At 65.6% G+C, this 57,671-nt stretch carries 49 protein-coding genes and 1 tRNA gene (2 of these 50 only partly in view); 20 read left to right on the plus strand and 30 right to left on the minus strand.

Annotated features, from left to right (window positions below; all coding sequences use genetic code 11):
• The 3 genes in view from C8J40_RS20800 to C8J40_RS16055 are tightly spaced (at most 40 nt apart) and all read left to right on the plus strand, a layout consistent with a single transcriptional unit that may run on beyond the window.
• Positions 1-86: the 3' portion of a hypothetical protein gene (locus tag C8J40_RS20800; RefSeq protein WP_243693436.1), read on the plus strand. Its footprint begins 844 nt before the window's first position; only the last 86 of its 930 coding nucleotides appear in the window; its start codon lies off the left edge, out of view; the stop codon is at positions 84-86.
• On the plus strand, positions 83-598 hold the full coding sequence (locus C8J40_RS20805) for a DUF2141 domain-containing protein (RefSeq protein ID WP_347342853.1): 516 nt from the start codon (positions 83-85) through the stop codon (positions 596-598). Before C8J40_RS20800 ends, C8J40_RS20805 begins: the two co-directional genes overlap by 4 nt.
• Before the next feature lie 40 nt (positions 599-638).
• A complete protein-coding gene (locus tag C8J40_RS16055; protein ID WP_132897867.1) occupies positions 639-1,652 on the plus strand; it encodes an endonuclease/exonuclease/phosphatase family protein in 1,014 nt (337 codons plus the stop codon).
• 9 nt (positions 1,653-1,661) lie between these two features.
• Here C8J40_RS16055 and C8J40_RS16060 read toward each other — a convergent pair whose 3' ends face one another.
• The 4 genes from C8J40_RS16060 to C8J40_RS16075 all read right to left on the minus strand — a co-directional run bounded on the left by C8J40_RS16060 (position 1,662) and on the right by C8J40_RS16075 (position 6,450).
• Positions 1,662-2,321: an alpha/beta fold hydrolase gene (locus tag C8J40_RS16060; protein ID WP_132897868.1), complete on the minus strand. Its 660-nt coding sequence runs from the start codon at positions 2,319-2,321 to the stop codon at positions 1,662-1,664.
• Positions 2,322-2,361: 40 nt separating this feature from the next.
• On the minus strand, positions 2,362-3,663 hold the full coding sequence (locus C8J40_RS16065; RefSeq protein WP_056064457.1) for a CitMHS family transporter: 1,302 nt from the start codon (positions 3,661-3,663) through the stop codon (positions 2,362-2,364).
• A gap of 229 nt (positions 3,664-3,892) precedes the next feature.
• Positions 3,893-5,374: a porin gene (locus tag C8J40_RS16070; RefSeq protein ID WP_132897869.1), complete on the minus strand. Its 1,482-nt coding sequence runs from the start codon at positions 5,372-5,374 to the stop codon at positions 3,893-3,895.
• On the minus strand, positions 5,371-6,450 hold the full coding sequence (locus tag C8J40_RS16075; protein WP_132897870.1) for an ABC transporter substrate-binding protein: 1,080 nt from the start codon (positions 6,448-6,450) through the stop codon (positions 5,371-5,373). Before C8J40_RS16075 ends, C8J40_RS16070 begins: the two co-directional genes overlap by 4 nt.
• A 91-nt stretch (positions 6,451-6,541) precedes the next feature.
• Between C8J40_RS16075 and C8J40_RS16080 the strand changes: the two genes are divergently transcribed.
• A complete protein-coding gene (locus C8J40_RS16080; RefSeq protein WP_207901249.1) occupies positions 6,542-7,207 on the plus strand; it encodes a response regulator transcription factor in 666 nt (221 codons plus the stop codon).
• Entirely contained in the window at positions 7,197-8,591 is a 1,395-nt protein-coding gene (locus C8J40_RS16085) for a sensor histidine kinase (protein WP_132897871.1), read from the plus strand. The genes C8J40_RS16080 and C8J40_RS16085 overlap by 11 nt, the downstream gene beginning before the upstream one ends.
• A 55-nt stretch (positions 8,592-8,646) precedes the next feature.
• Here the strand turns inward: C8J40_RS16085 and xylA are convergent, their stop codons facing one another.
• The 3 genes from xylA to C8J40_RS16100 are packed head-to-tail and all read right to left on the minus strand — an operon-like array spanning position 8,647 to position 12,536.
• Positions 8,647-9,957, minus strand: a complete 1,311-nt coding sequence (xylA, locus tag C8J40_RS16090) for a xylose isomerase (RefSeq protein WP_132897872.1) — start codon at positions 9,955-9,957, stop codon at positions 8,647-8,649.
• Between the two features lie 6 nt (positions 9,958-9,963).
• Complete coding sequence (gene xylB / locus C8J40_RS16095) at positions 9,964-11,409, minus strand: xylulokinase (protein WP_132897873.1); 1,446 nt, start codon at positions 11,407-11,409, stop codon at positions 9,964-9,966.
• Positions 11,409-12,536 carry a glycoside hydrolase family 43 protein gene (locus tag C8J40_RS16100; RefSeq protein WP_132897874.1) on the minus strand — a complete coding sequence of 376 codons (1,128 nt, stop codon included), beginning with the start codon at positions 12,534-12,536 and terminating at the stop codon, positions 11,409-11,411. The genes xylB and C8J40_RS16100 overlap by 1 nt, the downstream gene beginning before the upstream one ends.
• Before the next feature lie 236 nt (positions 12,537-12,772).
• On the opposite strand from C8J40_RS16100, the gene C8J40_RS16105 reads away from it, so the two are divergent.
• The 4 genes from C8J40_RS16105 (at position 12,773) to C8J40_RS16120 (ending at position 17,622) form a co-directional block, all read left to right on the plus strand.
• On the plus strand, positions 12,773-13,855 hold the full coding sequence (locus C8J40_RS16105) for a LacI family DNA-binding transcriptional regulator (protein ID WP_132738618.1): 1,083 nt from the start codon (positions 12,773-12,775) through the stop codon (positions 13,853-13,855).
• A 134-nt stretch (positions 13,856-13,989) separates the two neighbouring features.
• Positions 13,990-15,768 carry an IlvD/Edd family dehydratase gene (locus C8J40_RS16110; protein ID WP_132738615.1) on the plus strand — a complete coding sequence of 593 codons (1,779 nt, stop codon included), beginning with the start codon at positions 13,990-13,992 and terminating at the stop codon, positions 15,766-15,768.
• A 76-nt stretch (positions 15,769-15,844) separates the two neighbouring features.
• On the plus strand, positions 15,845-17,278 hold the full coding sequence (locus C8J40_RS16115) for a sugar porter family MFS transporter (RefSeq protein WP_132897988.1): 1,434 nt from the start codon (positions 15,845-15,847) through the stop codon (positions 17,276-17,278).
• Positions 17,279-17,310: 32 nt separating this feature from the next.
• A complete protein-coding gene (locus tag C8J40_RS16120; RefSeq protein ID WP_132897875.1) occupies positions 17,311-17,622 on the plus strand; it encodes a hypothetical protein in 312 nt (103 codons plus the stop codon).
• On the opposite strand, the gene C8J40_RS16125 is transcribed toward C8J40_RS16120, so the two are convergent.
• From C8J40_RS16125 to C8J40_RS20410, 6 genes are all read right to left on the minus strand, one after another.
• Positions 17,619-18,527 (minus strand): SMP-30/gluconolactonase/LRE family protein, encoded by a 909-nt coding sequence (locus C8J40_RS16125; protein WP_132897876.1) that lies wholly within the window; start codon positions 18,525-18,527, stop codon positions 17,619-17,621. The two genes, C8J40_RS16120 and C8J40_RS16125, sit on opposite strands and share 4 nt — an antisense overlap.
• Positions 18,518-19,324, minus strand: a complete 807-nt coding sequence (locus C8J40_RS16130; protein WP_132897877.1) for an SDR family oxidoreductase — start codon at positions 19,322-19,324, stop codon at positions 18,518-18,520. The genes C8J40_RS16125 and C8J40_RS16130 overlap by 10 nt, the downstream gene beginning before the upstream one ends.
• Positions 19,321-20,463 (minus strand): fumarylacetoacetate hydrolase family protein, encoded by a 1,143-nt coding sequence (locus C8J40_RS16135; protein WP_243693438.1) that lies wholly within the window; start codon positions 20,461-20,463, stop codon positions 19,321-19,323. Before C8J40_RS16135 ends, C8J40_RS16130 begins: the two co-directional genes overlap by 4 nt.
• A gap of 206 nt (positions 20,464-20,669) precedes the next feature.
• A complete protein-coding gene (locus tag C8J40_RS16140) occupies positions 20,670-23,339 on the minus strand; it encodes a glycoside hydrolase family 3 C-terminal domain-containing protein (protein ID WP_132897878.1) in 2,670 nt (889 codons plus the stop codon).
• A 22-nt stretch (positions 23,340-23,361) separates the two neighbouring features.
• Positions 23,362-25,341: a sialate O-acetylesterase gene (locus tag C8J40_RS16145; protein ID WP_347812481.1), complete on the minus strand. Its 1,980-nt coding sequence runs from the start codon at positions 25,339-25,341 to the stop codon at positions 23,362-23,364.
• Positions 25,338-25,562: a hypothetical protein gene (locus tag C8J40_RS20410; RefSeq protein WP_165911483.1), complete on the minus strand. Its 225-nt coding sequence runs from the start codon at positions 25,560-25,562 to the stop codon at positions 25,338-25,340. The genes C8J40_RS16145 and C8J40_RS20410 overlap by 4 nt, the downstream gene beginning before the upstream one ends.
• 705 nt (positions 25,563-26,267) lie before the next feature.
• Between C8J40_RS20410 and C8J40_RS16150 the strand changes: the two genes are divergently transcribed.
• Entirely contained in the window at positions 26,268-28,217 is a 1,950-nt protein-coding gene (locus C8J40_RS16150; RefSeq protein WP_132897879.1) for an NPCBM/NEW2 domain-containing protein, read from the plus strand.
• Between the two features lie 160 nt (positions 28,218-28,377).
• On the opposite strand, the gene C8J40_RS16155 is transcribed toward C8J40_RS16150, so the two are convergent.
• From C8J40_RS16155 to C8J40_RS16180, 6 genes are all read right to left on the minus strand, one after another.
• Positions 28,378-28,749, minus strand: a complete 372-nt coding sequence (locus C8J40_RS16155) for a hypothetical protein (protein ID WP_132897880.1) — start codon at positions 28,747-28,749, stop codon at positions 28,378-28,380.
• A 168-nt stretch (positions 28,750-28,917) separates the two neighbouring features.
• A complete protein-coding gene (locus C8J40_RS16160) occupies positions 28,918-29,496 on the minus strand; it encodes an outer membrane beta-barrel protein (RefSeq protein WP_132738586.1) in 579 nt (192 codons plus the stop codon).
• Between the two features lie 448 nt (positions 29,497-29,944).
• A complete protein-coding gene (locus C8J40_RS16165; RefSeq protein ID WP_132897881.1) occupies positions 29,945-31,513 on the minus strand; it encodes a glycoside hydrolase 43 family protein in 1,569 nt (522 codons plus the stop codon).
• A 2-nt stretch (positions 31,514-31,515) separates the two neighbouring features.
• Complete coding sequence (locus C8J40_RS16170; protein ID WP_132897882.1) at positions 31,516-33,183, minus strand: glycoside hydrolase family 43 protein; 1,668 nt, start codon at positions 33,181-33,183, stop codon at positions 31,516-31,518.
• Positions 33,184-33,225: 42 nt separating this feature from the next.
• Entirely contained in the window at positions 33,226-35,019 is a 1,794-nt protein-coding gene (locus tag C8J40_RS16175; protein WP_132897991.1) for an IlvD/Edd family dehydratase, read from the minus strand.
• 34 nt (positions 35,020-35,053) lie between these two features.
• Positions 35,054-36,199 (minus strand): aldose epimerase family protein, encoded by a 1,146-nt coding sequence (locus C8J40_RS16180; protein ID WP_132897883.1) that lies wholly within the window; start codon positions 36,197-36,199, stop codon positions 35,054-35,056.
• Between the two features lie 140 nt (positions 36,200-36,339).
• Between C8J40_RS16180 and C8J40_RS16185 the strand changes: the two genes are divergently transcribed.
• The 3 genes from C8J40_RS16185 (at position 36,340) to C8J40_RS16195 (ending at position 40,356) form a co-directional block, all read left to right on the plus strand.
• Positions 36,340-37,659 (plus strand): sugar MFS transporter, encoded by a 1,320-nt coding sequence (locus C8J40_RS16185; protein ID WP_132897992.1) that lies wholly within the window; start codon positions 36,340-36,342, stop codon positions 37,657-37,659.
• Between the two features lie 474 nt (positions 37,660-38,133).
• The gene (locus tag C8J40_RS16190) at positions 38,134-39,540 is read left to right on the plus strand and encodes a hypothetical protein (RefSeq protein ID WP_165911484.1); all 1,407 of its coding nucleotides are present in this window, start codon (positions 38,134-38,136) and stop codon (positions 39,538-39,540) included.
• Between the two features lie 501 nt (positions 39,541-40,041).
• Positions 40,042-40,356 carry a hypothetical protein gene (locus tag C8J40_RS16195; RefSeq protein ID WP_165911485.1) on the plus strand — a complete coding sequence of 105 codons (315 nt, stop codon included), beginning with the start codon at positions 40,042-40,044 and terminating at the stop codon, positions 40,354-40,356.
• A 446-nt stretch (positions 40,357-40,802) separates the two neighbouring features.
• Here the strand turns inward: C8J40_RS16195 and C8J40_RS16200 are convergent, their stop codons facing one another.
• From C8J40_RS16200 to C8J40_RS16215, 4 genes are all read right to left on the minus strand, one after another.
• Entirely contained in the window at positions 40,803-42,206 is a 1,404-nt protein-coding gene (locus tag C8J40_RS16200) for a hypothetical protein (protein ID WP_132897886.1), read from the minus strand.
• Positions 42,203-42,547 (minus strand): helix-turn-helix transcriptional regulator, encoded by a 345-nt coding sequence (locus tag C8J40_RS16205; protein WP_132897887.1) that lies wholly within the window; start codon positions 42,545-42,547, stop codon positions 42,203-42,205. Before C8J40_RS16205 ends, C8J40_RS16200 begins: the two co-directional genes overlap by 4 nt.
• Positions 42,544-42,729, minus strand: a complete 186-nt coding sequence (locus tag C8J40_RS16210) for a hypothetical protein (protein ID WP_132897888.1) — start codon at positions 42,727-42,729, stop codon at positions 42,544-42,546. Before C8J40_RS16210 ends, C8J40_RS16205 begins: the two co-directional genes overlap by 4 nt.
• A gap of 111 nt (positions 42,730-42,840) precedes the next feature.
• Positions 42,841-43,116 (minus strand): hypothetical protein, encoded by a 276-nt coding sequence (locus C8J40_RS16215; protein WP_132897889.1) that lies wholly within the window; start codon positions 43,114-43,116, stop codon positions 42,841-42,843.
• An 18-nt stretch (positions 43,117-43,134) separates the two neighbouring features.
• On the opposite strand from C8J40_RS16215, the gene C8J40_RS16220 reads away from it, so the two are divergent.
• Positions 43,135-44,022, plus strand: a complete 888-nt coding sequence (locus tag C8J40_RS16220; RefSeq protein ID WP_347812482.1) for a DNA adenine methylase — start codon at positions 43,135-43,137, stop codon at positions 44,020-44,022.
• Positions 44,023-44,211: 189 nt separating this feature from the next.
• Positions 44,212-44,685 (plus strand): NUDIX domain-containing protein, encoded by a 474-nt coding sequence (locus C8J40_RS20415; RefSeq protein ID WP_279432600.1) that lies wholly within the window; start codon positions 44,212-44,214, stop codon positions 44,683-44,685.
• A gap of 434 nt (positions 44,686-45,119) precedes the next feature.
• On the opposite strand, the gene C8J40_RS16230 is transcribed toward C8J40_RS20415, so the two are convergent.
• Entirely contained in the window at positions 45,120-45,776 is a 657-nt protein-coding gene (locus C8J40_RS16230) for a hypothetical protein (RefSeq protein WP_132897891.1), read from the minus strand.
• Positions 45,777-45,826: 50 nt separating this feature from the next.
• Here C8J40_RS16230 and C8J40_RS16235 point away from each other — a divergent pair, with 50 nt between their 5' ends.
• Positions 45,827-47,026, plus strand: coding sequence for an integrase arm-type DNA-binding domain-containing protein (locus C8J40_RS16235; protein ID WP_132897892.1), 1,200 nt, complete (start codon positions 45,827-45,829; stop codon positions 47,024-47,026).
• A gap of 226 nt (positions 47,027-47,252) precedes the next feature.
• On the opposite strand, the gene C8J40_RS16240 is transcribed toward C8J40_RS16235, so the two are convergent.
• The 5 genes from C8J40_RS16240 to moaA form a co-directional block, all read right to left on the minus strand.
• The gene (locus tag C8J40_RS16240; protein ID WP_132897893.1) at positions 47,253-48,116 is read right to left on the minus strand and encodes a hypothetical protein; all 864 of its coding nucleotides are present in this window, start codon (positions 48,114-48,116) and stop codon (positions 47,253-47,255) included.
• Between the two features lie 13 nt (positions 48,117-48,129).
• Complete coding sequence (locus tag C8J40_RS16245) at positions 48,130-49,395, minus strand: integrase arm-type DNA-binding domain-containing protein (RefSeq protein WP_132897894.1); 1,266 nt, start codon at positions 49,393-49,395, stop codon at positions 48,130-48,132.
• Between the two features lie 158 nt (positions 49,396-49,553).
• Positions 49,554-49,628, minus strand: a tRNA-Asn gene (locus C8J40_RS16250).
• Between the two features lie 88 nt (positions 49,629-49,716).
• Positions 49,717-50,496 carry an NAD kinase gene (locus tag C8J40_RS16255; RefSeq protein ID WP_132738563.1) on the minus strand — a complete coding sequence of 260 codons (780 nt, stop codon included), beginning with the start codon at positions 50,494-50,496 and terminating at the stop codon, positions 49,717-49,719.
• Entirely contained in the window at positions 50,493-51,521 is a 1,029-nt protein-coding gene (gene moaA / locus C8J40_RS16260) for a GTP 3',8-cyclase MoaA (RefSeq protein ID WP_132897895.1), read from the minus strand. The genes C8J40_RS16255 and moaA overlap by 4 nt, the downstream gene beginning before the upstream one ends.
• Before the next feature lie 124 nt (positions 51,522-51,645).
• On the opposite strand from moaA, the gene C8J40_RS16265 reads away from it, so the two are divergent.
• The gene (locus tag C8J40_RS16265; RefSeq protein ID WP_347812483.1) at positions 51,646-53,319 is read left to right on the plus strand and encodes an EAL domain-containing protein; all 1,674 of its coding nucleotides are present in this window, start codon (positions 51,646-51,648) and stop codon (positions 53,317-53,319) included.
• Complete coding sequence (locus tag C8J40_RS16270; protein WP_243693441.1) at positions 53,316-53,747, plus strand: SgcJ/EcaC family oxidoreductase; 432 nt, start codon at positions 53,316-53,318, stop codon at positions 53,745-53,747. The genes C8J40_RS16265 and C8J40_RS16270 overlap by 4 nt, the downstream gene beginning before the upstream one ends.
• 25 nt (positions 53,748-53,772) lie before the next feature.
• Here the strand turns inward: C8J40_RS16270 and C8J40_RS16275 are convergent, their stop codons facing one another.
• Entirely contained in the window at positions 53,773-54,957 is a 1,185-nt protein-coding gene (locus tag C8J40_RS16275; RefSeq protein WP_132897897.1) for an alpha-hydroxy-acid oxidizing protein, read from the minus strand.
• A 98-nt stretch (positions 54,958-55,055) separates the two neighbouring features.
• Between C8J40_RS16275 and C8J40_RS16280 the strand changes: the two genes are divergently transcribed.
• Positions 55,056-57,161: a prolyl oligopeptidase family serine peptidase gene (locus C8J40_RS16280; protein ID WP_132897898.1), complete on the plus strand. Its 2,106-nt coding sequence runs from the start codon at positions 55,056-55,058 to the stop codon at positions 57,159-57,161.
• 13 nt (positions 57,162-57,174) lie between these two features.
• A protein-coding gene (locus C8J40_RS16285) for a DUF885 domain-containing protein (protein WP_207901250.1) crosses the window boundary here: on the plus strand, positions 57,175-57,671 show its 5' end (the start). It continues 1,285 nt past the right edge of the window; only the first 497 of its 1,782 coding nucleotides appear in the window; the start codon lies at positions 57,175-57,177; its stop codon lies beyond the right edge, outside the window.

A 57,671-nucleotide genomic window follows, 5' to 3' on the forward strand; every position in this document is an offset into this window, starting at 1 on the left:
TCGCCGGGCTCTGGCTCATCACCCACCTTCTGCTCGGCGCTGCGCTGACCGCCGTCGAACTCGTGACCATGGAGCGTGCCAAGTGATCCTGCTTGCCCTGCTGGCGCTGCTGGCCCTAACCGCGACGCCGCCCTCGACCCCGGCGCTGGGCACTGCCGAAGCGCGTTGTCGCCCGCATGAGCAAGGGCCGGCGCTGATCGTCGACGTCGATGGTCTCAAGGATCGCGTCGGCGTGCTGCGTGCCGAACTCTACCCGGCGAAGGACGGCGATTTTCTCGCCGACGACAATGTGCTGATCGGGCAGGGCAAGGTATTCCGCCGCGCGGTGCTCACCGTGCCTGCCGCAGGAACCGTGTCGCTGTGCCTGCGTGTCCCGCAACCGGGTGCCTATGCGCTGAGCGTCGTCCATGCGCGTGACGGCGGGCACGGGTTCAGCCTGCTGCACGACGGCATCGGCTTTGCGAGCAATCCCCGGCTCGGCCATTCGAAGCCGCATGCCGATCAGGCGACGGTCCTCGTCCATGACGGCCTGACCACCACGCATGTCGTGATGAACTATCGCAGCGGGCTGTTCTCGTTCGCGCCGCTCAAGCGCTAGCCGCGCCGCTTTTTCTACCTGTCTTCAAGAGGACGATATCATGCTTCGATATCTGATGGTGGCCGCTGCCGCCGTAACGCTGACCATCGCTCCCGCCGCCGCCATCCCGGCGGCGCACGACATCACGCTGATGACCTATAACGTGCACGGTCTGCCTTGGCCGATCGTCGAGGACCGCTCGACCGAATTGCAGGCGATCGGCGACCAATTGAAGGTCATGCGCGAGCGGCATGTCCAGCCGAGCATCGTCGCGGTGCAGGAGGCGTTCGTGCCCGAGGCGAAGGCGATCGGTCGGACCGCGGGCTATCGCTACGTCGCGTTCGGTCCCGCCGAGGATGCGGACGGCGCACGCGCGCCCGGTGACGACGGCTTCGTCGCGGATGGCAGCCGGCTGGTCGGTGAGCGGCTCGGCAAGCATGTCGACAGCGGGCTGGCGATCTTCTCCGACTATCCGATCGTCGCAGTCCGCCGAATGGCCTATCCGGTCTGCGCCGGCTACGACTGCCTCGCCAACAAGGGCGCGCTGGCGGCGCTGATCGCGGTGCCCGGCATCGCCACGCCGATCCTGGTGGTCGACACGCATCTGAATTCGAACGGCGCATCGGGCGCCCCCAACGCGAGGGCGATCTACGCGTATCGCCGGCAGCTCGACCTGCTTTCGCGCTTCATCGCCTCGATGGGCGCGGGCGATCGGCCGGTGCTCGTCGCGGGGGACTTCAACGTCGGGCGCGATCTGGCGCGGCGGGCGCAGTTCGACCTGCGGATGTTCGGGGGGAACGATTTGCTCCAGGCCGCCGCCGTGACATGCCGAACCGCGCCTGCGTGTCCAATTGCCGAGCCGCTGGCGATGGCGGAGTCGCTTGGTCGCGCAAAGGACTGGCTGATGTACCGCTCGTCGCCAACCGTCGCGATTACACCGATCGCCTTGGCAGCGCCGTTCGGCCGTCGTGCGGATGGCTCGATGCTGTCCGATCACATTGGCATCGTCGCGCAATACCGGATCGAACGGCGCTTGGTGCCGCAGGCCACAGTGATGACCACCGCGAGCCGCTAGGCTGAGGGATCAGCCGGCCCTGAGCCACTGGCGCAGTACGGCGGTGACCTCGCCCGGGCGTTCGAGCGGCGCAAGATGGCCGCAGGCACGCAACAGGTGGAATCGCGCCTCGGGGATTTGCAGCGAGAGCGAGAGTGCGTCGTCGGGTGAGCAGATCCGGTCACGATCGCCAACCGCGATCAGGGTCGGGACGTGGATCGCGGCGATCGCCTCGCTGATGTCCGGCCGAGCGAGCAGCGCACGCTGCTGGCGTTCGAACACCACCGGGCCGACGCGGTCTGCCATCGCTTGCGCGGGACCGCTGACGATCGTGCTCAGCAGCGGATCTGCGTGCGGGGCGGTTGCGAGCATGCCCTGTCCCGCGACGGTGCGTGGCCGGACGTCCATCGATGCGCGCGTGCCGAACAGCGCGATTCGCTCGATCCGATCGGGCGCCTGGCGGACCATCTCCATCGCGACGTAGCCGCCGAGGCTGACGCCCGCGACCGCGAACCGCGGCGGTGCGCTGGCGAGCACGCGCGCGGCCATTTCGGAGAGCGTATCGTCCCGGGAGAGGTCGCCGAACTCGACTTGTGCGATTCCGGCGAGGTCGACGATCTGGCGCGCCCAGAGCTGCCCGTCGCAGCCCATCGCGGGGAGCAGCATCAACGGTGTACGCGGTCGGACCATGCGAAATCTCCGGTAGCGGCGGGTTACGGGGATGCTCACCTCAGGCGACGAACGGGAAGGCGAGCGCGATCATCCCGACGATCGTCATCACGACGCAGACGGCGATCGCGGGCACGAGCGTGAAGCGCTGGTGATCGGCGAGGTCGATCCCGACCAGGCTGACCAGCAGGTAGGTCGATGGCACCAGCGGGCTGAGCAAATGGACCGGCTGGCCCATCAGCGACGCGCGCGCGATCGCCTCGGGCGCGACGCCGTAATGCGCGCCGGCCTCGGCGAGGATCGGCAACATCCCGAAATAGAACGCATCGTTCGAGATGAAGAAGGTGAACGGCATGCTCAGCACCGCGGTGATCGGCGCCATGTACGGCCCGAGCGCGGGCGGGATCACGCCGACCACCGCCTTGCTCATCGCCTCGACCATGCCCGTGCCACCAAGAATGCCGGTGAAGATGCCCGCCGCGAAGATCAGTGACACCACCGCCAGCACGTTGCCGGCATGCGCGGAAATGCGCTCCTTCTGGTCGGCGACACCGGGATAGTTGACGATCATCGCGATCGCGAACGCCAGCATCATCAGCACCGACAGCGGCAGGATGCCCCACACCAGCAACGTCAGCAGCGTGATGACGAGCGCTGCGTTGAACCAGATCAGCTTCGGGCGACGTGCCTCGGGATATTGCGAGACGGCCATGCCGGTGAACTCGGTGTCCGCGGTGATCCCCGCTTCACCCATCCGCACGCGCTCCTTGCGCCCGAAATACACCGCGAGGCCAATCAGGAAGGCGAGGCCTGCGATCATGCCGGGGATCAGCGGCAGGAACAGCGTCGCCGGATCGAGCTTAAGCGCACTTGCGGCGCGCGCGGTCGGCCCGCCCCACGGCGTCAGGTTCATGATCCCGCTCGTCGTCATCAACAGGCAGACGAGGTACAGCCGGTTCATGTTGAAGCGCTTGTAGAGCGGCAGCAGCGCGGCGATCGTAATGATGTAGGTGGTCGACCCATCGCCATCGAGGCTGACGAGCGCGCACAGCACCACCGTCCCGATCAGGATCCGCATCGGATCGCCGTGGACCATCCGGATCAGTCGTCCGACCAGTGGATCGAACAGGCCCGTGTCGGTCATCGTCGAGAAGAACAGGATCGCGAACAGCAGCATGACGCCGGTCGGCGCGAGGTTCTTGATGCCGTCGATCATCATCGGGCCGAGACCCGCGGCCTCACCCGCGAACACGCCGAAGATCGACGGGATCACGATGAGCGCGACGAGCGGCGTCATCTTCTTGGTCATGATCAACGTCATGAAGGTGGCGACCATCAGGAAGCCGAGCAGGGCAAGGTTCATCGCTTCGTCCTAGGAAAGGGCGTGAATAGGGGGGTGGCGGTGGCAGACGTCGCCGCCGTTACTGTCGCAGGAGCCGCCACACGGGTAGCCGCAAGCACCCCGTCATCCTGACGAAAGTCAGGATCCAGGGTTACCGAGCGTGGTCCCTCGTGGCTCTGGGTCCTGACTTTCGTCAGGATGACGGAGCAATTGGGTCGGGCCATCGGGGCAGATCGCATGCCGGCCAGCATCAGAACGTCACCCCGACGCGGGCGCTGAACGTCTGGCCGCTGTCGTTGCCGACATAGTCGCCGGCGCGGTTGTCGGTGTTCCACTGGATCGCGTTCACCTGGAAGCGGGTGAAGCTGTTGAGGTACCAGTTGACGCCGACGGTCGCCGCCCAGCCGTCGCCGCCGGTCAGCAGATTGTCAAAATCGAGGCTTTCGTAGCGCGCGGTTAGCTCGATCGCGCCGACGCCGCCGTCGAAGGTAGGCTTCAACACCTTGGGCTGGCCGAAGCTGCCGAGCCGCGGATTGTACGGCGGAAGGTCGCCGGTCAGGAACAGGCCGGCCGAGACGCTCCACGCCTTGCTGACGAAATCGGGACGCCCGCCGTCGAGCCGTGCGTTACGGCGACCCGCTTCTCCCATCACCCACAACGGACCGCGATAGCCGCCGAGCTCGACGCCGTAGCCGGTCGTGCCGGTGCCGCCGATCAGCGGGCCGGTCGACACGCGCAGCGCGCCGTTGAAGCGGCCACCGATCACCGTGTTGCGCGTCAGCGTGCCCGCCACCGACGACAGCGACTCGTCGAAGCCCCACGCGCCGATGTGCAGCACGCCGGTATCGGATTTGATCGGGTTCCAGTGCGCGCGGCCGAGCACCGTGCGGCTGTCGCCGACGGTCTGCGTGCCATCGATCCGGTCGCCGGTGATCGTCACCGAGGCATGGCCGGTCTTCCAGAAGATGCGTGGCATCACGCCGATGCCGTAGAAGCCGCGCTGCGGGATGATCGCAGTCGCGACCGTGGTGCGTTCGAGGAACGGCGTCGAATCCGAGCCGGTCGAACCTTCGAAGCCGCGATCGTTGAACAGGTGACCGGCGCGGACGTCGTAGTCGAGGCCCGGCTTGATCTTGTTGCGCCAGCCGACGAACGCGGTGACGACGTCGACCTCGTTTTCCGAGAAGTCGCTCTCGAACTGGTAGAAGAAATGCGTGCCGACGCCGCCTTCGAGACCGAGGCGCAGCGCGCGCATGCCCGTCGTGGTGATATTGCGGCCGTCGTACTTCGAGCCGAAGCTGGAGCTGACGTCGGTCAGGATGCGGCCGCGCGGTTTGAACGTGTAGACGCCGTCCGCCGAGTGGAAGACGGGCAGGCCGGCGCCCCATTCGGTGGTCACGCCCGACGGATTGTCGCGTGCGGCAACCGCCTGCGCGACGCTGCGATCGGCGGGGCCGGGAGGCGCAAGCTGCGGTGCGAACGGCACGGTGCGACGCGGCTCGGTGTTCTGCGCGACCGCCTGCGGTGCTGCCTGCAAAGGTGCTGCCGGCGCGGACGCCTGCGCAACGGCGGCGTTGTTCTCTAGCCGGTCGAGCCGCGACTTCAGCGCCGCGATCTCGGCGGCTTGCGCACGTACCAGCGCGGCGAGATCTGCGTCGGTCGGAGCCTGCGCGAGTGCCGGGGTTGCTGCAATCAAGGCGAGTGCGGCGCACCCGGTACGGAAGAGAGTCATTGTTGGGCTCCGGTGGCGAGAATCGCGGTCCAGTCGCGCAGGAAACGCTGGCGCTTGACGCGGTCGAGGTTGACGAGAAGTTGTGGGCCCACGCGGATCGGGCGCGCCTGGGCTTGGGGAAGGCGGCGGGCGGCCACGTCGGTGCGGACCGGCCAGAGGCTGCGCTTGGCGAGCAGTGATTGGCCTTCGCGCGACAGCAGGAAATCGAGGAAGAGTTTCGCCGCCGCCGGGTGCGCGGCCTCGCGCGCGATGAACGCGATCCGCGACGTGACGATCGTATAGTCCTGGAGGAACGCGACGCCGATGCGGGGATCGGTCCGCGCGCGCTCCAGCGCGTACGATCCGATGACATTGTACGCGATCGCCTGCCGCCCCTCGGCGACGCCGCGCAGCATCGGCTCGCTGGTCTGCGCGAGGACGGGTTTCGTCGCGGCGATCGCCTCCAGCAGCGACCGCGTATCGCGGGTGATCGCCATGTCCTCGGACAGGTACAAATAGCCGACGTTGGAACGCGCCGGGTCAAATGTCGTGACACGGCCGCTAAGCGCGCGGATGTTCTTCCGCAGCCATGTCTCCAGCCCGGCATGCGTGCGCGGCACTTGGGCGGCGGGCACGAGGCGCTTGTTGTAGACGATCCCGATCGGCTCCGCGGTGACGCCGAAGCCCATGTTCTTCCAGACCGACACCGGCGGCAGCGCGGGCTTTTCGGGGCTCGCATAGCCTTGTGCGAAGCCGTCGTTGATCAGCTTCACCTGCAGGTCCATCGCCGACGACCAGACGAGATCGGCGGACATTTTCTTCGCGCGCGTCTCGGTGACGAAGCGGCGGTACATCTCGGTCGAGCCGATGTCCGCGTACAGTACGGTGATGCCCGGATAGCGCTTCCGGAATGCTGCAACGACCGGCAGCAGCTCGGCGCGATCGGCATTGCCGTAGATCCGCACCTGCCGCTCGGCGCGCGCGTCGGAGGTCAACTGATCGTAGGATCGCGGATAGCCCGCCGGACGCTGCGCCACGAGCGGGGTCGCGGCGAAACTCGTAGCCAGCAATGCGATCTTCAGAAAAATTCGTGCCATCATCACTCTCCTCGCCTTCCGTCTCTGTGTTCGGATAGACTGCAACGGTGGAGTACGAACCGAACCTGTCACCAACCTTTCATGGTTTTTCATGCGCATCCTACTGATTGAGGACGACGCGGCGCTTGCGCGGAGCATCGGCGCGTTGCTGCGCGCGGGTGGCAATGCAGTCGACCACGTCGCGACCGGCGAGGACGCGCTGGCGGTGGTCGCGGGCGAGCCGTACGCGCTGGTGATCCTCGACGTCGGCCTGCCCGGGATCGACGGCTTCACCGTGCTGGAAACCTTGCGGCGTCGTGGCGAGCGTGTTCCGGTATTGATGCTCACCGCGCGCGATGCGCTCGACGACAGGGTGCGCGGGCTCGATCTCGGCGCCGACGATTACCTCCGTAAACCGTTCGAGCCCGAGGAACTCGAGGCCCGCGTCCGCGCGCTCGGCCGGCGACGCGGCGGCGATCCGCTGCCGGTGCTCAGCGTCGGTACGCTGACGATCAACCGCTCGACCGGCGACGCCGACATCGCCGGTCGAGCACTGGACCTGCGCCGCCGCGAACGCGCGGTGCTGGAGGCACTCGCGACACGTGCCGGTCGCGTCGTCCCGCGCGAATTGCTGATCGGCGAGGTGTTCGGGTTTGACGAGCCGGTCGGCGGCAACGCGATCGAAGTCCACGTCACCCGCCTGCGCACCAAGCTTGCGCCCGACGGCCCCGGCATCCGCACCGTGCGCGGCGTCGGCTACATGCTCGATGCCGGCTAAACCCCGCACTCCGGCGCTCAGGACGCGGTTGCTGGTAGCGGTGCTCGGCCCGTTGCTGGCGGCAGCGATCCTGATCGGCGTGGTCGGCGCGACGCTGATCGCCGACGTGGTCCGCCGCACCAACGACCGCGTGCTCGGCGGTGCGCTCGGCGCGATCGCGGAGACGGTGCAGGTCGAGCGCGGCGAGGTGACGCTTGATCTGCCCGCCGCCGCGTTCGGGATGCTGGAGAACACCGAGCGCGACAACGTGTACTACCGCGTCGCCGTGGGGTCGGACCTGCTCACCGGTTATGCGGACCTCCCCGCGCCCGATCCCGCGACGCTCGCGATCGACGTGCCGCGCTATCGCTTCGCCCGCTACCGTGACCAACAGATCCGCATCGCCGAAGTCCGCCGCGCGCTCCCACGGATCGACAAGCCCGTGATCGTCCAGATTGCCGAGACACTCGACAACCGTGGCGCATTGACCCGCCGCCTGATGCTGGCGCTGCTGATCGGCGAATGCGTCCTGGTCGGTGCGGCGGCGCTATTGCTCCGCCCTGCATTGGGGTGGTCGCTGCGACCGCTCGCGCGCCTTCGCGGTGCCGTCGAAGCGCGCGACGAACGCGCGCGTCCGGATTTCTCGCCGCTCGACACCGGTCCGTTGCCAAGCGAACTCCGCCCGCTCGCCAGCGCGTTCGACCGTCTCCTGGCGCAGCTCGACACCGCGACCGTCGGCGTCCGCCGCTTCACCGCCGACGCCTCCCACCAGATGCGCACGCCGCTGTCGGTGCTGAAGGTCCAGGTCGCGCTTGCCCGCCGCGGCTCCGACGCCGAACGCCGCGAGGCGTTGGACGAGATCGCCGATGTCGCAATCCGTCTCGAACGTCTGGTGACCCAACTCCTGGCGCTCGCGCGGGCCGAGGAAGCCGGCGTTTCGGCCCCGCTCGAAGCGGTCGATCTGCGCGAAGTCGCTTCTGCGGTCATCGCTCGGCAGATCAACCAGGCGATCAGGGCGGGTGTCGATCTGGTTCTCGAAAGCGATGGGCAAACCCAGTACATGGTCTCCGGTCACCGGACGCTGATCTTCGAAATCCTGTCGAACCTCATCGACAACGGCATCCGTTACAATCGGCGAGGCGGGATGGTGTCCGTTGCGTTGCAGGCGGATGATACACAGATCGCGGTCGTGGTCGCCGACGATGGCCCGGGGATCGCGCCGGCATATCGCGAAAAGGTGTTCGACCGTTTTGTCCGGCTTGGCACCGCGAACAGCCCGGAGGGAAGTGGTCTCGGACTGGCGATCGTTCGGTCGGCGGCCACGCGTTTGACGGCGACCGTCGGATTTGTCGACGTCGACCGTGGCACGGCAATCGTCCTGCGGTTCGCTCCGCCCTCATCTTAATTCCGGACCCGTCGGCGACGTGCGGGTCGCCCGACGGGTGCGGTTTAGCGTTCGCTTAGAGGACGCGGTTGATTAGGTTTTCGATCCGCTCCTGCTGGCCGGAGACCGGCTTGGGATCGATGCCGCGCTCGACGGCCAGATCCGCGATGCCAGCAAGGTCGAGCCCGCCGATTGCGCCGCCGAATTCGCCGTCCCAGCCGGCATAGCGTTTCGTCTTGATCGCATCGATGCGACCGTCTTCGATCAGCTTGGCGGCATTGAGAAGGCCTTTCGCGACGACGTCGATCGCGCCGACATGACCGTAGAACAGGTCGGCCGGGTCCATGCTCTGGCGCCGCACCTTGGCGTCGAAGTTGAAGCCGCCGGTGGTGAACCCGCCCGCGCGGATGATCTCGAGATTGGCGAGCGTCAGTTCCTCGACCGAGTTCGGGAATTGATCGGTATCCCAGCCGTTCTGCGGATCGCCGCGATTGGCGTCGATCGAGCCGAAGATGCCGAGCGCCGCGGCGGTCGCGATCTCATGCTCGAACGTGTGGCTGGCGAGGGTGGCGTGGTTCGCCTCGATGTTGACCTTGACCTCGTTCTCCAGGCCATAGCGCTTGAGGAAGCCGTACACCGTCGCGGTGTCGAAGTCGTACTGATGCTTGGTCGGCTCGAACGGCTTCGGCTCGATCAGGATCGTGCCGGTGAAGCCGATCTTGTGCTTGTGCTCGACGACCAGGCTCAGGAAGCGACCGAAATTGTCCAGCTCGCGCTTCATGTCCGTGTTGAGCAGCGTCTCGTAACCCTCGCGACCGCCCCACAGCACGTAGTTCTGGCCGCCGAGACGGTGCGTCGCCTCGAGCGCGTCGCGGACCTGCATCGCGCCGAACGCGAACACTTCCGGATCGGGGTTGGTCGCGCCGCCGGCGGCAAAGCGCGGGTGGCTGAACAGGTTGGCGGTGCCCCACAGGAGTTTCCGCCCCGACGCGGCCTGGAGCTGTTCGAGATGGTCGACGGCTTCGGCGAAGAACTTGCGGTGCTCGGTGATGTTGGCGGCGTCGGCCATCACGTCGACGTCGTGGAAGCAGTAATAGGGCACGTCGAGCGTCTTGAAGAACTCGAACGCGACCTCGCGCTTCATTGCGGCTGCTGCGCTGTCGTTGGCGCCGCGGTGCCACGGGCGATCGAACGTGCCGCCCCCGAACACGTCGGAGCCCGGCCAGCAGAAGGTGTGCCAGAAGCACGCGGCGAAGCGGAGGTGATCCTCCATGCGCTTGCCGAGGACCATCTTGTCCTTGTCGTAGAAGCGGTACGCCAGCTCGTTGGTGCTGTCGGGGCCCTCATATTTGATCTGGGGGATATCGGCGAAGAAGTCGGACATCAAAGCTTCCTACGATTTTGGGGTGATGCGGGAATAGGCTTGGCGGAACGCGGCCTTCTTCTCGGCGAGTGCCGAGACTAGGGCAGGGTCGGGGACGATGGTGTGCGAGACGGGGGGCGCGACGCAAATCTCGGCAGGGTCGCCGCCGTCGACGCCGAGCTGGGCGAGCCGTGCTGCACCGAGCGCGGGGCCGACTTCGCCGCCCTGGAGGTAGACGAGATCGACCTCCATCGCCGCGGCGATCACCTGGCCCCAATAGCGCGAGCGGGCACCGCCGCCGATGACGGCGAGGCGCTCGACGGCCGTGCCGGCCTCACGCAACACTTCGAGACCGTCCGCGAGCGCGAACGCCACGCCCTCCAGCACCGCCTGCGAGAGGCGGCCGGCGTCGGTGTCGTTGTCGAGGCGGAGGAACGCGCCGCGAACCTCCGGATCATTGTGCGGTGTGCGCTCGCCCGAGAGGTAGGGCAGGAAGATCTCGGGGCCACTGGCGGGGCCAGCGGCTTCGGCGCGTGCGAACAGGTCGGCTGCACCGGCGGCACCGGTGATCCGCGCGACCCAGTCGATGCACGACGCCGCCGACAAATGGACCGACATCTGGTGCCACATCCCGGGCAGCGCATGACAGAAGGCGTGGACCGCGCGTGCCGAATTGGGGCGGAAGTCGTTGGTCGCGACGAAGATGACGCCCGACGTGCCGAGCGACAGCAGCGCATCGCCGTCCTTGACGACGCTGACGCCGACCGCACCCGCCGCATTGTCGCTGCCGCCCGCGGCGACCGGGACCTGCGGCATGCCCCACAGCTCGGCGACCTCGGCGGTAAGCGTGCCGGTGATCGCCGTGCCCTCGTACAGCGACGGCATCTGTGCCTGCGTCAGTCCGCACGCGGCGAGGATCTCGTTGCTCCAGCAGCGGCCGCCGACGTCGAGCCACAGGGTGCCCGCGCTGTCGGACAGGTCGGAAGCCTTGTCGCCGGTCATCAGCAGCCGGACATAGTCCTTGGGCAGCAACACCGTCGCGATCTTGGCGAAGACCTCCGGCTCATGCTCGCGCACCCAGAGCAGTTTCGGCGCGGTGAAGCCCGGCATCGCGATGTTGCCCGATATGGTGCGCAGATCGGGAACGGCGCGCTCCAGTGCCTCGCACTCGGCGAAGCAGCGGCCGTCGTTCCACAGGATCGCCGGGCGCAGCGGCCGGTCGTCGGCGTCGAGCAAGGTCGCGCCGTGCATCTGGCCGGCGAGCCCGATGCCGCGCACCGAGCGGCGGACGCTCGGGTCGATCGCCTGGACCGCGGCGATGGTCGCCTTCCACCACGCGTCCGGGTCCTGTTCGGACCAGAGCGGATGCGGCCGCTGCACGGTCAGCGCAGCGGTGCCTTGGCCCACCACGCTGCCATGCTCGTCGAGCACCACGGCCTTGACACCTGAGGTGCCGATATCGATTCCGAGGAACATCAGTTGACGAACGGATCGATGGTCGGGATCGACCCGTCGGGTGCGAACTTGAGTTCGGTCACCTTGACGTTGCGCAGGTGGTTCTTGTTGCTCAGCTGCGTGTCCGCATAGAACAGCCACCATTTCTTGTTCCATTCGATGATCGAATGGTGGCTGGTCCAGCCCTGTACCGGCTTCAGGATATGGCCGCGGTAGGTGAACGGGCCGTACGGATTGTCGCCGGTCGCGTAGTTCAGGAAGTGCGTGTCGCCGGTCGAGTAGGTGTAGTAATATTTGCCGCCGCGCGTGAAGACCCAGGACGCCTCGAAAAAGCGGCGTTCATGGTCGCCGCCGAGTACGGGCTTGCCGGCCTCGTCGACGATCTGGACGTCGCGCGGGGTCTCGGCGAAGCTCTTCATGTCGGGATTGAGCTTGGCGATCTTGCCCGACAGCGCGGGCTGGTCGTCCTTGCCGAGATCGGTGTCCGAGCCGTTGGCGTCGAACTTGCCGTCCTTCCAGCGCTGGAGCTGGCCGCCCCAGATACCGCCGAAATACATGTAGCTCGCGCCGTTCGCGTCGGTGAAGACCGCGGGGTCCATCGAGAAGCTGCCGGCGATCGGCTTGGGATCGGCCTTGAACGGACCCACCGGGTTCTTCGAGGTGGCGACGCCGATGCGGAACGTGCCGAGGCCGTTCTTGTCGAGCTGTTTGTCGCGCGCCGGGAAGTACAGGTAATAGGTGCCGTTCTTGTAGGCGGCATCGGGGGCCCACATCTGCTGCGACGCCCAGGGCACGTCCTTGACGTCGAGCGCGACGCCGTTGGCCTTCACCGGGCCGCCGATGCGGTCCATGCTCAGGACGCGGTAGTCGCGCATCGCATATTGGTTGCCGAGATCGTCGTCCGCGATCTTCACGTCGATGTCGTGGCTCGGATAGACGTAGATCTTGCCGTTGAACACGTGCGCCGAGGGATCGGCAGTGTAGATCGACGTCACCAGCGGCTGCGAGAGATAACGCTTGCCGTCGGGACTGCGCGGTTCGGCCTTGGCCGTCTTCGGTGTGGGCGCTGGCGCGGTCTGGGCCAGCGCGACGCTGCCGACGAGCGCAAGCGACAGGCTCGCGGCAAGGGTGGGTATACGCAGTGGCATGGCCAGTCGATCCTTCCTAATTCAAGCGATCTTCTACGAGATCTGACTTCCGTCGTTTTGCGGAAATAGCGCTACCATAACAGTCTGTACGGGCCGGGCAAGGGGACTTGTGCCGCGTATGTTGCCGTGCGTCGACCACGGCTTGGACGCGGGCGATGCTGCACAGGGCACCACGACCAAGGTCCAAAGTCGTCGGCCATTTCATGCGGCGAGCGGTTGCGCTAACGATATGACAAATGACTACTCCGCTTCCCACAGCCAAGCCATCACGCCGCGCCGGCGGTGCACCGACGATCAGCGACGTCGCGCGCCGCGCCGGTGTCTCGCCGATGACCGTCTCCCGCGTCATCAACGGCGAGAGCAACGTCCGCCCGGTGACGCGCGAGGCGGTCAACGCCGCGATCACCGCGCTGAACTATGCGCCCAACCCGGCCGCGCGCAGCCTGGCCGGGGCAGGGCAGACGCGGATCGGCCTGCTCTACAGCAACCCGAGCGCGGGCTTCCTCAGCGAGTTCCTGCTGGGCAGCCTCGACCAGGCGGCGCGCAGCGACGTCCAGATCATCGTCGAGAAATGCGACCTGGGCGAGCATGAGCTCGAGGTTACGCGGCATCTGATCGCGGGTGGGATCGACGGCATCGTCCTGCCGCCGCCGCTGTGCGAAGCCGAGGCGATCCTCGAACTGCTCGCCGAGGCGCGGATTCCGACGGTGTCGGTCGCCAGCGGCCGTCCGTCGGACGATGTCCTTGCGGTGCGGATCGACGACCGCGAGGCTGCGCTGACGATGACTCGGCACATCATGGCGCTGGGCCATCGCCGGATCGGCTTCATCACCGGCAACCCCAATCTCTCGGCGAGCGCGCGCCGTCTCGAAGGCTATGGCGCCGCATTGCAGGAGGCCGGGATCGCGGTCGACGAGACGCTGATCCAGTCCGGGCTCTATACCTATCGGTCCGGGCTCGATGCTGCCGAGGCGCTGCTCGCGCTGCCCGAGCCACCGACCGCGATCTTCTCGTCCAATGACGACATGGCCGCGGCCACCGTCGCGGTCGCGCATCGCCGCGGGCTCGATGTGCCGGGCGACCTGACGGTGTGCGGGTTCGACGACACGATTATGTCGACCGCGATCTGGCCCGAACTCACGACGATCTATCAGCCGATCGCGGACATGGCGCGAATCGCGGTCGAGATGCTGGTCGCGGCGATTCGTCGCCCCAGCGGTATCGTCCCCGCGGATCGCCACCGGCTGCTCGATTATACGCTGATCCGCCGCCAGTCGGATGCCGCGCCACGTCGGCGTCCGCGCGCGGACGTGGCATGAGCTACGCGGTGTAAGACGGAAATTCGCAGGGCAGACGGCAGCGGAGCACGCTTGACGTCGGCACAGGAGATGGTAGCGATACCAGCATAAATGGACGCCGACGGATCGGTGATCGTTCGACAGGAGAGTTTTGCGTGCAACGGCAACCGGTTCGGCCCTTCCGATCGCGTGACTGGTTCGCGGACCCCGCGCGCTCGGACATGACCGCGCTCTATCTCGAACGATTCATGAACTATGGCCTGACGCCTGCGGAGTTGCGCTCGGGGCGGCCGATCATCGGCATCGCGCAGACCGGCAGCGACCTGTCGCCGTGCAACCGCATCCATCTTGATCTGGCGCGCCGCGTTCGCGACGGCATCCGCGACGCGGGCGGGATCGCGATGGAATTTCCCGTCCACCCGATCTTCGAGAATTGCCGCCGACCGACCGCCGCGCTCGATCGCAACCTCGCTTATCTCGGGCTGGTCGAGACGCTGTACGGTTATCCGATCGACGCGGTCGTGCTGACCACCGGGTGCGACAAGACCACGCCGTCGGGGATCATGGCTGCGTCGACCGTCGATATCCCCGCGATCGTGCTGTCGGGCGGACCGATGCTCGACGGCTGGCACGAGGGCGAGCTGGTCGGATCGGGTACCGTCATCTGGCGCTCGCGCCGCAAGCTCGCGGCGGGCGAGATCGACGAGGAGGAGTTCCTCCAGCGCGCGACCGACAGTGCGCCGTCGGCCGGGCATTGCAACACGATGGGCACCGCCTCGACGATGAACGCGGTCGCCGAGGCACTCGGCCTGTCGCTGACCGGCTGCGCGGCGATCCCCGCGCCCTACCGCGAGCGCGGCCAGTTCGCGTACGAGACCGGGCGGCGGATCGTCGACATGGCGTATGAGGACCTGCGGCCCTCGCAGATCCTCAGCCGCGAAAGCTTCCTCAACGCGATCCGCGTCGTGACCGCGATCGGCGGGTCGTCGAACGCGCAGCCGCACATCCATGCGATGGCGAAGCATGCGGGGATCGAGATCACCGCCGCCGACTGGTCCGATCACGGCTATGACCTGCCGCTGCTGGTCGACGTCCAGCCGGCCGGACGTTTCCTCGGCGAACGCTTCCACCGTGCGGGCGGCGTGCCTGCGGTGCTGAGCGAGCTGCTCGCGGCGGGCAAGCTCGATGGCGACTGCCTGACCGTCACCGGCCGGACGCTGGCGGAGAACATCACCGGCCGCGTCGCCACCGACCGCGAGGTGATCCGCGCCTACGACACGCCGCTGAAGGAGCAGGCCGGTTTCCTGGTGCTGTCGGGCAATCTGTTCGACGTCGCGATCATGAAGACCAGCGTGATCTCGCCCGCCTTTCGTGCGCGCTATCTCGAGCGATCGGGTGCCGAGGACGTTTTCGAATCGCGCGCGATCGTGTTCGAGGGCTCGGACGATTATCACCACCGGATCAACGATCCCGCGCTCGACATCGACGAGGACTGCATCCTCGTGATCCGCGGCGCCGGGCCGATCGGCTGGCCGGGCTCGGCCGAGGTCGTCAACATGCAACCGCCCGATCACCTGATCCAGCGCGGCATCATGACGCTGCCGACGCTGGGCGACGGGCGCCAGTCGGGGACGTCGGACAGTCCGTCGATCCTGAACGCGAGCCCCGAAAGCGCGGTTGGCGGCGGGCTTTCGTGGCTGCGGACCGGCGACATCATCCGCATCGACCTGAAAGCAGGGCGGTGCGACGCGCTGGTCGACGATGACGAGATCGCGCGGCGGCGTGGCGAGCCAGCACCACCGGTGCCAGCGAGCAACACGCCGTGGGAGGAGCTGTACCGCGAGAAGACGGGGCAGCTTGCCGATGGCGCGGTGCTCGACTTCGCGGTCAAGTACCGCGGTATCGCGGCGCGGACGCCGCGGCATAATCACTGACCGGTTCGACGAACAAACCCAAAGACGACACCAGGCCGCAACGGTCGGCGCACAGGAGAGGAACATCATGGCGAATATGCACAGCGGAGATCCGGGAGCCGGACTACAGGGGAGCGCCGCGGTCAATCATGGCTTCATCGCCGCGATCGTCGCGGTGGCGACGATCGGCGGCTTCATGTTCGGCTATGATTCGGGTGTGATCAACGGCACGCAAAAGGGCCTGGAGGCGGCGTTCGGTCTCGGTCGGCTCGGAATCGGGGTCAATGTCGGGGCGATCCTGGTCGGCTCGGCTGTCGGTGCGTTCGGCGCCGGGCGGATGGCCGACGCGATCGGTCGCCGCAACGTCATGATGCTCGCCGCTGCGCTTTTCCTGTTCAGCGCGCTGCTCGCCGGTGCTGCGACGGGCTCGGAAATCTTCATTTTCGCACGGATCATCGGCGGCCTTGGCGTCGGTGCGGCTAGTGTCATCTCGCCGGTCTACATTTCCGAAGTCACGCCAGCCTCGATCCGCGGCCGCCTGTCGAGCGTGCAGCAGGTCATGATCATCTCCGGCCTGACCGGCGCGTTCGTCGCGAACTTCGCGCTCGCCCGCTATGCCGGCGGCTCGACCGCGGATTTCTGGCTCGGCTATCCCGCCTGGCGCTGGATGTTCTGGCTGCAGGCGATCCCCGCCGCGATCTATTTCTTCGCGCTGCTCGTGATCCCGGAAAGCCCGCGCTTCCTGGTCGCCAAGGGTCGCGAAGCCGAGGCGCACGTCGTCCTCACGCGGCTGTTCGGCAGCGAAGAGGCGGACCGCAAGGTCGTCGAGATCCGCAACTCGCTCGCCGCCGATCATCACAAGCCAAAGCTCAGCGATCTGGTCGACAAGAAGACCGGCAAGATCCGCCCGATCCTGTGGGCGGGCATCGGCCTGGCCGTGTTCCAGCAGCTCGTCGGCATCAACGTCGTGTTCTATTACGGCGCGGTGCTGTGGGAAGCGGTCGGTTTCACCGAGGACAACGCGCTGCAGATCAACATCCTGTCGGGCGTGCTGTCGATCGCGGCCTGCCTGTTCACGATCGCGACGGTCGACAAGATCGGTCGCAAGCCGCTGTTGCTGGTCGGCTCGGCCGGCATGGCGGTGACGCTGGCGGTGGTCGCCTATGCGTTCTCGACCGCGGTGACCGGCGCGGACGGCGCGGTATCGCTGCCCGGCCACAACGGCATGATCGCGCTGATCGCGGCCAATCTGTACGTCATCTTCTTCAACGCCAGCTGGGGTCCGGTGATGTGGGTGATGCTCGGCGAGATGTTCCCGAACCAGATCCGCGGATCGGGTCTGGCGGTGTCGGGCTTCGCGCAGTGGATCGCCAACGCGGCGATCTCGGTCAGCTTCCCCGCGCTCGCGGTGTCGCCAGGTTTGGCGGTGACCTATGCGGGGTACGCGTTCTTCGCTGCGGTCTCGTTCTTCTTCGTGAAGGCGCTGGTCAACGAGACGCGTGGTCGCGAACTCGAGGATATGACCGGCTGATCGAGAGAAGGAGCGTGTAGGGCACCATCACGATGATTGGCACCGTCATGCTCCTGCTCGTTCTCGCCATCGGATGGTTTGCAGGCGGACGCACGGCGTCTGGCCTGCGCCGCCTGGGTTGGTCGCGGGGACTAGCGATCGGTGTCGGCGGGTCGCTGCTCGCCGTCGTGATCCTCGCGGTGTTCTGGACGACCGCGTTCTACTTCGTGTCAAAGCCGCCGGGGCCGCATGAGACGGACGCCGGGGCTATGGCCTTTGCGGCATTTTTCATAGTGGGTTGCGCACTCGCCGCATCTGCCTGGATCGGCGGCATGGTCGGCGCGATCCTGGCGGTGCGACGTTAGGCGTCGAGCGGCCGAAACGCCGATGACGTAATCTCATAGGCAGGTTGCCCCGCCACACCCGCATCGAACGTAAATACATCGCCCGCGAGCGGCTGTCGCGCGCGATCTTCGTCGCTCAATCCCTTGGACGCGGTCGTGATATAGGCGGTGCGACCATCGGCGCCGCCGATCGCGATCTTGGTGACGTTCGAGACCGGCAACCGGACCTCGGCGACCTGGGTTCCGTCGGGGGCATAGCGCCGCACGCACCAGCCGCCGTAGAACGACACCCACACATGCCCCTCGGCATCGACGATCGGGCCGTCGGGATACCCCTGTGTCGCGACGTCGACCGCTGCGAAGACGCGCGTGTCGCGCAGGCTGCCGTCGTCGCCGATCGTGCAGGCGTGGATCGTGCCGGCCAGTGTGTCGCAGTGATAGAGCGTCGTGCCGTCGGGCGAGACAGCAGGGCCGTTGGTGATTACGATCCCGTCGACCACCGGCGCGACGCCGTCCGCATCGGCGCGGTAGATCAGCCCCGATGCGGTGCTCTCACCATCGTCCATCGACCCGAACCAGAGCCGTCCCGCGGCATCGACGGTCGAGTCGTTCAGGCGGTTGCCCGGCGCGTCAGGCTCGACCGCGTGGAGATGCGTAAAGCTGCCGTCAGCCGGATCGAACCGGTGGAGCCCGGTCTGCAAACCGGCCAGCATGCCGCCATCCGCCATCGGCTGAACCCAGCCGACCTGCGCGGGGGCGGTCCATGTCTGGTGATCGCCGGTCGCAGGGTCGAAGCGGTGAACGCGGTGCTGCTTGATATCGACGAACCATAGGGCATCGTCGAGCCACAACGGACCTTCGCCGAGCGTCGCACCGACACCCAGGGCGCGTTCCACGCCGCTGCTCACGCCACCGGTCACCGCCATCCTGCATCCACCCAATAATTATGGCCGGTGCACATACGCGCATCGTCCGACGCAAGAAACAGCGCCATCGCGGCGATATCGGACGGCTGGATGCGGCCATCGAGACACTGCGCCTCGACGATCTCCGCCTCGCCCTCGGGGGTGTACCATTTTTCCTGACGCGGGGTCTGGACGTTGCCCGGCACGATCGCGTTGACGCGGATATTGTCGCGGCCGAGATCGCGCGCGAGGCTGCGGGTCATGCCCTCGATCGCGGCCTTGGCGGTCTGGTAGAGGATCAGTTCCTTGAGCGCGAGATGCCAGCTGATCGACCCGAAATTGACGATCGCGCCGCCACCCGCAGCCTTCATCGACGGCACGACAGCCTGTGCCGCGAAGAACACGTGGCGCAGGTTGACGTTCATCCGCTGGTCCCAATAATCCGCGGTGACTTCGCCGACGGTGTGGCGATCGTCGTTGGCGGCGTTGTTGAGCAGGATGTCGACGCCGCCGAGCTCGTCGATCATCGCCGTGAACGTGGTGTTCAGCGCGTCGAGATCGGTCAGGTCGAGCGGGTGGAAGCTCGGCGCATGCTCCGCGCCCTCGGTCAGCCGCTCGACCAGCGCGCGGCTATCGTCCTGTGCGACGTCGACGAACGCGACCTTCGCCCCCTGCGCGACGAACGCCTCGACGAGCCCTGCGCCGATGCCCGATCCGCCGCCGGTGACGATGACGCGCTTGTTGCGGAGCGAGGGATAGACGGCGCCTTCGTGGCGGCCGGCGGTTTTCTGCAGCACGTCGTTCTCCGAATAGGTCATGCCGACAACAGCCCGCGCGCGGCGAGGTTGCGCATCAGCGCGACCAGCCCGAACTCCCAGGGCGGTGCGGCCTTCGAGGTGGTCACGGTATTGATGAGGCGCCCGAGGCCGGGCGTGGCGATCGACACGGTATCGCCGGGCTTGTGCGTGAAGCCGCGGCCGGCATCGTCGCGATCCTTGGTCGGCGCGAACAACGTGCCCAGGAACAGCACGAAGCCATCGGGATATTGATGCTCGCTGAGCGCCTGGCGGACCAGTTCCTCGGGATCTCGGCTGATCTGGCTCATCGAGCTGGCGCCGTCGAGGACATAGCCGTCGGTGCCCTCGATCCGCAGCGCGACTTCGGCGGTGCGGACGTGATCCATCGTGAAGCTCTCGTCGAACAACCGGACGAACGCGCCGAGCGAGCAGGATGCGTTATTGTCCTTCGCCTTGCCGAGCAGCAGTGCCGAGCGCCCCTCGAAATCGCGCAGATTGACGTCGTTGCCGATCGTCGCGCCGACCGCGCGGCCATCGGGCGCGACCAGCAGCACGATCTCGGGCTCGGGGTTGTTCCAGGTCGAGTCCGAGCGCACGCCGATCTGCGCGCCCCAGCCGACCGTCGACAGCGACGGCGCCTTGGTGAAGATCTCCGCATCGGGGCCGATCGCGACCTCGAGATATTGCGACCACAGGCCTTCCTCGATCAGCGCGGTCTTCAGCGCCGCCGCCTCGGGCGTGCCGGGGACGACGCGCGCGAGCCCGCCGCCGATCCGCTCCTCGAGCCGGGCACGCACCGCGGTCGCGGCCCCCGCATCGCCGCGCGCCTGTTCCTCGATCACGCGTTCCAGCGCGGAGACGGCGAAGGTGACGCCCGCCGCCTTGACGCACTGGAAGTCGATCGGGCTGAGCAACCACGGAAGGGTCTCAGCGGACAGCCCGAGCGTATCGAGATCGCCGATCGCCTCGCCCGCGCTCTCGTCGAGCAGGTCGCGCGCGACGAGTTCCGCCACCGTCGGCGCGACCTTGCTCATGTCGAACACGATGCCGCCTGCGACGATGACGGGGGTGGGCCCGTCGCCGCGGTCGATCCGGCCGATCCAGCGCCCCTCGCGCCAATCGGGTCCAAGGGCGTCGAGGGTATCGAAAGCGAATGTCACGGCAACGTCTCCGGCAAGTCTGTATCGGCAAAGGATGGGCGGAAGGGGATCAGGTGGGAATGATGCGCGACCCGCGAGCATCGGACGAAGGTCGCGCCGTGCGCGCCGCTCGATCGCCAACGTCGCGCATCGGATGCGGTAGCGGTACCATTAGCGAGGTCCATCCAGGCTTTGCAAGCGGGCAACCGATGGGCGGGCCAGATCGGTCATCGTGGCAGCGCGCTCGTCGATGCGGCGGTGAAATCTGCCGAACGCGTGGGAGCGCCGGTGTCGGGCTGGCCGCCGCCGACGCTGACCCGGTAGCGTCCGGCGCTCACCTGGCGCGCGCCGTCGGGCGTCACGCTGCTCAGGTCGCGGGGCGACAGGGCGAACGTCACGGGCTTGCTCTCGCCAGGTGCGAGCGTGACGCGGCGATAGCCCCGTAGCGCGATCCGTGGCGTGCCTGGCTGGTCGGGGAAGTTCAGATACAGCTGGACGACCTCGTCGCCCGACCGCTTGCCGGTATTGCGAACGATGGTCGTGACGCTCAGCCCATGCTCGGCACCGCCGGGTGCGGGGGCAAGGCGGAGCGGTGCATAGCCGAACGTCGTGTAGCTGAGCCCGTGACCGAACGGATAGACCGGCGTGCCCGCATAATAGCGATAGGTGCGCCCAGTCATCGCGTAATCGTCGAACGCGGGCAGCGCGGCGACGTCGCCGTAGAAGGTGACGGGGAGGCGCCCGGCGGGATTGGTCGTGCCGACCAGCGTCTCGGCGACCGCGCGGCCGCCCGACTGGCCCGGATACCAGGCCTCGACGATCGCAGCGGCATTGGCCTTGGCCCAGCGCAGGTCGATCGCGCTGCCGTTCATCGCGATGACGATCAGCGGCTTGCCGGCGCGCTTGGCCTGTTCGAGCAACGCGACCTGGTCGGCGGGCAGCGCCAGAGACGTGCGATCGCCGCCTGCGAATCCGTCGACCTTGACTGGCATCTCCTCGCCTTCGAGATCGGAGGTCAATCCGACCACCGCGATCACCACGTCGGCGTCGGCGATCCCCGCGGCCAGATCGCGCTCGGGCGTCCGGGTGATGCGTTTCCAGACCAATCCGGGAATGCCCGACCCGCTCGACTCGGCTTCGAGCCGCAGCGGATAGCGCTCGCCCTTGACCAGGTCGACGTCGCTCAGGTGGAGCGGTTCGGCCCAGCGCGATGCGGTGGCGGCGGCGACGCTGCGATTACCACCAAGCGTGATCGCGCCCGTCACGCCGGTCAGCGCGATCCGGTACGTGCCGGTTTCGGGGGCGACCAGCGCGCCCGTCCAGACGATCTTGTGGCGCTCGCCGACGGTGCTCAATTGCCCGGCTTCGGACCGGACGTTGCGCTCCGTGCGGGTCGCGATCGCTTTGGTGTCGTAGGTTGCCTTGGCCGGACCGTTGCCCGCCGAAGCGCGCGCGTTGAAATAGTCGGCGCGCAGGCCTGGCTGGCCATCGGGTGTGACGAAGGCCGTGTCGGGGACCGGGTCGCCATCGGTGATCGACGCGGTGAAGGGGACCAGGGTCACCTGTTCCGGCGGCATCACCTGTCGCAAGCCCGCGTCGATCGAGATCGGCGGGGCGCTCTGCGACGACGAGTAATTGCCGCGCAGCACGCGTGTCGCATCTGCGAGCGGACCGATCAGCGTGATCCGCGTGCCGGGCTTGAGCGGCAGGATGCCGTCGTTCTTGAGCAGCACGAGGCTCTCGGCCGCGATACGCTGCGCCAGCGCGCGGTGCTCGGCGGTGTCGATCGCCGCGACCGGGGTCGGCGTGCGCGCCATTGTCCCGTGCGCGAGATCGCCGTTGCGATAGCGCGCGGAGAACAGTCGGACGAGCGCGCGATCGATGTCGGCCTGCGCGATCAGCCCGCGGGACAGTGCCTCCTGGTAGCGCGCGCCGAGGTTCGGCGTTCCCGACAGCGTCGCGCCGTTGCACTCATTGTCGACGCCTGCTTTCAGTGCGACCGCGACGCCTGCCGCCGGGTCCGCGGCGTATTTGTGATGCTCGGAGATGTCGACGACCGCATCGCAATCGGACACGACATAGCCGCGAAACCCCCATGCGCCGCGTAAGTGGTCCTTGAGCAGCAGGTCGCTGCCGCACGCCGGCTGGCCGTCGACGCGGTTGTACGCGCACATGATCGAGCCCGCCTTGCCTTCGACGATCGCGGCGCGGAACGCGGGCAGATACGTGTCCTCGAGGTCGTGTGGCGAGGCGATCACGTTGGCGCTGTGGCGCGTCGGTTCGGGGCCGCTGTGCACCGCGAAATGCTTTGGCGTGGCGATCACGTCGGGCAAAGCCGGGTTCGGCCCCTGCATGCCCTCGATGAATGCGACGCCGAGCGTGGCGGTCAGATACGGATCCTCGCCATAGGTTTCCTGCCCGCGGCCCCAGCGCGGATCGCGGAAGATGTTGATGTTGGGCGACCAGGTGTCGAGCCCGGTGCCGATCTTCCCCAGCCGCCCGGTCGTGCGGCCGAGCGTGTGGAGCGCGCGCACCTCGGTGCTGATCGCGGCTGCGACGGATTTCAGCAACGGCGCGTCGAAGCTTGCGGCGAGTCCGATCGGCTCGGGGAAATTGGTGGTCGGCACCGGCCCGAGCGCACCGTGGAGCGACTCCGTCCACCAGTTATACGCCGGGATGCCGAGCCGCGGGATCGCGGGCGCGACGTTGAGCAACTGCGCGATCTTCTCGTCGATCGTCAGCCTCGCGACCAGCGCTGCCGCTGCGCGATCGGCGTCGGCTTCCACGGCGGTCGGCGCGATCGTCGGGGCAGGGGCCTGCGCGACGATCGGCCCGGTTGATGCCAGGATTGCCGCGAGCGCCACGCCACCGCGCCACAAAATTGGATATGCACGCATGGCGGTTCTCTTTCGTGTCACGTCAGGAAAGCGGGATCTCGAACGGTCCGACCGGCAGTTGCGCGTCGTCGGCGAGGTTTACGACCGGGCTGTCCGCCCAGGCGTAGCGGACGCGGACGACTGGCTTGCCGTCTGACGCTAGCGTTACGCGGTCGCCCTGGACGAGGCCGTCGGCGTAGCGGCAACTCCCGGCCGCGGGGCCGCAGAGTTCGAAGCCGATCGCGGTGCGCGATGCTTGCGCGTGGAGCGATCCGGTCACCCCGGTGAAGCGCAGTGTCACGCCGCCATCGGCTGTGCGGTTGGCGGTGGCGATGCTCGGGCCTACCGGCTCGCGTCCGGCATAGGCCAGCGGGCGGAGGACGCGCGCGAGTCGCTGGCCGACCGCATGCTTCTCGCCTGGATGGATGTCGAGCGGATCGCCGAGATCGATCGCCACCGCGACGCCGGCATGACCGTCGCGCGCGGCCATCAGCCGCTGTGCCTCGCGGACGTCGGCCCAGCCGCTCTCACCCGGCGCGATCGGCGGCGTGCCGTAATTGGCAAGCTGCGCGATCGCCAGCGGGATCGTCGGCTTGCCGAACTGCTGCCGCCAGCCACGGGTCATCGCCGCGAGCCGCGTCTCGTATCCGGGCAGGCCGGTGTCGGATTCGCCCTGGTACCAGGCGATCCCGGCGAGCGCGGTCGGCCCGAGCGGCGCGATCATGCCGTTGTACAGCGTCCCCGCGCCGTTGATGTCGTCCCAGGGCGAGCGTGGCGCGTTGCCCGGCACGCGCTTGGCGATCGCATAGCGCCAGCCGTCGCCGATCGGCACATGGCTGCCGTCGGCCAGCGTCAGCATCATCGTGTCCGCCGGGCCGGTCATCCCGCCATAGGCATAGACGTCGTCGTCGTTGACGGTGATGACGTTGCGCCCCGGCTTCAGCGCGCCCGCCGGCAGTGTGTAGACGCGCGCGCGCGCCGCGTTGCTGTTGCCGCCGACGCCGATCCCGTTGACCCAGGTACGGTCCGCATCGTCGACCACGCCGATCGCCAGCGTCGCTGCACCGCGTGCCTGCGCCGCGGTCAGCGTCACGACGCGCTGATACCACACCATGCCGTTATAGTCGGCGAGCGCAGGCATGCCCCATTGCTCGAAATTGCCGATCTTCGGCCCCGGTTTCCAGTCGAGCGCGGCATCGGGCTGCCACGGTTCGCGACCCGGCGCATCGCCCGCGCCGCGTCGCCACCAATCCTCCCAGATCTTCGACGCGCCGCGCTCCGCCGCCCCTGGATCCTTGGCGTGCAGCGCGAGCAGATCCGCTTCCCGCGCCATCCCGGCGGACCGCAAGGCGGCGTCGCCCATCCACGCGCTGATCCGCGATCCGCCCCAGCTGGAATGGATCGCCCCGATCGGCACGCCTTCGCTCCGCCGCAAGGCCTGCACCATGTAGAAGCACGCTGCCGAGAAGCCTGGAACGGTATCGGCGCCAGCTGCCGTCCACTTCGGCCTCGCCGCGAACCGCGTAAGCGGCGTCTCGCTGCTCGCCTTGGCGATCGTCACGAGGCGCAGCTTATCGTCGAGCGGCGGATGCGCATCGGGGATGAGGTCCTGCGCGGCGTTGACCGGCAGTTCCATGTTGCTCTGCCCCGAACACAGGAACACGTCGCCGATCAGCAGGTCACGCACCGTCGTGACGCCCGTGCTACCGGCAATTTTCAGATCGTAGGGACCGCCCGCGGGCAGCGATTTCAGGCGCAGCTCGAACCGGCCATCCCGATCCGCCGTCACCGTCGAGGTGCGCCCCGCAAGCCGGGCCGTGACCGATGTGTCCGGTTTACTCGTGCCACGCAGCACGATCGGCTGGTCGCGCTGGATGACGGCGTGGTCGCCGATCAGTCCATCGAGGCTAGGGGCGATCTGCGTATCTTCCGCCATCGCCGCCGCGCCAATTTGCGTTGCGCCGAGCGGTACGGCGATCCCGAGCAAGGCAGCAGGCAGGGCGTTCGACGGACGGATCTTCATACGTGTGCTACTTCGCTGCGAGGAACGGGATCGGGCATACTGCACGGCGCAGGCTGCTGGCATAGCGCCACGAGCCCGCGCAACCGGCCGGAGATCGCACTCGGACCGTATATTTTTGCGGAGTTTTTGAACGGCACACCGAGAGCCATCCCGATCGGACGGGTCGCCATGCCGGTGCAGTCGACGAACGGTGTGTTCGCGATCTCGGCGGCATCGACCACGCTACCGGCATCGCCGGCGGACGCAGCTGTGATTGCTAATCGGTAAGCCACTGTCCTCACCGTCTCCCTGCGTTCGTGACGCCTCTCCGCTGCGACTGTCGATCAGGCAGAGAGCGTGAAACGATCCATTTTTTAGGTCACACCGGGCATCGCCCGACGTCACCGCATGGTATCGCTCACACATCGATTTATACGCGGACAAAGACGGCCAGCAACTCTTTTCTTGTGTCCGCGAACCTGCCATCTTGCGTATCGTCCAGATCCCACACGAGCTGTCAGCGCGACTGCCGGGGATCGGTGCCAAGTGCTGCGAACGACGGCAGATAATGCTGCGAATGCGGGTGTCGGGGGAGGGGCATGAAGTGTGGAATGATTGACCGCAGCCATGCAGGCCAACCTGCGGCTGACCCGATTGGGCGGCTCCGTTGCATATCGAGCGTGTGAGATCAGTGGCGGGATATTGCCCGCCGATCCCGGGTGGCAGATGCCTTTGCGAGGAGCAGCGAAGCCGGTCCGCGAAGGCTTCGTGTCTGTTAGCGGTATCAGCATCCTGCCACATCCGGGACAGAGGTCTGATGCCATCACGTCGCGCCGCGATGCGCCCGGCCTCAACCGCCGTCCGACACGATGGCGGGACTTATTGACCAACGCGCGTACGGCCGCGTTCCACCCCGCCGTCGCGATCGTTTCTTCGGGAGATTTGCAATGCCGAACTGTTCCAAGTCCGACACGTCGGGCCGCCGCTGGACATCCGCGCTCGGCATGCTGTTGGCATCGACGCTGCTAGCTGGTTCTGCGACGGCCGACCCGCTCGCTCCGACCGGTCGCTGGAGCGCGAATGAACAGGGGCAGGCCGCGGTGCCGCCGATGGGCTGGAACAGCTGGAACGCGTTCAACAGCGGGATCGACGAGGAGAAGATCCTGGCGTCCGCACAGGCGCTGGTCGATACCGGGCTGTCGGCGATGGGGTATCGCTACGTCAATATCGATGATGGCTGGTGGCTCAAGCGGCGCGCCTCGGACGGACGCATGGTCATCCGGACTGCGCAATTCCCGTCGGCACGCGCGTCGGCCACATCGGGACAGGGCGCGGACACTACCAGTTTTCGCCCGCTGACCGACCGGCTCCATGCCCTGGGTCTGAAAGCCGGGATCTATTCGGACATCGGGCGCAACAGTTGCGGTCAGATCTACACCGCGCAGTTCGACAACCAGCCGGTTGGAACCGTCGCCGAACGGGAGGTCGGGCTTTACGGCCACGTCGACCAGGACATCCGCCTCTTCTTCACCGACTGGGGGTTCGATCTGATCAAGGTCGATGGCTGCGGCGTACGCGGGTTGCCCGCGGATCATCCGCGCGTCCGGTCGGGACTGTACCGCGCGTTTCCACCGATCATCGACATGCAATCGCTCGGCCGGACCAACGTCGTCGCAGTCCGCGCGCTCTACACATCGGTTGGCGCGGCGCTCCACCGCGAACGTCCGCGGGGCGACTATTTGCTCTCGCTGTGTCTCTGGGGATCTGCCGATGTTCGCGCGTGGGGCAAGGATCTCGGCAATATCTCGCGGACAAGCGACGACATCACGCCGCACTGGACGCGAATGCTGACCAACTTCGATACCGCGGCCAAGCGCGAACTCTATGCCCATCCGGGATCGTGGAACGATGCCGATATGCTGTTCGTGGGCACCGGTGAGTTCGATGCGCAGCACATGACCGAAGCGAAATCGCATTTTGCGCTGTGGGCGATGATCAATTCGCCGCTCGTGATCGGCTACGACCTGCGCAGGCTCACGCCGTCCCTGCTCGCGATATTCGGAAACCGCGACATCATCGCGCTGAACCAGGATCCGGCGGGCAACCAGGCGGTGATCGCCTATGACAGCGACGACGTGCAGTTTCTCGTGAAGACGCTCGCCGACGGCAGCAAGGGCGTCGCGCTGTTCAACCGCGACGCAGCCCCGGTCGACGTCGTCCTGCATGCCGGGCAGCTGAAGTTTCGCGACGACGTGCCGGTGACGCTGGTCGACCTGTGGAGCAAGACGACCACAAGCTTTACCGGCGAACAGCGCTTCACGCTGGCGCCGCACCAGACGCTGGTATTTCGCGCGCAGGGTGCGCGGCGGCTTGGTGGGGGGATGTATGTGTCCGAGCAGCCCGGTCGCGTTAATCCTGCGGACGACGGCGTCGATACGCCGCGGGCGGATCCGACGATCCATCATTCGGTCACCGCATGGTCGGGTACGAAGGGGCCGGGCGAGCATGTCCAATATGGCGGTTGGGGCGGCGCGCGGGCGGACCGGGCGGCATACGGCCAAGTGTTGCGGATCGCCGGCAAGGACTATGACACGGGGCTGGGGGTGCTCGCGGGGTCACGGTTGGAGGTGCGCAACGCCGGGTTCCGCCGGTTTGCCGCCGAGGTCGGTCTCGACGATGCCGGGCTGGCGGCAGGCGGGCCGATGCGGTTCGCGGTCTATGGTGACGGCAAGCTGCTCGCGACCTCGCCGCCGATCGACTTCGGCGATCCGGCAATCGTGCTGGAGGCCGACGTTTCCGGCGTGAAGATCGTCGAACTCGTCACGCGATCGAGCGGGCCGGGCGACGCCCTGCCACCGCGTCCGGCGGTCTGGGCGAATGCAAGGCTGCTACGATGACCGGATGATGATTGTCGCCGATCGTCGCCTTCCCAGCGGGGGACGCGACGGATTTCGGTAGCGGGAGGAGGCGGTGCGGTCGCTCTGCAACCGCCGGCTTGGATAACCGCGGTCGTGCCAATCAAGCTGTTCCGGGAGTGCTGGTTCGAGCGGCAGCGATCTAGCGCATAGCCTTTTGGTCGTAATCGTCGGAAGCGACCGACTTCCAGCGGGCAAAACCGGGATCGCCGAACGCTCGGTTCGAGCACTTCTGACTCGCAGACGATATTTGTCCGGGATTCTCTTTCATCGCTTCGACGACACCTTGAGCCTCTGCAAGTCTCTCCCGCTTAATCTTCGAGAAATACCACGTCTGAAGCACATACAGCCCCTTTTTGGCGACAGGGGTGGCGCCAAACTCATCGGCATTTTGCTCCAAAATCCGGATCATGACGGCGCAGTGTAGATCATCGGACGGGTTGATCGCCGAAGCCCCAGCGGCCGTACAGCCCGCCAAGCCGAGCAGCGTTGCTCCTACATACGCCTTGTTCATAGCTGCTCCCGATCGATCGACGCCGCGGGATAACGCGTGAGCGGTAAAGGCTTGGTTGCTCGGCAGGCGTAATCATCCCGCTGTGATTATGACGGGAACGGCAGGGGCTGCCGATGGTCAAATCGTCGGGGAAGGCGGGCGCGCACCGCGGGGTGCGCGCCGGTTTGGCTAGAAGCGAACGCCTACACCGCCCAGAACATTCTGACGCGAGGTATGATTATGGAAGTTTGCGTATTTATACTCTGCGCTAACGTAGAAATTGCGGACCAGTGAATATTCGATACCGCCGCCAACCTGATATCCGTCCGTGCCGTGGCGAGTTTTGAAGGCCGTCCCGCCAGCCGGATCCCCGGTGAACGTCTTGCGCTGGCTGTCGCTGACGTACCCGGCCTTGCCGAAGATCAGCAAAGCCGGCGTTGCCAGATACCCCGCCCGGACCGCGGCGCCGACTTCGCGTCGCGATCGTGTGCAGACTTCTCCTCCCAGGACGCCGGCCGCGCAGCTTTTACCCTGCGTATCCAGATAGCTGGCCTCGGGCCCGATGACGATCTTGTCGCCGATGATCCCATCCCAGCCAGCAGCGCCGCCGTAGACGAAGCGGTCGTCGTGATTGCCATGAGCTTGAAGTCGATCGACGCCAGCTTTCGCTTCAATGCGAAAGCCGCGAAACGTCGTGGACTGAGCATAGGCCGAAGACCCGCACATAATCAGTGCGATAGCACCTAAATATACTGTGTATTTGCGCATCAAGTCGTCCTTAATATTGTGACGAATCGGATAAAATCATTCCTTTTGAAATGAAGATATGATGATTCGGGATTAGTTTCGACGAGATTGCTAACGTATATTCATAGTGAATGTAATGTACCATTTTTATGACTGTTGTATTCGTTTTCGCCATGATAGGAGTGGACTGTACTAGTTCGGGGTTATGATAGCCCTGTGCGCCGGTTTGTGCTTTGTCGGTGGTATCACTGGACGACTGTGCGATGCGGCATGCTGCAATGTTCAGCGCGGATGCTTCATGGAGCGCGCTTGCATGACGCTGCAATCCGGTTCTCCGGAAACCTGTTCACGCTGTCGATCGCAGCATTGCTGCATGCGCCCCGGCGAATAGGCAGCGTTACCGGGCGGTGGGACTGTTTCCACGCCGCCCGCAAGATGGGGTGCTAGACGAGCGCTCGGCGCCGGCCCGTCATCGACGGCCATCGAGCGCGAAAGCGTCGATGTCGAGATAGCCGCCACGGCCGGCAAGATTGTAGCAGAACAGGCTGAATTGCTGGCCCTGGAACGTGCCCGTGCGCCAGTCGAACGCAAGCGGGAAGGGCGTGCCGAGCGGCGTGAAGGTCGTGCCATCGATGCTGTACGCCACCATGCCGGTGTTGCGGACGAGATCCATCTCGGTTCGTAGCGTCAGATGCGTCGTGTCGATCGTGATGGCCGGGCTCTCGCGAATGGCGTGCTGGATCGTCGTCTTCGCCGGGCCGGCCCGATCCTCGACGATCTGCATCGACAGCGTCAGGCGACCATTCGCATCGCGGCCCAGGGCGATGCCGCCGCTATATTTGCCGAAGACACCCGCTCCGCATCGATCGCCGCGCGCGATGTGCGTAGCGTCGATCGTGATCGTCGCCCGGCTCGATGGCGCCTGTCCCTTCTGAAGAAGCGTGTTGCGTGCTGTCCAGATCGAGCGGCCGGGTGCGGCGTGCAAGCGCAGAAATCCCGGGCGATCGGTCAGCGACCATCGATCGGGGAGCGGGTTGTGGTTCCATTGCCATTGCAGGCCGAGCGTCGGCTGCGCGAAATCGTCGGCGGCAGCGGGAGTTTCGATGGGCATGCCCTGGATCGGCTTGCGGGCGATCGCGGGCACGCGGTTCGGCGCCGCGGGGGTTCCCCAGATCGGCCAGCCATCGCGCCAGTGGATCGGGCTGATGCTAGTGGTGCGGCCGACCGCGCCCGCGTCGATCATGACGAAGCCATAGTCACTGCCGTCGGGCAGATCGACGATCGCGCCCTGATGCCCGCCGGTCGTGTCGTCGATCTGGTTGCGTGTCTCCCACGGTCCCGCCAGCGCCGTGGCGCGCGAAACCGTCAACCCGAGCCGGTGCGGTATCGCATTGAACAGGTAGTAATGATTGCCGCGTCGGACGAGCTTCGATCCCTCGGCGCCCTTGATGTAGTGGATCACGCGTCGGGCGGTGATCCTTCGCAGCGTCGGGTCGAGGCTCAGGAGCGTCTCGGTCCCGTCGGCACTGCTTGCGGTCGCGATATAGGCCGTCCCGTCAGCATCGAAGAACAACCCCGGATCGAAGGCGGACTCGCTCAGCCGGTTCATCGTCCATGGACCAGCGACGTCTTTAGCGCGGTAGATCCGCGTCGGCTCGCCGACCGGCGTTACCGCGACGTAGAACACGCCGTCGTGGTGGCGCAGGCTCGGCGCGAAGATGCCGTGGCGATAGGCGCCACCAGTCTTCAGGTCGTATTCCGGGCGCCCGGTCAGCGTCGCGACGACGTGCGACGCGAACCGCCAGTTGACGAGATCCTTCGACGTCAGGATCGTCAGCCCCGGCGCATTGGCGAAGGTGCTGGTGATGAAATAGAAATCGCCGCCGACGCGGATAATGTCAGGGTCGGGATAGTCGGCGTTCAGCGGCGGGTTGGCGTAGGTGCCGTCGCCTCGGTCGGATTGCCACGCCTGCGCTGCCACCACCGAGGCCGATCCGAGCAACGCGATCGCGAGCAAGCCGGTGCCCAAGCCGCGCATCCTCACCGCGTCCCGGCGGCGGGGTCATAGACATAAGGGCCGACGATCGTTCCGACGAACCCACCCGCGCGCGCGGTGGTCAGCAGGTTCGCATCGAACTTCGACTTCAGCGTGCGGCGACCAGCCCGGGTCTGGTAATCGAACGTCATCTCACCGGCATCGGCACGGATCGTCAACGTGACCGGTCCCGAAAGGTCCACCGGTGCAGCGGCGACGAGCGTATCGGATTGTGCTTTGTCGCGGGCATACAGCGCGACGACGGGTTTGCCGGCAATCCGCGTCAGGCCGAAGAACAGGAACGAATCGTCGTTCTGCACCGCGGCAAGCCCGGCTCGTGCACCATCGGTCCCCGGCACGAACGTCACGCGCGTCGTGATCGTCGCGACGTGATGCTGTTGCCGGCGTCCGAGAAACGCCGGCACGCCCTGCCGATCGCCCAGCGCGGCCCGCGAGTGCAGCGTTAGTCCGCCAGTACCAAGCGTATAGAACGGCGTGGCCGGCGTGCGGATGCCGATCCATTGCATCGCCAGGCCCTTGCCGCGGAACGTATCGCTATAGCCGAAATCGCCGGTGACGGGCGTCGTCGGTCGTGGCTGTACGGGCAGGTTCGGCTTATGGGCGGCGAACGGGATCGGGGTCTTCGGCGCGAGAATATGCGGCCAGCCATTGGACCAGGTGACGGGCAACAGGAACGTCTCGCGGCCGATCGCATACCTTTCGGGCGCATAAGGACGCGTCGCGAGGAACGTCGCCCACCAGTCGCCATTCTGCGTCTGGACGAACTTGGCGTGCCCGGCCGACGTCACCGGGTTCGGTCGATCGGCGGCGAGCCCGCGCTGCGTCAGGATCGGGTTGCCGACATAGGGAGCGAACGGTCCGGTCAGGCTTTTCGACCGGAACACGACCTCGGAATGATTGTCGCCGGTGCCACCTTCGGCCGCGATCAGATAATAGAAGCCGTCGTGCTTGATGAGGTGGGGGCCCTCGATCCAGACCGGCTTGGTCGCGAGATCGACGCCGCCATTGACGATCTGCGTGCTCGGCCCGACCATCTTGCCCGCGCGCCAGTCATATTCCTGCACCCAGATCGCGCGGTGCCCGTCATAGCGCGGCGGCTCGTTCGGCGCGCGATTGTTGACGATATAGGCCTTGTCGCCTTCCCAGTAGAGCGACGGATCGATCCCCTCGAAAGGCAGCCAGATCGGGTCGGACCACGGCCCCGCCGGGTCCTTCGCGGTGATCACGAAATTGCCTTTGCATTCTACGCAGGTGTTGACGATGTAGAAAACGCCCGCGTGCCAGGAGATGTCGGGCGCGAAGACGCCTTGCGACACGGCGCGCCCGGTGAAATCGAGCTGGCTCGAGCGGGAGATCGCGTTGCCGATCTGGACCCAGCTGACCAAATCCTTCGAGTGAAAGATCGGCAGCCCCGGAAAATGCGCGAAGCTCGAATTGACGAGGTAATAGTCGTCGCCGACGCGCGTTACCGAGGGATCGGGATAATAGCCCGACAGGATAGGATTGCGGTACGCGTTCGGTGCCACACCGACGCGCTCCTGCGACCGGCCGTCATAGCTGAAGCGGTCGAAGCGCGCAGTTTGCGCGGCTGCCGCCTGGGCCACAACCAGTGCTGATAGCGTCGTCACGAGGCGCGGTATGGATCGAGTCATAGGAACTCCTGGTTTGAACGGATCCGTACCGCGCGGGTGACCTCAGTGATTGTCGCGCGGCAGGCCCATGGTCTGTGCGATCCGCTGATACTTCTCGGCGCCTTCGAGGATCGCACCCGTCTCCATCTGGCCGACGGTGGCGCGCTGGATTTCCTGCCAGGGCGTCTGCGATCGGGGATACGCATAGCCGCCAGCTTCGGCGAGTGCCCGGCGACGCTCGGCGAGGTCCTCGTCGGAGATCAGGACGTTGGCCGATCCCTTGGCGAGATCAATGCGGACGCGATCGCCGGTGCGGATCAGCGCGAGGCCGCCCATTGCTGCGGCTTCGGGGCTGGCGTTGAGGATCGAGGGGGAGCCCGACGTGCCGGACTGGCGGCCATCACCGATGCAGGGAAGGGCATGGACGCCTTCACGGATCAGATAGGCGGGCGGACGCATGTTCACGACCTCGGCTGCGCCCGGATAACCGATCGGGCCGGCGCCGCGCATGAACAACAACGTGTCGGTGGTGATGCCGAGCGAGGGGTCGTCGATCCGGTGGTGATAATCCTCGGGGCCGTCGAACACGACCGCGGGGCCTTCGAACGCCTCGGGATCGGCGGGGTTCGAGAGGTACCGCGCGCGGAACTCCGGCGAGATCACGCTGGTCTTCATGATCGCGCTGTCGAACAGGTTGCCGCGCAGCACGATGAAGCCGGCATCTTCCAGCAAAGGCGTGGCGAACGGGCGGATGACGCGCTCGTCCTCGATCGTCGCGGTCCGGCAATTGTCGCCGATCGACTTGCCGTTCGCGGTCATCGCGTCTTCGTGGATCAGGCCCTGCTTCATCAGCTCGGATACGACCGCGGGGACGCCGCCCGCATGGTAATAATCCTCGCCGAGATACTCGCCCGCGGGCTGGAGGTTGACCATCAGCGGCACCTTGTGACCGTGCGTCTGCCAGTCGTCGATCGGCAGGTCGACGCCGATGTGACGCGCGATCGCGGCCAGGTGGATCGGCGCGTTGGTCGAACCGCCGATCGCCGAATTGACGACGATCGCGTTGTGGAACGCCTCCTTGGTCAGGATGTCGCTGGGCTTGAGATCCTCGGCGACCATGTCGACGATGCGCTTGCCGGTGCGATAGGCGACCTCCTGGCGGTCGCGGTACGGCGCGGGGATCGCGGCCGAGCCGGGCAGCTGCATGCCGAGCGCCTCAGCGAGGCTGTTCATCGTCGTCGCGGTGCCCATCGTGTTGCAGTAACCCGTTGATGGTGCCGACGAGGCGACGAGCTTGATGAAGCCCTCGTCGTCGATCGCGCCGGTCGCGAGCAGTTCGCGCGCCTTCCACACGATCGTCCCCGACCCGGTCCGCTCGCCCTTGTGCCAGCCGTTGAGCATCGGCCCGACCGACAGCGCGATCGCCGGAATGTTCACGGTCGCAGCGGCCATCAGGCAGGCGGGCGTCGTCTTGTCGCAGCCGATCGTCAGCACGACGCCGTCGAGCGGATAGCCGTAGAGCACTTCCACCAGCGCCAGATAGGCAAGGTTGCGATCGAGCCCCGCGGTCGGCCGCTTGCCGGTTTCCTGGATCGGGTGGACCGGGAATTCGAGCGCGATGCCGCCCGCTTCACGGATGCCTTCGCGCAGGCGTTCGGCCAACACGAGGTGATGGCGGTTGCACGGCGAGAGATCGCTGCCGGTTTGCGCGATGCCGATGATCGGCTTGCCCGAGCGCAGTTCCTCGAGGCTCAACCCGAAGTTCAGATAGCGCTCGAGATAGAGCGCGGTCATGTCGATGTTCTCGGGGTTGTCGAACCACGCGCGGCTTCGGAGCGGCTGGGGAAGCTTAGGCATGTCAGTCATCGGAGAGCTTTCTGGAGATCGACTATCAGCGCGCGACGGAGAGGCGGTAGATCATCGCATGGTGATAGGGTTTGCCTGGGTCGACGCGGGCGGAAATGAAACTGGGCTTGTTCGGCGCATCCGGGAATTTCTGTGGTTCGAGTGCGATGCCGTCGCCCATGCGGTACAGATGGCCCTTCTTTCCGACGAACGTGCCGTCGAGGAAATTGCCGGTGTAGAACTGCACGCCGGGTTCGGTCGTGAGCACGTCGAGGACTCTTCCGGACACGGGATCCTCCAGCCTTGCGGCCAGTTCGGGTTTAGCCGTCAGGCCCTTGTCGAGCGCGAAATTGTGGTCGTAGCCATGGCCGTAGCGGATCTGCTGGTCTCGGCCGTCGCGAATACCCTCGCCGACGATCCGGCCGCTGCGGAAGTCGAATACCGTGCCTTGGACGGGTTGCAGCGCGCCGGTCGGAATCAGTTTATCGTCGACGGGTGTGATCGCCTTGGCGGGGATCGTCAGCCGGTGGCCGTTCGCGCCCATCGCCGAGCCCTCGCCGCCGAGATCGAAGATCGCGTGGTTGGTCATGTTGACGATCGTCGGCGCGTCGGTCTTCGCGTCATACGCAATGCCGAGGTTGCCGGCTTCGTCGAGCGTGTAGGTGACCGTGACGTCGAGGTTGCCCGGATAGCCCGACTCGCCGTCGGGGCTGCGATGACCGAGCACGAGCGTCGCGGTCGGTCCGCTCTTTATCGACACGACTGTCCACGCGACCTTGTCGAAGCCCTTGCCGCCGCCATGCAGCGAGTTGACCTTGTCGTTGAGCGGTAACTGGTAGGCCTTGCCGTCGAGCGTGAAGCGGCCACCGGCGATGCGATTGGCGTAACGCCCGACCGTCACGCCGAAGAAATTGGGATGGTCGACATAAGAGGCGAGGTCATCGTAGCCGAGCACGACATCGGCAATCTTGCCGGCACGGTCGGGGCCCATCAACGATTGGAGCGTCGCGCCATAGGACAGGATCTTCGCGGAAACGCCGTGCGCATTGCTGAGAGTCACCGCCTCGATCGCGGTGCCGTCCTTCAGCGTTCCGGCGGGCGTGCGCTTCGCCTCTGCCGCGTCGGCTGCATGCGCCGAAAGCGCTGCCAGCAAGGTTGCCACGATGATCCCCGTCTTCCTGATTGCACGCATTCCGGTTCCCATCCCTGATCGCCGACGCCGTTGACGCGCCTTGTTCGGCTATATAGTCAGACAATATATTTCTGGGCAAGCCGTGCGGGAAAAGACTGTTCCAGTCACCGACATGGCGCGGAGGATGAACGAATATGGCCATGCCGATACAGCCGACACAGACGCAGACCGGCGCTGCACCCGTCACCGCGACGGGCAGCCCCAGTTACCGCTCCGCGCTGACGCTGCTCGCCAGCCTGTTCTTCATGTGGGGCTTCATCACGGTCATCAACAACACGCTGCTGCCGCACCTGCGCAGCGTGTTCGACCTCAGCTATACGCAGACGACGCTGATCGAGAGCGTCTGGTTCATCGCGTATTTCTTTGCCTCGATCCCGTCGGCCAAGCTGATCGAGCGGATCGGGTATCAACGCGCGATGGTGTTCGGGCTCGGCCTGATGGCGGTCGGCGCGCTGATGATGGTGCCCGCCGCGCGGTTGCCGAGTTACGGCGTGACGCTGGTCGCGCTGTTCGTAATCGCCAGCGGCATCACGTTGCTGCAGGTCGCGGCCAATCCCTATGTCGCGGTCGTCGGTCCGCCGGAAACCGCATCGTCGCGGCTCAATCTGGTGCAGGCGTTCAACTCGGCGGGCGCGACGCTTGCGCCGTTGTTCGGCGGCTATCTGATCCTGGGGCGTTCGACGTCGGGGACCGCGGTTGCCGGATCGACCGCGGTGCTGACCCCGGCCGAGCGGCTTGCCGACGCCCAGTCGGTGGTGCTGCCGTATCTGATCGTCGCGGGCGTGCTGGTGGTGCTCGCGATCGTGATCGCGCGCTTCCCGCTGCCGGCGATGGGTACTGCGACGCAGCGCTCGGCCAAGGCCGACCGCAAGGGCCTGTCGCTGTGGTCGCATCGCAACCTCGTGCTCGGCATCCCGGCGATCTTCATCTACCTGATCGCTGAGATCGGTGTCGCCAACCTGTTCATCAACTTCGTCAGCCAGCCGCAGATCGGCAATCTGACCCACGAGCAGGCCTCGCATTACCTGTTCATCCTGTGGGGCGGGATGATGGTCGGTCGGCTGATCGGCAGCGTCGTGATGCGCACAATTCCCGCCGAGCGCGTGCTGGCGGTGGCGAGCATCGGCGCGTTCGTCGTCATGCTGATCGCGACCTTCACCACCGGACACGTCGCGATGTGGGCGCTGATCTCAGTCGGGCTGTTCCACTCGATCATGTTCCCGACGATCTTCACGCTCGGCATCCGCGGCCTGGGGCCGCTGACCGAGGAAGGCTCGGGCCTGCTGATCATGGCGATCGCGGGCGGCGCGCTGGTAATCGTCCAGGGCTGGCTCGCCGATACCTACGGGTTGCAGATCTCGTTCCTGCTGACCGCAGCGTGCGAACTCTACATCCTGTTTTACGCGGTGTGGGGCTCACGCGTCACCGACGCGCTGCCCGATCCCGTCACCGTTCACTGATCTACCAGGGGACGCGGCGAACGCTTCGATGCGTGATCGCCGTGTCTCCGGATGCTCCGAGTAATCGTTCTAGCCGCACCCCGCGGAGCCGTACGTCGACGGTTCCGCGCGAGGCTTCGTGGTGGCGACCCCTTCGGCTGTCGTACCTGCGCGGCATGATCCTGGTGTTTGTCAGGTGCCTTATCCTGGATGAACTCTTAGCGAAAATTTACCAACGGTTTACCCAGCGGCCTTACTTCTCAGGTCGTGGGCCAACCTTAACCGGCGGGTAATCTGGGTCCATGGCATGAGAAGGTTTGTTGCATGATCGCCTTGGATCACCAGGAAAATTTTGGAAATTTGGGTACAGCTGTGGAGCTGCCCGATTTCGATCGCAGGCAACTCCTCGCGTTTCTCTCCAGCGCGCCCATTCTGGCATTGGGGGGCTGTGGTGGCGGGAGCGGCGCAGCACCGGCCACCGATAGCGTAACGGTCGTGCCTGCTTCCGCCGCTGCGCCGGTCGCGACGCCAGCAGCGGTGGTGACACCGGCCCCATCAACGACTCCAGCGAGTTCATCGTCCAGCCTGTTTTCCGCGCAGTCGGCCTGGAACGCGACGCCGGTCAATCCCGTACTCGGCAGTGATACCCTGCCGAGCGCCAATCAGACCCCGTGGGTCGAGGAAGGCGCATACTCCTCCAAGATCTTCCGCGCGGTGGCCAGCGACAGTCCGATGACCGTCACCACCGACGATATCGCCAACCAGCTCGAAGCGGGCACCGTGACGATCCCCCGGTTTCCCGCAGCGACCATGCCGGCGACGGGGCAGGATGGCCATTGTGAGATCCTGGACACGATCGACGGTACGCTTCACAGCTTTTACCAATTGCGTAAAACAGCCGGTAGTTGGCACGCAGGCAAGTATGCGCGGACATCGTGGCAGGGCAGCGGTTGGGGCACGGTCGCCAATCCGGACAATGTGCGCGCGGCTGGTTGCTCGACGGCCGGTGGCCTGTTGCTCGCGTCCGAACTTGGTCTCGACATCGTGCCGCACGCGCTTGCGATCGGGATGGACAAGAACGCCTTCATGCCAGGACCGATCTGGCCGGCGACCCTCGAGGATTATACCGGGGCAACCACCTATAAGGGTGTGGCGGGGCAGCGTTTCCCGATGGGGGCGCTTCTCATGCTCCCAGCCAGTTTCGACGTCGACAAGCTGGGCCTCGCGGAATCGAGGGCGATCGCTCGGACGTTGAAGAAATATGGCGGGTATATCGTCGACGCGACGGTCGGGTCGATGAACATCTACGCCGAGACCGGCAGCGGCTGGAACAAGAGCATGGTCGACGGCAAATACACCGCCGCGTTCAGTCCCGACATGCAGGCGATCAAGGCCGCGATTCGTCAGGTCGTGTCGCAGAGCGGCTATCTGGACCGGGATGGCACGCCGTTCACGCCGACCCCGTTCCGCGCGATGAACCTGCTGTCGATGCGCGGTCTTTGGCAGAGCTATAATGGTTCGAAGGTGTTCGGCCGGTACGATGCGGCGGCTGACCTCTACCAAGCCGAGGCGACCGCCGACGCCCGCACCATACGACAGATTCTCTACACGCACGACGAGAACGATCCCGACCGCTTCAAATGGAAGAAGCAGAGCTGGAACCTCAACCCAGAGCCGGGTGCGAAATACAGCGTTCGCGCGATCGGTAACGGTGACATCATGGCGACGCTCAGCGTGAAGAAGAGCGACTACAAAGCCAATTACGGCACGACCGGAAAGCTGGCACCCGGACAGTCGGCGACGTTCACATGGCCTACCGATTCGGGCACCGTTACCGAAATCTATCTCGACAAGCCCGCCGGCGCCGCGGCCAACATCCGGCTCGATTTGGTCAAAGCCTGAGCTAAGTCCAGCGGGCTGCAGGGGAGGGCGGTGACATCCAGCGCCTGACGGTTGCAGCGTAGCCGCGCCCGCCGCTTCACTTTCCGGGAACGGGTATCGGCAGGGTTTCCAGTCCTCCAGATTTCGGACCACTTGGGCGGACGTCTAAGTCGTCTGCATCCGTGACGTCGGGGTGACGCAAGGCATCGCTTTCTTTGTAGCGTTCGCGGAGGGGATGCGTGGCGAACAAGACTGGCCAAGCGGGCTTCGGCGTTGTCACCATACTGGTAAGTTGCGCTGTGAAGCCGAGAAAAAAGTTTGATATGTGTTACATAGGCTCAAGAAGCCGTTTCAGAGCGGAGTCGGTATGGTGCCGTTAACCCGGCGGCGTGCATGGAAGCACAACCCGGCGGCGCGTAACCTGACGACGGTGCCTTCTTTGGGACAATTTACTACCACGAGGAATCACGGATGGGTCTGTTGCGTGCTATCTGTTCGATAGCGATTATCATATCCGCGTTGGTGGGCTACCGGCTGTACAGCAGCGGCGTTTCGATCTGGACGCTGGTCCCGCTGATGGTCGGCGTTGCTGCCCTGCTCGCGGTCGTACCCTTCGTCGCAAATACACGCCCACGGCGGACCCGCGTGATGAACGCGTGTCTGGTCTTTGCCGTCGGGGGTGGCGTTTCGTCCGTTCTCGCAATCGCGTCGCATCTGACGGCGACCAGCGTCCTGTCAGCGATATTTCCGCTGTTCGGACTCGCCTTGTCGGGCTGGGCATACCGGACCCGGGGTCGCTATCGCGTCGCGCGGTATGCAAACTATTACCAGGAATAGTCGGTCCAGTTGAGGATCGCAGACTGTCCGACACGTCGGGAGGCCAGTGGAAACTGGCCAAGGTCTGCAGGCCCGCGTCAGCGTAAGATTGGCGCATCGAAGTGCGGCCAGTACATCTGATACAGTTCGGTGCCGACGCCGCATCACCGCCACGTCAGCGCGAGGCGCCGTGGCACTGATCGCGCTCGGGTCAATTCAGGGTGCCCTGCCAGGCCGGAACGGGATATGCCGTGCAGGTCGCGGCGAACTGTATTCAATCGTGCTCGTCACACGTGTTCGCCGCGACAATGCGTCAAAATGGGACCCGCGGGGGATTGATTACCGCATGGGGCAGTGGCAAATCACACCAATCGCAGCGGGTTGAGCTTTCCCAAGACGCCTCCCCGCTGCGGTGTCACCCTTGATTGACTCGTCCTTGGTCGCTGCGTCGTCGCCGGCCTCTTGAGCTAGGCCTTGACCAGTTCCAACCGGATGCTTGCCGTTGCACCGGCGGGCTTGTCGACGAAGATTTCCGTCACGGTCGCCGGATCGGTCGGCCAGGTGAACGCCACGGAACCACCGGGCGCAAGCTTGGCGGTCGCCGCATATCGTTTGAAACTCTTGCTGTTCACCGCGAGCGTGGCCGTTATGTCGCCCGCGCCGATCGCTTTCACGAGATACCGCACGCCGGGTTCTGGGTTGAGGTTCCAGCTTTGTTTCTTGTACCCGAACCGGTCGGCCTCATCATGTGTGTTCAATACCTGGCGGACGGTGCGCGGCTCGGCGGTCGCCTCGGCCTGGAACAGATCGGTCGCCGCATCATACTTACCGAACGACTTTGACCCGTTATAGCTCTGCCACGGCCCGCGCATCGACAAGAGGTTCATCGAGCGGAACGGCGTGGGCGTGTAGGGCTTGCCGTCGCGATCGAGGAAACCGTCTTGCGCCAATAGCTGGCGCAATCCCGCCTTGATCGCCTGCATGTCGGGACTGAACGCAGCCGCGTACTTGCCGTTGACGTAGCTCTTGTTCCAACCGCTGCCGATCTCCGCGTAGAAGTTGAGCGAACCGACCGTCGCGTCGACGATATACCCGCCGTATTTTTTCAGCGTGCGGGCGATCGCCCTCGATTCCGGCAGGCCGAGTTTGTCGACGTCGAAACTAGCGGGCAGCATTAACAGCCGGCCCATCGGGAAGCGTTGCCCCGGCACGCCCTTGTACGTGGTCGCGCCGGTATAGTCCTGTAGCGTTGCCGGCCAGACCGGCCCCGACAGGAACGCGTTTTTATCCATGCCGATCGCCAAGGCGTGCGGCACGATATCCAGTCCCAGCTCGGACGCGAGCAGAAGGCCGCCGGCCGTCGAGCAGCCAGCCGCGCGCACATTGTCTGGATTGGCCACCGTGCCCCAGCCACTTCCCTGCGCGGACGTACGGGCATATTTCCCCGCGCGCCATGTCCCCGCGGTCCGACGCAGTTGGTAAAAGCTGTGCAGCGTACCGTCGACCGGGTCCAGGATCTCGCAATGGCCATCCTGACCGGTCGCCGGCATGGTCGCTGCCGGAAACCGCGGGATCGTCACCGTACCGGCCTGAAGCTGGTTCGCGATGTCGTCCGCAATGACGGTCATCGGGCTATCGTTTGCCGCGGCGCGGAAGATCTTGGACGAGTATGCGCTCTCTTCGATCCAGGGAACCTGCTTCGCGGTCGGCAGGGTGGCGATGCGGAGCTTCTCGAGGCTCCACGCCAGCAGAATGAAGCTAAGCCCGACCAGCGCGTTGATGCCGCGCCCGGACGCTCCAAACAGGAGGAGGCCAAGCACCAGGCCCCCGATGAAGGCGACCGCGGCATGGACGGTGCGTAGGCCGCTCATGCGGATAGCTTAGGATTGGAGGGGCCTAGGATGCCGGTGCACGTCGGCGTCGCACCCACGGCAACCGCCATCCAGTAGGCGAGGATCCGCAGGTCGATGCCGATTACCTCGTGCAACACCATGGCGGTTGACAGCGAGATCTCCTCGACGTCGGCCTCGATCATCGTGAGGCTCTCGATCCGGCGAGACAGGCTCACCGGTGGATCGCTCTCGATCATCATCGCGACTTTCTCGATCGTTAGCCCGACCTCTTCGCGACGGAGGCGAATGTATGTGCCGGGGCTAATCGAAGGCGCGCCGATCACCGCAGCCAGCGCCGCGGGGGAGGGGGCGACGGTCATGCCGGCAGCCGTCGATCGAGATTAGCAGTGGCCGCGACATCTACGCGATCGATTGCGTCGAGCAGGTGGCACATGCCGATCGGCAGATGCTCATCACCGGCCTGCGTCAGCGCCTGCAGGGCAATCACAGTCTGATGCAGTGAGCTTGAAATGTTCGTGAGAGCTTCGCGTCGATCGGGCATGACAAATTGTCCAGGCAGCAGTTTCCCGCCCCGTTAATCGCGTTGATCAGCGGGCGGGCTTGGTGGGCGACGATGTCGGTTGTTCGGTGGCTTGACCGTCAAAACACAGGTTTAGGGCGGAGCTTCCGAAGGCTGGCTAATTCTCGCGAGCTGGTAACGAAGCTTTGCTGTCGCGCGTTCAAGATCTGCGACGTGTTCCAGAGCAGCCTCTGCCTCGCGGGGCGTTACCTTGGCACCGCCTTCGCCGGTGCCGGCGAGTGCGTCGGACACCGCACGGGAGACGTCGCCAAGTTCGACGCTTAGCGCCATGACGCCTGTTCGCAGACACGGTTCAACGCCGTCCTGGTCGGGCAGCATGATCACAACGGCGCCAAGGATGCCTGCCATCGTGTTCAAAATGTGTGGGTGGCCATTCTCGTTCGCGCCAATCGCGTCAATCCGGACCGCATCACGAACCGAGATGCTCGCACGGTCGAATTTCGAACAATACCCACCATGCATACCGTTATCGCCGCTCGCCCGCCCGCACCGTACATGGGCGGCAAGCGCAACCTCGCGACGCGCCTGTGTGCGCTGATCGATGCCACCCCGCACAAAGCCTATATCGAACCGTTCGTCGGCATGGGTGGTGTCTTCCTTCGTCGATCGCGCCGGCCGGCGGCCGAGATCATCAACGACCTGTCCGGCGATGTCGCCAACCTCTTCCGCATCGTGCGCCGGCACTATCAGCCGTTGGTGGACGAGCTGGCCTTCCTGCCTGCCAGCCGGGACGAGTTCGACCGTCAGATGCGGCTTGATCCGGATGCGTTGACCGACATCGAGCGCGCGGTCCGCTTCCTATACGTCCAGCGCCTGGCGTTCGGCGGCAAGGTGCACGGCCGGACGTTCGGAGTTCGGAAGGGTCAGTCGTCCCGCATCCAGCTTGGCCGTCTGCGCAGCGAGCTGCAGGCATTGAGCCGACGGCTCGAGCCGGTGACGATCGAGCGCCTGCCGTACCAGGACATCATTCGTCGCTACGATCACGCCGGCGCGCTGTTCTACCTCGATCCGCCCTATGATGAGACGACCGGCTACGGCGTCGAGTTCGGTCGGGCTGATTACGTTGAAATGGCCGCCCAGCTGGCGACTATCGCCGGCGAGTTCATCATGTCGATCAACGACACGCCCTTCATCCAAGAAACCTTCAAGGCATTCTCGATCGAGGAAGTCGAAACGACCTGGACGGTTTCGCGCACAGCCGCTGATCGCACCGCCAAGGTCACTGAGCTGATCATCCGCAACAAGGCGACCTGATCATCTTCGTGCTTTCGAGTAGCTATTCCGGTGCCGGTACCGGGGTATCGGATACCCGAAAGCGGGGTACATGGCCTGCTGAAACCCGCGGAAATGCGTCATTGCGGCGGAGGGGTTCTCCGCCGCTATCGAACGACATGCATTACCGTTATGGCGTCGAGGATGCTCAAATGGACCCCTCGTTGGCTAATGCTTCGCGCTCAGGAGCTTAGGAAAGCATGGTGGAGATTCGCACGGCCAAGGGCCGAAGGTGTTCTGATAGTGGCACTGACTCCAGCGAACCAAATCGTATTGGTTCACCATACTTATAGCGAGGGTTGGCATCTACCGGGCGGCGGTAAGAAGCGGAATGAGCTGCCCCCCGAAGCCGGGCTTCGGGAGTTGCGGGAAGAGATCGGTCTACGCTCGCTATCAAGGATGGACGTCGGTCCTACCGAGTCAATGATGTTGTCAGGACGGCAAGTGCTTCTGACACTGTTCGTCGTCCACGACGTTATTTTCGATGCCAAGCCGAATCTCGAAATAGCTAAAGTTCAAGCATTCGATCTAGACAAGCTCCCGCGAGATTGCGATATGGCCCGGCACTGCATCAATACCCTACAGAGGATTGAACCCCAGATCCTGAAGCAATCGGGTATCGGGAGCCCTACAGTGGGTATCTGACCCGCTGCAATATCCAGAATAAGGTCACTGCGGCAGAGGGCTTCGCCGCCGCGTACACCGTCAGTTAAGTCGCAGCTGCCGCCTACAATGGCGACCCTGTTTGCCAGACACCCAGCCGTAAAGCCAAGCGCGTTTTAGGTTTGGAGCTAGCCGTTCATCGTACGGGCAGTCGTCTAGACTACCTTCAGCCGTACGGCTGCTAGTCAATCCCGCCTCGAAGCTTCGCTCCGTCATTCGCTCGATGCCCTGCATGGCGACTTTTCGTAGCTCGCACCCAGACGTTTGCTTAAACCTTGGTCAAGATTGTAAAAAACGCTGACATCCGCCGAGGGGAGAATCCCACGCCTAAAAAGGGGGTATCCATCCCGCCCTAAGCCGCGGAAAACCGTTTGTGCGGCGGAGGGTTTCTCCGCCGTAAACACGAAAGGGTCGGACTAAGAAATCGAGTTTCCGTCGAAAAGCAGTGGTCGCAACACCCTCTCGATTTCATGACATGCCTCTGCGGTATCCTCATCCACTTCGTTCTTCGCGCCCCCCGCGGTACCGTAGCCGGTCCAAAGCGCTCGTCCGAGTTTTGCAGCTACGTCTTCCTCCAATATGGAGTAGGCCGCTCGAACCTGCGCAGCCGCGGCAACGGTTCCACGCTGTCTCCATAAATTTTGTAATTGGACCTCCAGGGAAGACCCAAAGAAGGATCGAGCTTTCGGCATGACCGCCCAAAGCTCGTCCCACTCCCGCTGATCATCCGCGAGTCGGTTGAGGGCTACCTGCCCTGAGATAGCGCGCTGACGCGCTTGCCCATTCAATTCGTCAAACCAGTCTGACTGTTCGAGTTTCAGATGAGTTTCAGCTCGGATAAGTTCAGCGTTACCCATGTAGCCTTCCCGCACGTGCTTAAGCGATCTTCGAACCCGATATACTACGTCAAGTATGTGTTCGGCAGTATCCAGCCTTCTTCCTGCAATTGCCTGTTTGCGCCAGATGTTGAACGCGTCCGAACCTTTGTAAGCGACGAACACGATTGCCCCAGCTTGCGCAAAGCCCGCCCAAGCCTGCATCCAATTGCCGGTTGCTGCCCAGTCAATTTGCAAAAATAATCCCCCTATTTTGAACGATGCGAAGTCGCATACAGGAGAGTTTTATGCTGACCAACGCCGCGGTTAAAGCCGCGCGGCCGCGCGCGGCCGCCTACAAGCTGTTCGACCAGGGCGGCTTGCACCTCTACGTCGCGCCGACCGGTAGGAAGTCCTTCCGAATCAAGTTCCGGTTTGGCGGCAAGGAGCTGCTGCTGACGATCGGCGCCGTTCCCGAAGTGTCGCTAGATGCTGCCAGGGCCCGATGCGACCAGGTCCGCGAGCTACTCGGCCGCGGCGAGGATCCACGGACTTGCGAGGTTTCGCAGACCGGCAAGGCTCGTGCTTTCGCCGACGTCGCGCGCCAGTGGCATAACCACATGCGCCCGCGGTGGACGGAGGTGCATGCCGGCGACGTCTTGGCGAGCCTCGAGCGCGACGTGTTCCCGGCGATCGGCGCGATGCCGATCGGCGCGGTCACCGTGCCGGTAATTCTGAACGCGCTGCGCGTCATCGAGGAGCGCGGCAGCTACGTCACCGCCAGCCGCGTCCGGCAGCGGATCTCGGCCGTATTTGCCTACGCAATGGCGCACGAACTGGCCGACCAGGATCCAGCGGCGATTGTCAGCCGGGTACTCACACCGCCAGCGCCGGCGCAGCATCATCCCGCATTGCTTGAGATCCAGGATGTGCGCGAGCTGCTCGCCGCGACTGAGCTGGTAGGCGTCGCGCCGGTGGTGAAACGCGCATCGCGATTCCTGGCACTGACCGCGGTCCGTTTCGCCGCGGTACGCGGCGCGCGGTGGGAGGAGATCGAGGATCTCGACGGCGCCGCGCCGCTATGGCGCGTGCCGGCCGCGCGGATGAAGCTGGCGGCAGCGAAGAAGCTCGATGGGAAGAACGATCATCTGGTGCCGCTGTCGCGCCAGGCGGTCGCTCTGCTGCGCGAGATCCGCGGAAATATGCATCAGAGCGATGCAAATATGCGCTGTGCGATCTTCGATTGCGGCGGCGGCCGGATGATCGGCGAGAAGTCGATCGGCGCGCTGTACGATCGCGCCGGTTTCGCGGGGCGCCATGTCCCGCACGGCTGGCGCGCGTCGTTCTCGACGGTGATGAACGAACGGGGCACGGACGGCGCCGATATCGAGCGGGCTCTGGCGCATTCGCCGAAGGACAAGGTGAAGGCTGCGTACGATCGTAGCGAGCGCCTTCAGCGTCAGCGCGACCTCTTCCAGGAGTGGGCGGATCTGTTGGTCGACCTCTGATCCAGCGCCGCATACGCGACGCAAGAAAAGAACAACGACTTTCGCACACTTCCCCCATCGACAGCCCGGGGCGGCGTAAGCCGCCTCGCTCCGACAGCCGGATCTTGGCGGTCGGGTCCTTGAGGCATGCCGTTTCGGCTTTGGGGGAATATCAAACTAGCGCCGGCTCCGCGATCAGCGGAGACGTTCCTTATTCCTCATACCTGAATGCAGGATAGAGCACATTTCATGTACTCGCGTTATCGAACGAAGAAGCCGCGCTAGCGAGAGCGGCGCGCAGGGGCGCGTATTGGACTTCGCGGGGCGCGGAGGGCGCACCAGGCGCTACTGCGGCCGGGACGGCGCCCAGGCGGCGTAGCTTAGCCACCAGGATCTGCATGTACCGCTGCCACGTTCGAGGGGCCATGCTTCGCCGGTGGTCAAAGTAATACGCGTTCGACGTCTGCTCGCGCTGGGGGGCGAACTCGCCTTCGTTGTTCGTCCTGATGCTACGGCGCACCCAGTCAAGGAAGCCGCGGGCCTTCAGCCGCTTCGCCGCCTCGATCGCGGCATTGCGGCTGCAGACTGCCCACGCGGCGATCGTGTCATACGACGGGAAGAGGGCACCGGTCGCGAAGTCGATCTTCGAAAGCAACGCCTCGAGGACTGTGACGTCGATACGCGTCAGCCGTTCGTCGGCGCGCGCGATCGTCGCGTCTAGGCGCTCGATCTCGTGGCGCAGCGTTGCCGGCCGACCGATCGGTGCCTGCCCCTGATCGATCAGCGCCGCTAGCTCAGCTGCCAGCCTGTCGCGCAGCTCGCGGACCTCACGCAGCTTCCTATTGGGTAATTCCTTCCAGTCCTGCCGGCGCTGTTCCTTGACGGTCTGGATGAGCGCTTGGGCGTGGATCAAGCCCTGGGCGTGCGATCCGTCGCCGACCTTCTTCCATGGCTGCGCGCGCAGATCGTCGACGTCGTAGCTAAGGCGCCGCGGGACACGACGGCCTTCGCCATGATCGGGACCGCGTGACTTCTCGGCGAATCGCGCGCTCGTGCCGCGAATAAGATTGCGGACGGCGTGACCGGTTGGCGCACCTTCACCGGCGCGCATCACGCCGCACCTGCTACTGCGCGGCGCGCTCCGCCAGCTGCTGAGCTGGTTGAAGGTCGACTATGAGTAAGTCGGCCCAAGTCTGCGCGATGACGCGTCGACGTGGCATGTACATCGCTCGGTTGTACTCCGCTTCCGACGCGGACATTCCAGCCGGAAGATGCGCCAGCATCAGATCGATCACGCCGCGGTCGCCGGTTCGGTCCTCGGCTGCCGCCAGTTCGTTCATCACAGTCGAGAACGTCGCTCGCCAGCCGTGAGGAACGTGTCGACCGCGTTGACCCGCATCCCGGTATAGCTTCGACAGCGTATTGTCGCTGAGTGGGTTCTTCGGATTGCTGACGCTGGGGAAGAGCAGGGGCCCGTTCCCGAAGCGCTGCAGCGCCACGCGTACGACCTGCACCGCCTGCGTCGATAGCGGAATTACGAACTCGAAGTCGGCGTCGTTCTTGCGCTCGACGGTCAACTTCATCTTCTCCGCGGGTACCCGCCAGATAGGCGACGTCGAATCGAGCCCCTCGAATTCCCGCGGCGACGCCATCCGTATGACCCCAGGCCGAGCCGCCGTCAGCGCGAGCAGGCGCGAAGCCAGCTTCGTCGCCGGGAAGGCGTCCATTGCTTCGACCTTGGCCAGCACCGCCGTTGCTTCGCTCGCCAATCGCACCGCTGGTCGACGTCCCTTGACCATCGGTAACAACGCCGGCTTCACGACGTGCGCAGGGTCGGTCTCCGTCAAACCAGCGCCGATCGCGTACAGGAAGATCTCCGACATGTGCTGGCGCAGCCGGTGCGCGGTCTCGATAGCCGCTCGTTCCTCGACCGCCCGTAATGCTTTCAGCACCATCGGCACGGTTATCGAACCGATTGGCACCTTGCCTAGCGCCGGGAAGATGTCCTTTTCCATGCTCGCAAGCGCCTTCGAGGCATAGCGAGGCGACCAAGTCGGCGTCTGCGCGGTGTGCCAGGCGCGCGCTATCGGTTCGAACAGCCGGAGCGATTCGGCGGTCACCGTAGCCTCTCGCTGTTTCCGCTCGATCGCTGGATCGATCCCGGCCCGCAGCAGCAATCGCGCCGCGTTTCGCATTTCCCGAGCGTCCTCGAGCGATACGTCCGGATAACCGCCGAAGGTCAGCCGCTTCTCCTTGTTGCCGAATCGATACTTCATTCGCCACGATCGGAAGCCGGTGGTCGTGACGAAGAGATACAAACCGCGCGCGTCGGCAAGCTTTTGCGGCTTCTCGGCTTTGCGTGCATTCCGACACTTCGCGTCGGTCAGCATACGGTGCCCCTAAGCCGGAAAATCGGTGTCCCCAAAGTGCCCCCGCTTGCGACCGAATGCCCCTGAATTGCTCCGAACTGTCGCGAACTTCAAATGTGAGGATTTCCGCGGGCTTGCAAGCCTCCGCGGGCTTCTCGGCACCCTCGCGAACGAGAAAATGGCTCCCTGAGTAGGATTCGAACCTACGGCCACTCGATTAACAGTCGAGAGCTCTACCGCTGAGCTATCAGGGAACGTTGCCGGAGGCGGCTCTATAAACGGCCAGTCGGACGATGCAAGCGGGTTTCTCCGCAAAAATGCAATGTGCGCGATAAACCGCGGTCAGGAGACGAACTGTTCCATCGTGATCCGGTCGTCGAGCGCGTGCTCGGGATCGAACAGCAGCGTCAGTTCGCGCGCGCGGTCCATGCAGATGTCGACCTGCGCGACGTCGCGGATCTCGCGCTGGTCGGCGACCGCGGAGACGGGACGCTTGCCGGGATCGAGCACGCGGATGCCGATGCGAGCCTTGTCGGGCAGGATCGCACCACGCCAGCGCCGCGGGCGGAACGGGCTGATCGGGGTCAGCGCGATCATCCCCGAACCCAGCGGCAGGATCGGACCATGCGCGGAGAGGTTGTACGCGGTCGAGCCCGCGGGGGTGGCGACGAGGATGCCGTCACAGGCGAGTTCGGGCAGGACGATGCGGTCGTTCACCGTCACTTCGAGGTTCGCGGTCTGCCGGGTCTCACGCAGGAACGACACCTCGTTGATCGCGGGAAGCGTGTGGGTACGTCCGTCGACGCCGAGCGCGGTCATGCTGAGCGGGACGACCTTGAACGGTTTTGCACGCTCCAGACGGTCCGTGAGACCGTGGTGGCGCCATTCGTTCATCAAGAAGCCGACCGTGCCGAGGTTCATTCCGAATACCGGCACGGGCGGCTTGCGGCGCTCCAGCATCGCGTGAAGCGTTTGGAGCATGAAGCCGTCGCCGCCGAGCGCGATGATCACGTCGGCATCCTCGACAGGCACCCAGTCGGCCATGTCGGCGAGCTGGGCCTCGGCGGCACGAGCAGGCGGGGTGTTGGACGCGACCAGCGCCCGCCGCTCGTATCGGCTCATCCGCCGGTGACGCTCATGTGGCGCGCGACGGCGGGCCCTTCGCCCTGGCCGATGCGGAAGTCGTGCGCTTTCGGCTTGGCGAATAGGCCAGCGTCGATCGCCTCGTCGAGACCAGCAGTGCCGCCCTCGCGCAGGGCCGCTTTAAGATCGACCTGATCGTCATGGCCGAGGCACATGTAGAGCTTGCCTTCGGTGGTCAGGCGGACGCGGTTGCAGCCGTCGCAGAAATTGGCGGTCAGCGGCGAGATCAGCCCGAGCCGCGTGCGCGTGCCGTCGACATTCCAGTAGCGTGCCGGGCCACCGGTCTTGTGTGCATCGCGGGCGAGCGTGAACTGCTGGCCGAGGTCTTCGAACACCTTGGTCAGCGGCAGGAAGCGGTCGGTGCGGTCCTCGTCGATCGCGCCGAGCGGCATTGTCTCGATCAGCGACAGGTCGAAGCCCTCGTCGCGGCACCAAGCCAGCATCGGCGCGATCTCGTCCTCGTTGAAGCCCTTCAACGCGACCATGTTGATCTTGATTGCCAGCCCAGCGTCACGCGCCGCGTAGATGCCGCCGATCACCTGCGACACGTCGCCGTAGCGGGTGATGTAGCGGAAGCGCTCAGGGTCGCGGCTGTCCATGCTGACGTTGACGCGGCGGATGCCCGCATCGACCATCGCCTCGGCATGCTGTGCGAGGCGCGTGCCGTTGGTGGTCATCGTGAGCTCTTCGAGACTCCCCCCTTGTCCATTGGCGCCGATGTTGTGGCCTAACCGCTGGACCAGTTCGGCAACATCGCGCCGCACGAGGGGCTCACCGCCGGAAAGACGGATCTTGGTCACGCCGCGTGCGATGAAGCGCTCGGCGATGATCGCGATCTCTTCGAGGCTCAACAGCTTCGATCGCGGCAGGAACGTCATCTTCTCCGACATGCAGTAGCGGCAGCGCAGGTCACAGCGATCGGTGACCGAAATCCGCAGATACTTGATCGTACGACCATGCGTGTCGCGCAACGGCTTCTGGTTGAGGGCGGGCGCGAGCGTCATGCCTTCAGAGCTAGGACCGGACTGTCCGGGGAACAAGGCCGGATCGGATGGTAGTGGATTGGCGGGGGGCGATACGCCAGCTAGGCTCGCACCGATGGAGCAGGGTGCGACGGATATGGAAGACATGCAGACGGCAACGACGCTGTTCGCGGTATCGTTCCGTCAACGCGGTGAAATCGCAGAGATTTTGGCGTGTGCCGGGGTCAGCGCGGACTGGCACGCGCAGGTTGTGAGCGATGCCGAAGCGATAGAAAGCCGCTTTCTGGCGAGCGGTGCGGCGGTCGCGCTGATCGATGCGCGCGGCGCGTTCGAAGAGGGGCTGGCGGCGACGCTGTCGCTGGGCGGGCTGATCGCGACCAATGGCGCCGCGCTGCTGGTGCTGGTGTCGCGCGGCGACGTCGGCGCGGTCGGCGAGTTCTTCGATGCGGGCGCGACGCAGTTCCTCGCCAGCCCGGCGAGCGACGGCGAACTCGTCCAGGCGTTGCGGTTTGCCGGGCGCCACGCGGTGCGCACTGCGGGCAGCGCGATCGATCGGCGCAGGATCCCCGGCGTGTCGCTGTACGACCGCGAGACCGGTGACGTCCGTCGTTGGATCGTCGGGCGGATCGCCGCCGACCTGCCCGTCGCGGTGGTGCTGGTGTCGTTGTCGCGGCTCGATATCGTCAATGCCGCGCATGGCCGGCCCGCGGTCGATGCGCTGATCGAGGCGGCGGTGCGACGGACCGAGACGATCGCGCATGCCGCGATCGGCGTCGATTCGATCGTCGCGCGGCTAGGCGGGTCCGAATTCGCGCTGGCGATCGAGGCGTCGGGGGCTGCGGTGACCGCGGCGATCACCGCGCTCGATGCGGCCCTCGCACGGCCGTTCCGGGTGGCGGATACGCGTGCGGTGCTCGGCTGCCGGTTCGGCGTGGCACAGCGCCAGCCGGGCGACGATGCGGCGGCACTGCTGCGGCGGGCGAGCGAGGCGCTGGCGGAGGCGAAGGCGAGCGACGGGTCGGTGCTGCACGTCGCGCTGCCCGATGGCGTCGCGCCGATCGATGCGCTCGCGATCGACCTGCACCACGCGATCGAGCGCGACGAGATTGATCTGCGCTGGCAGCCGCAGGTCGAGATTGCGAGCGGCAGGATCACCGGGGTCGAGGCATTGGCACGGTGGAACCACCGGACCTTGGGGCCGCTTGGGGCGGATACACTGTTCGATGCCGCCGATCGCGCGGACCTCGGCATCGCGTTGTCGGATCATATCCAGCGGCTGGTGCTCGCGCGTGCGGTGGCGTGGCCGGAGGCTCTGGGAACGCTGCGCGTGTCGCTCAACCTGACTGCGGCGGATATCACGCGACCGGGGTTTGCGGCGCTGTTCCTCGCGCGGATCGACGAGAGCGGGTTTCCGCGGGGGCGGCTGACCGTCGAGATTACCGAGACGGGGCTGATCGAGGATCTGGCGGCGGCGTCTGCCTTGCTTGCCGAACTGCGTGGGGCGGGGTGTCGCGTTGCGATCGACGATTTCGGGACGGGCTATTCTAGCCTCGCCTATCTCAAGTCGCTGCCACTCGATTACGTGAAGATCGACAAATCGCTGGTGCGCGATATCGACGGCAGCGCGCGTGACCGCGTGGTGGTGGCGGGCGCGATCACGATGGCGCGCTCGCTCGGCCTCGCAGTGGTGGCCGAGGGGGTGGAGACGCCGTCGCAACTCGAATTGCTCGCCGCGGGAGGGTGCAGCCTGTATCAGGGGTTCCTGCTGTCCGAGCCGGTCGGCGAGGCGGGGTTGCTCGAACTGATGGCGAGGGAATGATGCAGGCCTTGATCGTTCCCTTCGCGCTGATCGCTGCCACGGCGGCGGCCACGGCGGCGGCGCCCGTGCCCGCCGAGACCGCGATTCGCCAGGCGATGGAGGCGAGCGCGGCGGGGTGGAATGCGGGTGATCTCGCGCGGTTCATGGCGGTGTATGCCGATGATGCGGTGTTCGTGACGCCGAAGGGATTGCTGCGCGGCAAGCCGGCGATCGCCGATAAATACCGACCGAGTTTTCGCGGCGTCGGCAATGCGCGCGGCACGCTGTCGTTCGCATTCCTGGAGATGCGCGGGATCGATCCGCGTCATGCGATGCTGTTCGCGCGCTGGACGCTGACCGGGCCATCGACGACCGAAAGCGGCATGACGACGTTGGTCTTCGCGCGGCGTGGTACAGCGTGGCAGATCATCGCCGATCACAGTAGTTGATCCTCCCCCTGGCGGGGAAGATCGGTCAGCGCTGACGGATCGCACCGGCGGACCGGACGTCGGCAATCGTCGGGTAGCCGTTGACCGCCATCAGCAGGTCCGCCTCCGCGAGCAGGCATTCCAACACATGCGCCGCGCCCGCCGCGCCGCCCAGCGCGAGGCCGTAAGCATAGGGGCGGCCCACCCCGACCGCAGTGGCACCGAGCGCGAGCGCCTTCACCATGTCGGTGCCCGATCGCACGCCGGAATCGAACAGCACCGGCGTCGCGCCCGACGCCGCTACGATTTCAGGCAGCATGTCGATCGCGGCGATCCCGCCATTCGCCTGCCGCCCGCCATGGTTCGAGCAATAGATCGCGTCGGCGCCCGCATCGATCGCGCGGCGTGCATCGTCGGGGTGGCAGATGCCTTTCAAGACCAGCGGCAATTTGGTCAGCGAGCGCAGCCAGGGCATGTCGGCCCAGGTCAGCACCTTGCCGAACACGCCTGCCCATTGCCGGACCGCTGCCGCGCCGTCCTCCTCGGGCGGGCGCTCGAGCATCGCGCGGAATACCGGGTCGCTGAAATAATTGGCAAGCACTTGGCCGCGGAGCTGCGGGAAGTTCGCGGTGTTGAGGTCGCGCGGGCGCCAGCCGGTCACCCATGTGTCGAGCGTGACGACGATCGCCTTGTACCCGGCAGATTCGGCGCGGCGCACGAGGCTTTCGGTCAGCGCATCGTTCTTCGGCGTGTAGAGCTGGAACAACCCGGGGGTGTCGCCGAACCGCGCGGCGACGTCCTCGAGCGGATCGTTCGACAGCGTCGACTGGCATAAGGGTACGCCGGTGATCGCCGCCGCCTGCGCCGCCGCGAGATCGCCATGGCCATCCTGCGTGCAGATACCGTTGATGCCGACCGGGGCCATGAACAGCGGCGTCGGCAGCGTCATCCCGAACAGCTCGATCGACAGGTCGCGGCGGGTGCAGTCGACCATCATCCGCGGGGTCATCCCCCAGTGCGCGAACGCGTCGGCATTGTGGCGTTGGGTATGCTCGTCGCCGCAGCCGCCCTGGAGATAGGCGAGCGTCGCTGGGGGCAATGCCGCGGACGCGCGCGCCTCCAGCGTCGCGAAATCGACCGGCACGCTCGGCACCACGCCGTTCAGCCCGGCGAAGTAGATCGCGTTCTGGTAATCGCCGAAATGCGGCGCAGTCTTCGGGGCCACGGCCATCATCCTCTCCTATGTTTTGCGGGCCTTATACGGCGCTACCGGTGACGAAGTCATTCCTTGTGCCTAAGGATGCGCGACCGATTACAGAAAGTCCGACGATGTCCCTTCGCCTGCCTCTTCTCGCTCTTCTTGCATTGTCGACGAGCGCGATCGCCCAGACGCCAGCCGCCGATCCGAACACGTATCTCGAGGATATTCACGGCGCGCGTGCATTCGAGACGGTGAAGCAGTGGAACACGCGGTCGCTCGCTGCGCTGGAGGCGAAGCCGGGCTTTGCGCGCTACCGCCAGCGTGCGCTCGACCTGTTGCAGGCCGACCGCCAGATCGCGACGCCCGACGACGTGCTCGGCGACCAGGTGCTGAACCTGTGGCAGGACAAGACCAACGTGCGGGGCCTGTGGCGGGTCGCGTCGCTGGCGTCGTTCACGAGCGGCAAGCCGGTGTGGCGGACGCTGATCGACGTTGATGCGCTGGGTAAGGCGGAGGGCAAGAGCTGGGTGTGGAAGGGCGTGACGTGTCGCTCGCCGTCCTATGACCGCTGCATGGTCGCGCTGTCGGACGGCGGCGGCGATGCGGTGGTCGAGCGCGAGTTCGATATCCCCTCGGGCAAGTTCGTGACCGACGGTTTTGTCGTGCCGATCTTCAAGACGCGGCTGAGCTGGGCCGGGCCGGACGCGCTGTATGTCGCAACCGACTTTGGCGCCGACAGCCTGACCAAGTCGGGCTATCCGCGCACCGCCAAGCTGTGGCGCCGCGGTACGCCACTGACCGCCGCAACCGAGATCGCCAGCGCGACGCAGGACGACGTAGGGATCAACGTCAGCGTGTTTCCGGATGGCGAGCAGCGCTATCCGCTGGTCGTCCGCGACACCGATTTCTTCCATTCGAAACGAAGCCATATCGCCGGCGACGGTCGGCTCGTGCCATCGCCGCTGCCCGACGATGCGGTGATCAACACCGTGCTCGACGGCCAGCTGATCGCGACGCTCGCCTCCGACTGGCGCGGAGTGCCGGCGGGGGCGATCGTCGCCTACAGCATCGCCGACGTGCTGGCTGGCCGTGCGCCGACGATCGAGCGGGTGCTGGTGCCGACCGCGACGCAGGCGGTGGAGCAGGTCGATTCGAGCAAGTCGGTGCTGTGGGTGAAGATGCTCGACAACGTGTCGGGGCGGCTGGTGTCGCTCGCGCGCGGTGCGGACGGCAGCTGGACGCAATCGGTCGCGGCACTGCCTGCATCCTCGACGATCCATCTCGATGCAACCGCGGGGAAGGACGATCTCGCGTTCGCGATGGTCGAGAGCTTCCTCAGCCCGCCCGCGCTCTACGCGATCCGTCCGAACGCCAAGCCGGTCGCGGTCGATACGCTGCCGGCGCGGTTCGATGCGTCGACGATGCAGGTCGAACAGCGGTTCGCCATGTCGAAGGACGGGACCAAGATCCCGTATTTCCTCGTCCGGAAGAAGGGTACGACCGGCCCGGTGCCTGCGCTCGTCCATGCCTATGGCGGGTTTCGCAACGCGCAGACGCCGACCTATCTGGTCGACCAGCCGTACCGGTCGGGCCCAGCGGGACTGTTCTGGGTCGAGGAGGGCAACGCGTTCGTGCTCGCCAACATCCGCGGCGGCGGCGAATATGGGCCGCGCTGGCATCAGGCGACACTGCGCGAGAACCGCCAAAAGGCGTATGACGATCTCCACGCGGTCGGCGACGACCTTGTGCGTACCCGGGTCAGTGCGAAGCGCAAGATCGCGGTGTCGGGGCGGTCGAACGGCGGCCTGCTGGTCGGCGTCGCGATGGAGCAGCGGCCGGATCTCTACGGCGCGATCGTGATGGGATCACCGCTGCTCGACATGCAGAAATATTCGCATCTGTCGGCGGGTGCGTCGTGGATGGGTGAATATGGCGACCCGGACAAGCCGGCGGACTGGGCGTTCATCTCGAAATACTCGCCGTATCAAAACCTGAAACGCGGGGTGAAATACCCGGTGCCGTTCATCTACACCTCGACCGAGGACGACCGCGTCCACCCCGGTCACGCGCGGAAATTCGTGGCGCGGTTGCAGGCGTATGGCGACCCGTTCTTCTATTACGAGAACCCCGAGGGCGGCCACGCCGCCGGCGCCGACAAGATCGAGGACGCCAAGCGCGCCGCGCTCGTCACCGTCTATCTGAACTCGCAACTCGTCACCGCGCCGCAGCGCTGATTATCAGGAATTCATGATGCGTAATTTCCGTCTGCTACTCGGCGCCGCGATCCTGGTGCTCCCCGTTTTGTCGATCCCTGCGCCCGTGCTGGCCGCGCAAACCGAGAACCCTGCGTTCGCGTCGCTGTCGAAGCGCTATGTCGATGGCCTCGCCCGGCTCAATCCGTCGTCGGCGACATCGCTCGGCGATCACCGGTTCGATGCGCAGATCACCGACATGTCGGCTGCCGGTCGCGCCAAGCGCGAGGCGTTCTCGAAGGCGATGCTCGCCGACCTACAGCGGATCGATCGGAAAGCCCTGTCACGTGAGGAGCAGGTCGATGCGGCGTTGCTCGACAATGCGCTGCGTTACGACATCTGGGATACTGAGACGCTCGGCGGGTGGGCGTGGGATCCGCAGGTCTATAACGACATTGCCGGCAGCTCGCTCTACTCGCTCGCCGCGCGCGATTTCGCGCCGTGGCCGCAGCGTTTGAATGCAGCGACGGCACGGATGGAGGCGCTTCCCGC

Origin of the sequence: Sphingomonas sp. PP-CC-3A-396, from assembly GCF_004343105.1 — a bacterium.
GTDB lineage: Bacteria > Pseudomonadota > Alphaproteobacteria > Sphingomonadales > Sphingomonadaceae > Sphingomonas.

What these genes read in the sequence shown, in the direction of transcription:
- C8J40_RS16075 (WP_132897870.1), bottom strand. Translation starts at nt 6,450, where the DNA reads ATGGCACGAATTTTTCTGAAGATCGCATTGCTGGCTACGAGTTTCGCC.
- C8J40_RS16080 (WP_207901249.1), top strand. Translation starts at nt 6,542, where the DNA reads ATGCGCATCCTACTGATTGAGGACGACGCGGCGCTTGCGCGGAGCATC.
- C8J40_RS16170 (WP_132897882.1), bottom strand. Translation starts at nt 33,183, where the DNA reads ATGACTCGATCCATACCGCGCCTCGTGACGACGCTATCAGCACTGGTT.
- C8J40_RS16240 (WP_132897893.1), bottom strand. Translation starts at nt 48,116, where the DNA reads ATGCGCGCCGGTGAAGGTGCGCCAACCGGTCACGCCGTCCGCAATCTT.
- C8J40_RS16280 (WP_132897898.1), top strand. Translation starts at nt 55,056, where the DNA reads ATGTCCCTTCGCCTGCCTCTTCTCGCTCTTCTTGCATTGTCGACGAGC.
- C8J40_RS16165 (WP_132897881.1), bottom strand. Translation starts at nt 31,513, where the DNA reads ATGCGCGGCTTGGGCACCGGCTTGCTCGCGATCGCGTTGCTCGGATCG.
- C8J40_RS16055 (WP_132897867.1), top strand. Translation starts at nt 639, where the DNA reads ATGCTTCGATATCTGATGGTGGCCGCTGCCGCCGTAACGCTGACCATC.
- C8J40_RS16130 (WP_132897877.1), bottom strand. Translation starts at nt 19,324, where the DNA reads ATGACCTATTCGGAGAACGACGTGCTGCAGAAAACCGCCGGCCGCCAC.
- C8J40_RS16060 (WP_132897868.1), bottom strand. Translation starts at nt 2,321, where the DNA reads ATGGTCCGACCGCGTACACCGTTGATGCTGCTCCCCGCGATGGGCTGC.
- C8J40_RS16245 (WP_132897894.1), bottom strand. Translation starts at nt 49,395, where the DNA reads ATGCTGACCGACGCGAAGTGTCGGAATGCACGCAAAGCCGAGAAGCCG.
- C8J40_RS16255 (WP_132738563.1), bottom strand. Translation starts at nt 50,496, where the DNA reads ATGAGCCGATACGAGCGGCGGGCGCTGGTCGCGTCCAACACCCCGCCT.
- C8J40_RS16235 (WP_132897892.1), top strand. Translation starts at nt 45,827, where the DNA reads ATGCTGACCAACGCCGCGGTTAAAGCCGCGCGGCCGCGCGCGGCCGCC.
- C8J40_RS16115 (WP_132897988.1), top strand. Translation starts at nt 15,845, where the DNA reads ATGCACAGCGGAGATCCGGGAGCCGGACTACAGGGGAGCGCCGCGGTC.
- C8J40_RS16160 (WP_132738586.1), bottom strand. Translation starts at nt 29,496, where the DNA reads ATGCGCAAATACACAGTATATTTAGGTGCTATCGCACTGATTATGTGC.
- C8J40_RS16265 (WP_347812483.1), top strand. Translation starts at nt 51,646, where the DNA reads ATGCAGACGGCAACGACGCTGTTCGCGGTATCGTTCCGTCAACGCGGT.
- C8J40_RS16125 (WP_132897876.1), bottom strand. Translation starts at nt 18,527, where the DNA reads ATGGCGGTGACCGGTGGCGTGAGCAGCGGCGTGGAACGCGCCCTGGGT.
- C8J40_RS16155 (WP_132897880.1), bottom strand. Translation starts at nt 28,749, where the DNA reads ATGAACAAGGCGTATGTAGGAGCAACGCTGCTCGGCTTGGCGGGCTGT.
- C8J40_RS16180 (WP_132897883.1), bottom strand. Translation starts at nt 36,199, where the DNA reads ATGCGTGCAATCAGGAAGACGGGGATCATCGTGGCAACCTTGCTGGCA.
- C8J40_RS16270 (WP_243693441.1), top strand. Translation starts at nt 53,316, where the DNA reads ATGATGCAGGCCTTGATCGTTCCCTTCGCGCTGATCGCTGCCACGGCG.
- C8J40_RS16120 (WP_132897875.1), top strand. Translation starts at nt 17,311, where the DNA reads ATGATTGGCACCGTCATGCTCCTGCTCGTTCTCGCCATCGGATGGTTT.
- C8J40_RS16150 (WP_132897879.1), top strand. Translation starts at nt 26,268, where the DNA reads ATGCCGAACTGTTCCAAGTCCGACACGTCGGGCCGCCGCTGGACATCC.
- C8J40_RS20415 (WP_279432600.1), top strand. Translation starts at nt 44,212, where the DNA reads ATGCTTCGCGCTCAGGAGCTTAGGAAAGCATGGTGGAGATTCGCACGG.
- C8J40_RS16185 (WP_132897992.1), top strand. Translation starts at nt 36,340, where the DNA reads ATGCCGATACAGCCGACACAGACGCAGACCGGCGCTGCACCCGTCACC.
- C8J40_RS16065 (WP_056064457.1), bottom strand. Translation starts at nt 3,663, where the DNA reads ATGAACCTTGCCCTGCTCGGCTTCCTGATGGTCGCCACCTTCATGACG.
- C8J40_RS16105 (WP_132738618.1), top strand. Translation starts at nt 12,773, where the DNA reads ATGACTACTCCGCTTCCCACAGCCAAGCCATCACGCCGCGCCGGCGGT.
- C8J40_RS16145 (WP_347812481.1), bottom strand. Translation starts at nt 25,341, where the DNA reads ATGAAGATCCGTCCGTCGAACGCCCTGCCTGCTGCCTTGCTCGGGATC.
- C8J40_RS16205 (WP_132897887.1), bottom strand. Translation starts at nt 42,547, where the DNA reads ATGACCGTCGCCCCCTCCCCCGCGGCGCTGGCTGCGGTGATCGGCGCG.
- xylB (WP_132897873.1), bottom strand. Translation starts at nt 11,409, where the DNA reads ATGTTCCTCGGAATCGATATCGGCACCTCAGGTGTCAAGGCCGTGGTG.
- C8J40_RS16140 (WP_132897878.1), bottom strand. Translation starts at nt 23,339, where the DNA reads ATGCGTGCATATCCAATTTTGTGGCGCGGTGGCGTGGCGCTCGCGGCA.
- C8J40_RS16085 (WP_132897871.1), top strand. Translation starts at nt 7,197, where the DNA reads ATGCCGGCTAAACCCCGCACTCCGGCGCTCAGGACGCGGTTGCTGGTA.
- C8J40_RS16200 (WP_132897886.1), bottom strand. Translation starts at nt 42,206, where the DNA reads ATGAGCGGCCTACGCACCGTCCATGCCGCGGTCGCCTTCATCGGGGGC.
- C8J40_RS16175 (WP_132897991.1), bottom strand. Translation starts at nt 35,019, where the DNA reads ATGCCTAAGCTTCCCCAGCCGCTCCGAAGCCGCGCGTGGTTCGACAAC.
- C8J40_RS16100 (WP_132897874.1), bottom strand. Translation starts at nt 12,536, where the DNA reads ATGCCACTGCGTATACCCACCCTTGCCGCGAGCCTGTCGCTTGCGCTC.
- C8J40_RS16275 (WP_132897897.1), bottom strand. Translation starts at nt 54,957, where the DNA reads ATGGCCGTGGCCCCGAAGACTGCGCCGCATTTCGGCGATTACCAGAAC.
- C8J40_RS16210 (WP_132897888.1), bottom strand. Translation starts at nt 42,729, where the DNA reads ATGCCCGATCGACGCGAAGCTCTCACGAACATTTCAAGCTCACTGCAT.
- moaA (WP_132897895.1), bottom strand. Translation starts at nt 51,521, where the DNA reads ATGACGCTCGCGCCCGCCCTCAACCAGAAGCCGTTGCGCGACACGCAT.
- C8J40_RS16070 (WP_132897869.1), bottom strand. Translation starts at nt 5,374, where the DNA reads ATGACTCTCTTCCGTACCGGGTGCGCCGCACTCGCCTTGATTGCAGCA.
- C8J40_RS16215 (WP_132897889.1), bottom strand. Translation starts at nt 43,116, where the DNA reads ATGGCAGGCATCCTTGGCGCCGTTGTGATCATGCTGCCCGACCAGGAC.